The 57523-nt window shown below is 65.5% G+C and carries 49 protein-coding genes, 1 tRNA gene and 4 pseudogenes (1 of these 54 cut by a window edge); 19 read left to right on the forward strand and 35 right to left on the reverse strand.

Annotated elements, in window-relative coordinates; all coding sequences use genetic code 11:
* The 3 genes in view from NA10_RS16555 to meaB are tightly spaced (at most 2 nt apart) and all read left to right on the forward strand, a layout consistent with a single transcriptional unit that may run on beyond the window.
* Positions 1-1222: the 3' portion of a methylmalonyl-CoA mutase family protein gene (locus NA10_RS16555; RefSeq protein WP_067568734.1), read on the forward strand. It extends 638 nt beyond the left edge of the window; only the last 1222 of its 1860 coding nucleotides appear in the window; the start codon falls outside the window, past its left edge; it ends in the stop codon at positions 1220-1222.
* A 2-nt stretch (positions 1223-1224) separates the two neighbouring features.
* Positions 1225-3477 (forward strand): methylmalonyl-CoA mutase, encoded by a 2253-nt coding sequence (scpA, locus tag NA10_RS16560; protein ID WP_067568735.1) that lies wholly within the window; start codon positions 1225-1227, stop codon positions 3475-3477.
* Positions 3474-4568: a methylmalonyl Co-A mutase-associated GTPase MeaB gene (gene meaB, locus NA10_RS16565; RefSeq protein ID WP_084514796.1), complete on the forward strand. Its 1095-nt coding sequence runs from the start codon at positions 3474-3476 to the stop codon at positions 4566-4568. Before scpA ends, meaB begins: the two co-directional genes overlap by 4 nt.
* Before the next feature lie 639 nt (positions 4569-5207).
* Here the strand turns inward: meaB and NA10_RS16570 are convergent.
* On the reverse strand, positions 5208-5354 hold the full coding sequence (locus NA10_RS16570) for a hypothetical protein (protein WP_157556558.1): 147 nt from the start codon (positions 5352-5354) through the stop codon (positions 5208-5210).
* A gap of 195 nt (positions 5355-5549) precedes the next feature.
* Between NA10_RS16570 and NA10_RS16575 the strand changes: the two genes are divergently transcribed.
* The 4 genes and pseudogenes from NA10_RS16575 (at position 5550) to NA10_RS16590 (ending at position 10893) form a co-directional block, all read left to right on the forward strand.
* Positions 5550-6869 (forward strand): TetR/AcrR family transcriptional regulator, encoded by a 1320-nt coding sequence (locus NA10_RS16575; protein WP_084514798.1) that lies wholly within the window; start codon positions 5550-5552, stop codon positions 6867-6869.
* The gene (locus tag NA10_RS16580; RefSeq protein ID WP_084514800.1) at positions 6869-7807 is read left to right on the forward strand and encodes an SDR family NAD(P)-dependent oxidoreductase; all 939 of its coding nucleotides are present in this window, start codon (positions 6869-6871) and stop codon (positions 7805-7807) included. The genes NA10_RS16575 and NA10_RS16580 overlap by 1 nt, the downstream gene beginning before the upstream one ends.
* Positions 7797-9440, forward strand: a complete 1644-nt coding sequence (locus NA10_RS16585) for an AMP-binding protein (RefSeq protein WP_067568738.1) — start codon at positions 7797-7799, stop codon at positions 9438-9440. The genes NA10_RS16580 and NA10_RS16585 overlap by 11 nt, the downstream gene beginning before the upstream one ends.
* Positions 9437-10893, forward strand: a pseudogene (locus NA10_RS16590) (flavin-containing monooxygenase). The gene NA10_RS16585 and the pseudogene NA10_RS16590 overlap by 4 nt, the downstream one beginning before the upstream one ends.
* Here NA10_RS16590 and NA10_RS36790 read toward each other — a convergent pair.
* Entirely contained in the window at positions 10890-11030 is a 141-nt protein-coding gene (locus NA10_RS36790) for a hypothetical protein (protein ID WP_157556559.1), read from the reverse strand. The pseudogene NA10_RS16590 and the gene NA10_RS36790 sit on opposite strands and share 4 nt — an antisense overlap.
* 495 nt (positions 11031-11525) lie before the next feature.
* Here NA10_RS36790 and NA10_RS16595 point away from each other — a divergent pair, with 495 nt between their 5' ends.
* Positions 11526-13007 carry an MFS transporter gene (locus NA10_RS16595; RefSeq protein ID WP_067568739.1) on the forward strand — a complete coding sequence of 494 codons (1482 nt, stop codon included), beginning with the start codon at positions 11526-11528 and terminating at the stop codon, positions 13005-13007.
* 6 nt (positions 13008-13013) lie between these two features.
* On the opposite strand, the gene NA10_RS16600 is transcribed toward NA10_RS16595, so the two are convergent.
* From NA10_RS16600 to NA10_RS16615, 4 genes are all read right to left on the reverse strand, one after another.
* Positions 13014-13667 carry a response regulator gene (locus tag NA10_RS16600; protein WP_067568740.1) on the reverse strand — a complete coding sequence of 218 codons (654 nt, stop codon included), beginning with the start codon at positions 13665-13667 and terminating at the stop codon, positions 13014-13016.
* Positions 13668-13742: 75 nt separating this feature from the next.
* On the reverse strand, positions 13743-14618 hold the full coding sequence (locus NA10_RS16605) for an amidohydrolase family protein (protein WP_067568741.1): 876 nt from the start codon (positions 14616-14618) through the stop codon (positions 13743-13745).
* Complete coding sequence (locus NA10_RS16610; protein WP_067568788.1) at positions 14615-15640, reverse strand: nucleoside hydrolase; 1026 nt, start codon at positions 15638-15640, stop codon at positions 14615-14617. Before NA10_RS16610 ends, NA10_RS16605 begins: the two co-directional genes overlap by 4 nt.
* Positions 15641-15681: 41 nt before the next feature.
* Positions 15682-16893 (reverse strand): FAD-dependent monooxygenase, encoded by a 1212-nt coding sequence (locus NA10_RS16615; protein WP_067568742.1) that lies wholly within the window; start codon positions 16891-16893, stop codon positions 15682-15684.
* A gap of 103 nt (positions 16894-16996) precedes the next feature.
* On the opposite strand from NA10_RS16615, the gene NA10_RS16620 reads away from it, so the two are divergent.
* Complete coding sequence (locus NA10_RS16620; RefSeq protein WP_067568743.1) at positions 16997-17569, forward strand: TetR/AcrR family transcriptional regulator; 573 nt, start codon at positions 16997-16999, stop codon at positions 17567-17569.
* Positions 17570-17575: 6 nt separating this feature from the next.
* Here the strand turns inward: NA10_RS16620 and NA10_RS16625 are convergent, their stop codons facing one another.
* Positions 17576-19105: an MFS transporter gene (locus NA10_RS16625; protein ID WP_067568789.1), complete on the reverse strand. Its 1530-nt coding sequence runs from the start codon at positions 19103-19105 to the stop codon at positions 17576-17578.
* A gap of 181 nt (positions 19106-19286) precedes the next feature.
* The gene (locus tag NA10_RS16630; protein ID WP_067568790.1) at positions 19287-20660 is read right to left on the reverse strand and encodes a CoA transferase; all 1374 of its coding nucleotides are present in this window, start codon (positions 20658-20660) and stop codon (positions 19287-19289) included.
* Between the two features lie 33 nt (positions 20661-20693).
* Between NA10_RS16630 and NA10_RS16635 the strand changes: the two genes are divergently transcribed.
* Positions 20694-21461 carry a thioesterase II family protein gene (locus tag NA10_RS16635; protein WP_067568744.1) on the forward strand — a complete coding sequence of 256 codons (768 nt, stop codon included), beginning with the start codon at positions 20694-20696 and terminating at the stop codon, positions 21459-21461.
* A gap of 1 nt (position 21462) precedes the next feature.
* Here NA10_RS16635 and NA10_RS16640 read toward each other — a convergent pair whose 3' ends face one another.
* The 4 genes from NA10_RS16640 to NA10_RS16655 form a co-directional block, all read right to left on the reverse strand.
* A complete protein-coding gene (locus NA10_RS16640; RefSeq protein WP_067568745.1) occupies positions 21463-22236 on the reverse strand; it encodes an O-methyltransferase in 774 nt (257 codons plus the stop codon).
* A 614-nt stretch (positions 22237-22850) separates the two neighbouring features.
* Positions 22851-22924: transfer RNA gene (locus NA10_RS16645), tRNA-Ile, on the reverse strand.
* 306 nt (positions 22925-23230) lie between these two features.
* Positions 23231-24562, reverse strand: coding sequence for a fatty acid desaturase family protein (locus NA10_RS16650; protein ID WP_067568746.1), 1332 nt, complete (start codon positions 24560-24562; stop codon positions 23231-23233).
* A gap of 10 nt (positions 24563-24572) precedes the next feature.
* Positions 24573-25670 carry a ferredoxin reductase gene (locus NA10_RS16655; protein ID WP_067568747.1) on the reverse strand — a complete coding sequence of 366 codons (1098 nt, stop codon included), beginning with the start codon at positions 25668-25670 and terminating at the stop codon, positions 24573-24575.
* 243 nt (positions 25671-25913) lie between these two features.
* Here NA10_RS16655 and NA10_RS39720 point away from each other — a divergent pair.
* Positions 25914-26024, forward strand: a pseudogene (locus NA10_RS39720) (type 1 glutamine amidotransferase domain-containing protein); the annotation flags it as partial.
* Positions 26025-26417: 393 nt separating this feature from the next.
* Here NA10_RS39720 and NA10_RS16660 read toward each other — a convergent pair.
* Positions 26418-27047 carry a TetR/AcrR family transcriptional regulator gene (locus NA10_RS16660; RefSeq protein WP_067568748.1) on the reverse strand — a complete coding sequence of 210 codons (630 nt, stop codon included), beginning with the start codon at positions 27045-27047 and terminating at the stop codon, positions 26418-26420.
* 111 nt (positions 27048-27158) lie between these two features.
* Here NA10_RS16660 and NA10_RS16665 point away from each other — a divergent pair, with 111 nt between their 5' ends.
* Together NA10_RS16665 and NA10_RS35655 are read left to right on the forward strand one after the other, a co-directional pair.
* Positions 27159-28166 (forward strand): ABC1 kinase family protein, encoded by a 1008-nt coding sequence (locus NA10_RS16665; RefSeq protein ID WP_084514805.1) that lies wholly within the window; start codon positions 27159-27161, stop codon positions 28164-28166.
* Positions 28061-28597 carry an AarF/ABC1/UbiB kinase family protein gene (locus NA10_RS35655; protein ID WP_373862384.1) on the forward strand — a complete coding sequence of 179 codons (537 nt, stop codon included), beginning with the start codon at positions 28061-28063 and terminating at the stop codon, positions 28595-28597. The genes NA10_RS16665 and NA10_RS35655 overlap by 106 nt, the downstream gene beginning before the upstream one ends.
* On the opposite strand, the gene NA10_RS16670 is transcribed toward NA10_RS35655, so the two are convergent.
* The 9 genes from NA10_RS16670 to NA10_RS16710 all read right to left on the reverse strand — a co-directional run bounded on the left by NA10_RS16670 (position 28519) and on the right by NA10_RS16710 (position 36974).
* Complete coding sequence (locus NA10_RS16670) at positions 28519-29112, reverse strand: hypothetical protein (protein ID WP_067568749.1); 594 nt, start codon at positions 29110-29112, stop codon at positions 28519-28521. The two genes, NA10_RS35655 and NA10_RS16670, sit on opposite strands and share 79 nt — an antisense overlap.
* 25 nt (positions 29113-29137) lie before the next feature.
* Complete coding sequence (locus NA10_RS16675) at positions 29138-30091, reverse strand: MlaD family protein (protein WP_067568750.1); 954 nt, start codon at positions 30089-30091, stop codon at positions 29138-29140.
* Positions 30088-31155: an MlaD family protein gene (locus tag NA10_RS16680; RefSeq protein ID WP_169812590.1), complete on the reverse strand. Its 1068-nt coding sequence runs from the start codon at positions 31153-31155 to the stop codon at positions 30088-30090. The genes NA10_RS16675 and NA10_RS16680 overlap by 4 nt, the downstream gene beginning before the upstream one ends.
* A complete protein-coding gene (locus NA10_RS16685; protein WP_067568751.1) occupies positions 31152-32237 on the reverse strand; it encodes an MlaD family protein in 1086 nt (361 codons plus the stop codon). The genes NA10_RS16680 and NA10_RS16685 overlap by 4 nt, the downstream gene beginning before the upstream one ends.
* A gap of 2 nt (positions 32238-32239) precedes the next feature.
* Positions 32240-33235, reverse strand: a complete 996-nt coding sequence (locus NA10_RS16690; RefSeq protein WP_067568752.1) for an MlaD family protein — start codon at positions 33233-33235, stop codon at positions 32240-32242.
* Positions 33223-34230, reverse strand: a complete 1008-nt coding sequence (locus NA10_RS16695) for an MlaD family protein (protein ID WP_067568753.1) — start codon at positions 34228-34230, stop codon at positions 33223-33225. Before NA10_RS16695 ends, NA10_RS16690 begins: the two co-directional genes overlap by 13 nt.
* Positions 34227-35195 carry an MlaD family protein gene (locus NA10_RS16700; RefSeq protein ID WP_157556560.1) on the reverse strand — a complete coding sequence of 323 codons (969 nt, stop codon included), beginning with the start codon at positions 35193-35195 and terminating at the stop codon, positions 34227-34229. The genes NA10_RS16695 and NA10_RS16700 overlap by 4 nt, the downstream gene beginning before the upstream one ends.
* A gap of 76 nt (positions 35196-35271) precedes the next feature.
* On the reverse strand, positions 35272-36126 hold the full coding sequence (locus NA10_RS16705; RefSeq protein ID WP_373862385.1) for an ABC transporter permease: 855 nt from the start codon (positions 36124-36126) through the stop codon (positions 35272-35274).
* Positions 36123-36974 carry an MlaE family ABC transporter permease gene (locus NA10_RS16710; protein WP_067568755.1) on the reverse strand — a complete coding sequence of 284 codons (852 nt, stop codon included), beginning with the start codon at positions 36972-36974 and terminating at the stop codon, positions 36123-36125. Before NA10_RS16710 ends, NA10_RS16705 begins: the two co-directional genes overlap by 4 nt.
* A 305-nt stretch (positions 36975-37279) precedes the next feature.
* Here NA10_RS16710 and NA10_RS16715 point away from each other — a divergent pair, with 305 nt between their 5' ends.
* The 5 genes from NA10_RS16715 (at position 37280) to NA10_RS16735 (ending at position 41592) form a co-directional block, all read left to right on the forward strand.
* Positions 37280-38041, forward strand: coding sequence for a nuclear transport factor 2 family protein (locus NA10_RS16715; RefSeq protein WP_067568756.1), 762 nt, complete (start codon positions 37280-37282; stop codon positions 38039-38041).
* A gap of 122 nt (positions 38042-38163) precedes the next feature.
* Complete coding sequence (locus tag NA10_RS16720; RefSeq protein WP_084514814.1) at positions 38164-39531, forward strand: cytochrome P450; 1368 nt, start codon at positions 38164-38166, stop codon at positions 39529-39531.
* 5 nt (positions 39532-39536) lie between these two features.
* Positions 39537-39800, forward strand: coding sequence for a ferredoxin (locus tag NA10_RS16725; RefSeq protein WP_067568757.1), 264 nt, complete (start codon positions 39537-39539; stop codon positions 39798-39800).
* Between the two features lie 41 nt (positions 39801-39841).
* On the forward strand, positions 39842-40717 hold the full coding sequence (locus tag NA10_RS16730) for an oxygenase MpaB family protein (protein WP_067568758.1): 876 nt from the start codon (positions 39842-39844) through the stop codon (positions 40715-40717).
* Between the two features lie 86 nt (positions 40718-40803).
* Positions 40804-41592 carry a hypothetical protein gene (locus tag NA10_RS16735; protein ID WP_084514818.1) on the forward strand — a complete coding sequence of 263 codons (789 nt, stop codon included), beginning with the start codon at positions 40804-40806 and terminating at the stop codon, positions 41590-41592.
* A gap of 617 nt (positions 41593-42209) precedes the next feature.
* Here NA10_RS16735 and NA10_RS16740 read toward each other — a convergent pair.
* From NA10_RS16740 to NA10_RS39730, 10 genes and pseudogenes are all read right to left on the reverse strand, one after another.
* Complete coding sequence (locus NA10_RS16740; RefSeq protein WP_067568760.1) at positions 42210-45197, reverse strand: amino acid adenylation domain-containing protein; 2988 nt, start codon at positions 45195-45197, stop codon at positions 42210-42212.
* Positions 45198-45715: 518 nt separating this feature from the next.
* Positions 45716-46459, reverse strand: a complete 744-nt coding sequence (locus NA10_RS36795; RefSeq protein WP_067568761.1) for an IS4 family transposase — start codon at positions 46457-46459, stop codon at positions 45716-45718.
* Positions 46434-46862, reverse strand: a complete 429-nt coding sequence (locus tag NA10_RS36800) for a transposase domain-containing protein (RefSeq protein ID WP_169812591.1) — start codon at positions 46860-46862, stop codon at positions 46434-46436. Before NA10_RS36800 ends, NA10_RS36795 begins: the two co-directional genes overlap by 26 nt.
* Before the next feature lie 519 nt (positions 46863-47381).
* On the reverse strand, positions 47382-49151 hold the full coding sequence (locus tag NA10_RS16755) for an acyl-CoA dehydrogenase family protein (protein ID WP_157556564.1): 1770 nt from the start codon (positions 49149-49151) through the stop codon (positions 47382-47384).
* A gap of 408 nt (positions 49152-49559) precedes the next feature.
* Positions 49560-50247: pseudogene (locus tag NA10_RS38685) on the reverse strand (IS5 family transposase); the annotation flags it as partial.
* A 147-nt stretch (positions 50248-50394) separates the two neighbouring features.
* Positions 50395-51561 (reverse strand): helix-turn-helix domain-containing protein, encoded by a 1167-nt coding sequence (locus NA10_RS35670; protein WP_169812592.1) that lies wholly within the window; start codon positions 51559-51561, stop codon positions 50395-50397.
* A 766-nt stretch (positions 51562-52327) separates the two neighbouring features.
* A complete protein-coding gene (locus NA10_RS39725) occupies positions 52328-52819 on the reverse strand; it encodes a DUF7782 domain-containing protein (protein ID WP_444980060.1) in 492 nt (163 codons plus the stop codon).
* Between the two features lie 93 nt (positions 52820-52912).
* Entirely contained in the window at positions 52913-53230 is a 318-nt protein-coding gene (locus NA10_RS36805) for a hypothetical protein (RefSeq protein WP_157556565.1), read from the reverse strand.
* On the reverse strand, positions 53227-53523 hold the full coding sequence (locus NA10_RS36810; protein WP_169812593.1) for a class I SAM-dependent methyltransferase: 297 nt from the start codon (positions 53521-53523) through the stop codon (positions 53227-53229). Before NA10_RS36810 ends, NA10_RS36805 begins: the two co-directional genes overlap by 4 nt.
* A gap of 97 nt (positions 53524-53620) precedes the next feature.
* Positions 53621-53875, reverse strand: a pseudogene (locus NA10_RS39730) (DUF7059 domain-containing protein); the annotation flags it as partial.
* Between the two features lie 119 nt (positions 53876-53994).
* Here NA10_RS39730 and NA10_RS36815 point away from each other — a divergent pair.
* On the forward strand, positions 53995-54528 hold the full coding sequence (locus tag NA10_RS36815; RefSeq protein ID WP_157556567.1) for a hypothetical protein: 534 nt from the start codon (positions 53995-53997) through the stop codon (positions 54526-54528).
* Positions 54529-54844: 316 nt separating this feature from the next.
* Here NA10_RS36815 and NA10_RS16795 read toward each other — a convergent pair whose 3' ends face one another.
* The 3 genes from NA10_RS16795 to NA10_RS16805 are packed head-to-tail and all read right to left on the reverse strand — an operon-like array spanning position 54845 to position 57148.
* Positions 54845-55537: a hypothetical protein gene (locus NA10_RS16795; protein ID WP_157556568.1), complete on the reverse strand. Its 693-nt coding sequence runs from the start codon at positions 55535-55537 to the stop codon at positions 54845-54847.
* Positions 55521-56501 (reverse strand): class II glutamine amidotransferase, encoded by a 981-nt coding sequence (locus NA10_RS16800; protein WP_067568771.1) that lies wholly within the window; start codon positions 56499-56501, stop codon positions 55521-55523. Before NA10_RS16800 ends, NA10_RS16795 begins: the two co-directional genes overlap by 17 nt.
* Complete coding sequence (locus NA10_RS16805; RefSeq protein ID WP_245677441.1) at positions 56489-57148, reverse strand: amidoligase family protein; 660 nt, start codon at positions 57146-57148, stop codon at positions 56489-56491. The genes NA10_RS16800 and NA10_RS16805 overlap by 13 nt, the downstream gene beginning before the upstream one ends.
* Positions 57149-57523 lie beyond the last annotated feature (375 nt).

A 57523-nucleotide genomic window follows, 5' to 3' on the forward strand; every position in this document is an offset into this window, starting at 1 on the left:
GAGCATTCGCGCGATCACCGTGTGCGGCATCGCATTCCACAATGCCGGCGCCTCCGCGGCCCAGGAGCTGGGCGCGGCCGTCGCCGCCGGACTCGAATACCTGCGCGCGCTCACCGACGCGGGCGCGGATATCGCGGATGCCCTGGACCAGTTGAGCTTCCGCTTCGCGGCCACCGACGACCAGTTCGAGTCGATTGCCAAATTCCGTGCCGCCCGCCGACTCTGGGCGCGCGTGGCCCAGGTGGTCGGCGCACCCGACTACGGCAATGCCCCGCAGCAGGCGGTCACCTCGGCCGCCATGATGACCCAGCGCGACCCGTGGGTGAATATGCTGCGCACCACCCTCGCGGCCTTCGGCGCGGGCGTCGGCGGCGCGGATATCGTCACCGTCCTGCCCTTCGACGACGCCCTGCCCGCCGGGGAACTCGGTGTGTCGCAGGCGTTCACCGAGCGCATGGCCCGCAATACCCAGCTGCTGCTCCTGGAGGAGTCGCACCTGGGTCACGTCCAGGACCCGGGCGCGGGCTCCTGGTACGTCGAATCGCTCACCGAGGAACTCGCCGCCAAGGCGTGGGAGTTCATGCGGGAGATCGAGGCCGCGGGCGGTTACCTCGCCGCACTACAGGCGGGTCTGCTCGCCGAGCGCATCGAGGCGACCCGCGTCCAGCGCGATTCCGATGTGGCGCACCGCAAGTCGGCTGTCACCGGCGTCAACGAATTCCCGAACCTGAGCGAGGAGCCGCTGTCCGAGGCTGCCCGCGCGGCTGCCCCGATCGCCCGCTACGGCGCGGCTTTCGAGGCGCTGCGCAATCGCTCCGACGCCTACCTCGCCGCCAATGGCGTGCGCCCCAAGGCGCTGCTGGTGCCGCTGGGCCCGGTCTCGGAGCACAATGTGCGGGTCACCTTCACCGCCAACGTATTGGCCTCGGGCGGTATCGAACCGATCAACCCGGGCGTCCTCACCGCCGACGGAATCGGCGCGGCGGCAACCGAATCCGGCGCCACCGTCGCGGTGCTGTGTGGTTCGGACCCGCGCTACGGCACCGATGCCGCGGCCGCCGTCGACGCCCTGCGCGCCGCCGGCGTGACGACGGTACTGCTGGCCGGAGCCGAGAATGCGGTAGCCGACCTGACCGGAGCGCAGCGTCCGGACGGATTCCTGACGGCACGGATGGACGCGGTGACGGCACTGTCCGGCCTGCTGTCGAAGCTGGGAGCGTAGCGATGAGCGATATCAAGCATCTGATCGGCAGTTTCGCCGAGGTTCCACTCGGCGAGCCGGAGACCGCGCCCATCGAGGCGGCGCAGGTCCAGAAGTTCGTGGCCGAGGCCGCGGCGGCGAATCACTATGCGCCCGAACAGCTCACCTGGGCCACGCCCGAAGGTATCGACGTGCCACCGGTATTCACCAAGGCCGACCGCGATGCCATTGTGGCCGAGGGTTATCCGCTCGACACGGTGCCGGGTATCCAGCCGTTCCTGCGCGGTCCCTACCCGACCATGTACGTGAATCAGCCGTGGACCATTCGCCAGTACGCGGGCTTCTCCACCGCCGCGGACTCCAATGCCTTCTACCGCCGCAACCTGGCCGCGGGTCAGAAGGGCCTCTCGGTCGCCTTCGACCTGGCCACCCACCGCGGCTACGACTCCGATCATCCGCGCGTCACCGGTGACGTCGGCATGGCCGGTGTCGCCATCGACTCCATCCTGGATATGCGGGAACTGTTCGATCAGATTCCGCTGGACCAGGTTTCGGTGTCGATGACCATGAACGGCGCGGTGCTGCCGATTCTGGCGCTGTACGTCGTGGCCGCCGAAGAGCAGGGCGTCAAGCCCGAACAGCTGGCCGGAACCATTCAGAACGACATTCTGAAAGAGTTCATGGTCCGCAACACCTACATCTATCCGCCCAAGCCCTCCATGCGGATCATCTCGGACATCTTCGCGTACACCTCCGCCAAGATGCCCAAGTTCAACTCGATTTCCATCTCCGGCTACCACATTCAGGAAGCCGGAGCCACGGCCGACCTGGAACTGGCGTACACCCTCGCCGACGGCGTTGAATACATCAAGGCCGGTATCGAGGCGGGTATGGAGGTCGACAAGTTCGCCCCGCGCCTGTCGTTCTTCTGGGCCATCGGCATGAACTTCTTCATGGAGGTCGCCAAACTCCGTGCGGGCCGCCTGCTCTGGAGTGAACTGGTCGCCAAGTTCGAGCCCAAGAACGCGAAATCGCTGTCGCTGCGCACCCATTCGCAGACCTCGGGCTGGTCGCTGACCGCGCAGGACGTGTTCAACAACGTCCCGCGCACCTGCGTCGAGGCCATGGCCGCCACCCAGGGGCACACCCAGTCGCTGCACACCAACGCCCTCGACGAGGCCCTGGCGCTGCCGACCGACTTCTCCGCTCGGATCGCGCGCAATACCCAGCTGCTGATTCAGCAGGAGTCCAACACCACGCGTCCGATCGACCCGTGGGGCGGCTCCTACTACGTGGAGTGGCTGACCCATCAGCTCGCCGAGCGGGCCCGCGCCCATATCGCCGAGGTGGAAGCGCACGGCGGTATGGCACAGGCGATTTCGGAAGGCATTCCGAAGCTGCGCATCGAAGAGGCCGCCGCCCGCACCCAGGCGCGCATCGATACCGGCCAGCAGGCCGTGATCGGCGTCAACAAGTACCAGGCGGTCGAGGACCAGGAGATCGAGGTCCTCAAGGTTGAGAACTCGCGCGTGCGGATCGAACAGAACGAGAAGCTCGTGCGCCTGCGCGCCGAGCGCGATACCGCCGCATGCGAACGCGCCCTGGCCGACTTGACCCGTGCCGCGGCTTCTTCCGAAGGCGGTATGGAGAACAACCTGATGGCCCTGGCCATCGCCGCCGCCCGCGCCAAGGCCACCGTCGGTGAGATCTCCGACGCGCTGGAGAAGGTGTACGGCCGCCATCAGGCCGAAATCCGCACGCTCTCCGGTGTTTACCGCGAGGAGGCCGGCAAGGTGAGCAATATCAGCAGGGCCATCGAACTCGTCGACGAATTCGCCGAGGCCGAAGGCCGCCGCCCGCGCATCCTGGTCTGCAAGATGGGCCAGGACGGTCACGACCGCGGCCAGAAGGTGATCGCCACCGCCTTCGCCGACCTCGGTATGGACGTCGATGTGGGCCCGCTGTTCCAGACCCCCGAAGAGGTGGCCCAGCAGGCCGCCGACAATGACGTGCACATTGTCGGTGTGTCCTCGCTGGCGGCGGGCCACCTCACGCTGGTGCCCGCCCTGCGGCAGGCACTGGCCGATGTAGGTCGCTCCGACATCATGGTCGTGGTCGGCGGGGTCATCCCGCCCGGCGACTTCGCCGAACTGTACGAGGCCGGCGCGGCGGCGATCTTCGCCCCCGGCACCGTCATCGCCGATGCCGCCATCGACCTGATCAAGAAGCTGGCCGATTCGCTGGGCCATGAGATCGGCACCGGCGCGGCCGAATGAGCGACGCCGTGCGCCCGGCCGCGGGTGAACCCCACCCGCGACTGGGCACCACCGCCGGAGTGGGCGGGACCGGGGGACCCCGGCCCGCCGCTCGCGCCGCCCAACGCACCATCGATGTCGACCAGCTCGCGGCCTCCATTCGCGCGGGGGAGCGGTCGGGTCTGGCGCGCGCCATCACACTGGTCGAATCGAATCGCGGCGATCATCGCGAGCTGGCGCAGCAGTTGCTGCTGCGCCTGACTCCGGCGGCCGACGCGGTCGTCTCCAATCGTGTGGGCATCACCGGGGTTCCGGGTGTGGGCAAGTCGACCTTCATCGACTCGCTCGGCATGTCGCTCATCGAACAGGGGCATCGGGTGGCGGTGCTGGCGGTCGACCCGTCCTCCACTCGCACCGGCGGTTCCATCCTGGGTGACAAGACCCGAATGGCCCGACTCGCGGTCGAGCGCAACGCTTTCATCCGGCCGTCGCCCACCGCGGGCACCCTCGGCGGCGTGGCGAAAGCGACCCGCGAAACCATCGTGCTGCTCGAGGCCGCGGGCTACGACGTCATCCTGGTCGAGACCGTGGGTGTCGGGCAGTCGGAGGTCACCGTCGCCAATATGGTCGACGTATTCTGCTTCCTGACCCTGGCCCGCACCGGAGATCAGTTGCAGGGCATCAAGAAAGGCGTGCTCGAGCTCGCCGATCTGGTCGCGGTGAACAAGGCCGACGGCACACACGAACTCGAGGCCAAGGCCGCCGCCCGCGAACTCGCCGGCGCCATGCGCCTGATCCACCCGCGCGATTCCCTGTGGCACCCACCGGTCATCACCATGAGCGGACTCAATGGTGTTGGCCTGGACAAGTTCTGGGATACGGTCCGCACCCATCGCAAGGTGCTGACCGAGGCGGGCGAATTCGCGGAGAAGCGCCGCCGCCAGCAGATCGACTGGACCTGGACCATGGTCAACGACAGCCTGCTCCGCCGACTCTCGGACAACCCGAACGTGAAATCCGTTCGTGCGCAAGTGGAGAAGCAGGTCCGGGACGGGTCACTGACCCCCGCCCTGGCCGCCGAACAACTGCTGCAAGCCTTCGATCGGCACTGACCTCGGACCGCGGCGAGCACGGTCACGCCCGGTCCGGTGAGGTCGTCGGAGACGGCCCGCCGAGATGTAGAGCGCGACACCGCGCAAGCGCTCGGCGTCGACGACCGGATCATTCGCGATCCAGGCGGGGTCACCCGGTGACCACATATTGTCCGCGTTCGCCCCGAACAGTCGCGGCTCCGACCGCGCCATCGCCCGCGCGAACGCGTCATTGGTGCGCGTGCACCCACTGAATGCCCCACCACCTGATATCGGCCGGGTGCCTGATGCGCCAACGCCGAGGCCGCCGACATCGATGTCCCCGCAACCGCATTGCGGCCGGTCAACCCACCGCGGACCCAGCACCGGGATCGGCCTCCGACGTTCCCGGCATCAATACAGTTATCAGAACGGACAGGATGATCAGGACTATCGACCTGCGGCGCATCACTGGATTATTCACCCGCTGCCACCGTATTCCCGTGATCAGCGCGCGAGCGTCGCGTCGGAATCCGCTCGCGTATAGCCCTTCTCGAGTGCCACTGGCTATTTTTCGCCACCCAGTGCGGCGACATGATGCCGCCAATGAAGATCGGAGAGGATTTCGAACTGCTCGAACTCGAAGACACCTCACCGGTCGCCCGCGAATGCCGAACCGCGTCAGACCCTGTTCGATTTGTCGATGAGCAGGAAGGATGTGGCGACTCCGGCGGCGACGACGAGTGCGTAGTGCCCCGCGGTCGTGGCGTAGTGGAAGGTCGATACGACGGCGATGAGCGCCATGATCAGGAACAGGTTTCGCTTCACGGTCGCTCCCTCGGCAGGTTCCCAGATTACCGGCTGAACGCTCTTGAACCACAACGGAATTCGGTCGAATGGCAGTAATCGGTCACCGGAGGGTCGGGGGATGGGCAGCGGATCTGCCCTTGGTGATGCGCTGGGACGCCTTCAGAGACCGGTGGACTTCGGATACACTCTGTATTTGTAGCAAAAATCGTTTCGGTGGCAGCTCAGGAGGCCCGCGTGGCGCGTCCCACCAGATCCGAGAATCGGGAGCGGACGCGGTCGGCGATCGTCGGCACCGCGCGGGAGCTCTTTCTCGCCCACGGGCTGGCCGGGGTGCCGATGGAGCGCATCGCCGAGGAAGCCGGATACACCCGCGGGGCGGTGTACTCGAACTTCGGCGATAAGGCCGAACTCGGGGTGGCCGTGCTGGAGGGCGTCTACGCCGAGCGCCTGCGGGATGCGGGCGCGGCCGTCGCGGGAGCGGCCGATGCGTCGGAAAAGCTTGCGCGCCTGCGGGAATGGGCCGACCGGGCGCTCGGCGACCCGGCCGTGACGCTGCTGGAATGCGAGGTGGTCGCGGCCCTGCGGCACCGGGATGCGCTGCGCGAGCGCCTGGCGGCCTCGCTGCGCGCGGCGCGGTCGAGTTTCGCCGCCCTCGTCGGCCCGGAAACGCTCATCGAGGCCGTGTTCGCCCTGGCCATCGGCGTGGGCGTGCGGCGCGCGGTCGATCCGGCCGACCCGTCCGCCGTCCTCGGCGCTGTGCTCACCGCGATCGGCGCGGACGGGCGGCCCGGAAATCAGTTCTTGAATTCCGTTCAGAAACCTGGATATCCTGCCGTCGTGCAGGAAGTTGAACGCGATTCAAAAACTGGTTCGGGGGGTCCTTCCGCGAACCGGCGCGGACAACGCTCCCGCGGCACGATCCTGGCCGCGGCCCGCGCGGCCTTCGCGATCAAACGCTATGACGAGGTGTCGATCGCCGATATCGCCACGGCCGCTGGGGTGGCCGCCGGATCCATCGGCTATCACTTCGGCGGCAAATACGAGCTGTATCTCGCGGTGCACGAGGCCGTCTTCGACGACTTCTGGGACCGGCTCCAGCAATTGCGCGGCCCGGCCATGGAACGCCTGATCGGCGGCTTCGGCATCTATCTGGATTTTGCGCAGCGGGAAGGTCTTTCGTTCGTCATGACACCCCGCACCGGGGTCGACGAGCGATTGGCCGCCCAGCATCAGGGCCACCGCGACCGACTGACCTCGGCCCTGCTCACTGAAATCGTCTCCAGCGGAGACGGTTCGGCGCTGCGCATCGCCATGGACGGCTGGCTGGCCTTTGTCGAGGGCGCGACCGCGCGCTGGCTCAATGAACCCGAGCGCAATCGGGAGCACCTTCAGAGCCTGGTGCTCGCCGCCGGATTCGCCACCATCCAGACCGCCCTCGCGCTGGATCCCGGCATCACTCTCACCTCCAGAACCATTGCGGCGCTGCTGGATATCGATCACGCGCGCCGACCCGAACGAAACGAGACCAGCTAGTGGATACCGTCCACCGCCCGTCCAACGGGCTCGCCGCGGGACCGATCGGTCGGGCCGCGGCCCGGCTCATCGGCCCGCGCGGTATCGCCGATCCGGCGCGTCTGCGCCGGGAGGTCGACGGCAAGATCGCCGTAATCACCGGCGCGTCACACGGTGTGGGCGCGGAGTCGGCCCGGCTGCTCGGCGCGGCCGGGGCCACCGTGGTCCTCGGGGCCCGCTCCATGGACGAGCTCGAGGCAATCGCCACCGAGATCAAGGCCGCCGGCGGCACGGCCGTGGCCATCCGCCTGGATTTGGCCGATCCGGCGTCGATAACCGACTTCGCCGACGAGATCCTGCACCGGTTCGGACGGGTCGACTACCTGGTGCACAATGCCGGGAAGTCCCTGCGGCGATCGATTCACCTCTCCTACGACCGGCCCAAGGATCTGACCGCGACCGCCGGCGCCAACTATCTGGGCCCGATGCGATTGACACTGGCCCTGCTGCCGAGCATGCGGGCGCGGCGCAGCGGGCACATCGTCAATGTCTCCACGGTCGGCGTACTGTTCCCGGTCGCGCCGAAATGGGGTTTCTACCTCTCCTCCAAGGCCGGGTTCGATGTCTGGATGCGCGCGGTCGGCATGGAGGCGCGACCCGACGGGGTCACCCTCACCACCATCTACGCCGGGCTCATGCACACCCGGATGAGCGCGCCCAGCCGCTGGATGTCGGCGCTGCCCGGTCAGACCCCCGCCGAGGCCGCGACCGTCATCGCGCGGGCGCTGATCGCCAAGCCGCGCTTCATGATTCCCGCCTACGGCTACCTCACCTCGGCGGTGGTGCCGCTGGCCAGGGTTCCGCTGGAGATCGCGTTCACCAGCGTGTACCGCCGCCTCGGCGATACCGACGCCGCTCTGCGCGCGGTCAACGGCACAGGGTCGTGCGATGCCGAATAGCTCCGTAATCGGCTGGCGCACAGCGCTCTCCGCCATCACCACTTCCGGTGCGCTGCGACCGGTCGGGCCGCGCGCGGCGCTCTCGATCGCGCGTGCTTACCACTCGTACGGTCGATCACTGGGCCTGCTCGTCGCGGTCAGCGCGGCGCGTCATCCCGATCGAATCGCACTGATCGACGATCTCGGCGCGGTGACCTACCGCGATCTGGTGCGGCGCTCGGAGACCATCGCCGGTGCGCTGCACGCCATCGACCCCCGGCTGCGCTCGATCGGGATCCTGTGCCGCAATCACCGCGGCTTCGCCGAGGCCGTGATCGCGGGCAGCCGCCTGGGTTGTGAACTGGTCTTCCTCAATACCGAACTGCCGCCCGTGCAGCTGGCCCGCATTCTCGAACGGCACCGGCCCGAGGCGCTCATTCACGATGACGAGTTCCTCGGCGCGCTCACCGAAACCGGCTATACCGGGACACGGGTGCGCGCCTGGTGCGAACCGGATACGGAATCGGCGCTGCCGACGCTGGATCAGCTGGCCCGCCAACGACATTCGGCACCGCCGCCGGTGCGACGCCCGGTCCGGATCACCCTGCTCACCTCGGGCACCACCGGTATGGCGAAGGGCGTCGGCAGAAATGTCGGCCTGCGCCCGGCGTTGGAGGCCGCCGCCTCGCTCGCCGCCGCCAGCCGCCTGCGGCGTCAGGATGTGGTGGTCGTGGCACCGCCGTTCTTCCATGGATTCGGCGTCGCCGCGCTCGCCGGACAATTGGCCTTGGGCGCGACCGTCATCGCGCGCCGCCGCTTCGATCCCGAGATCACCCTGGCCGATATAGAGCGTTATCGCGCAACGGTTTTCATCGGCGTGCCGGTGATGATCCAGCGCCTGACCGCGGTGCCGGACGATATCCGCCGCCGCTACCGGACCGGCTCACTGCGCTTGGCCTTGACCGGTGCCGCGCCGATCCCACCGGCGGTCATCGCCGCTTTCCTGCGCGACTTCGGCCCGCTGCTCAACGGATACGGCTCCACCGAGGCGGGCGTGGTCGCCCTCGCCACCCCGGACGATCTGGCGTACTCCCCGAAGACGGTGGGCCGACCCATTATCGGCGTGAGCGTGCGAGTCCTGCGTGCGGACCGCACACCCGCGGCTACCGAGGAGACCGGTGCGATCTTCGTCCGCGGCGGAATCGGATTCAGCGGCTACACCGCCGATCCGACCGGATCGGCACCGACCAAGGAGATCGTCGACGGCTACGTCAACACCGGCGACATGGGCCACCTCGACACGCACGGGCGGCTCTATATCGACGGCCGCGACGACGAGATGATCGTCTCCGGCGGCGAGAACATCTACCCGCGCGAGGTGGAGAACGCCCTCGCCGAACATCCGGCCGTCACCGATGTCACCGTCATCGGCATCCCCGACCCCGAGTACGGGCAGGTGCTGCGCGCGTACATCGTCACCGGCGCAACCGAACCCGCCGACGACGAACTCAAACAGCACGTCCGCGACCGGCTCGAACGCTACAAAACGCCCAAACAATTCATTCGCCTGGCCGAGATTCCGCGCAACCCAAGTGGAAAAGTGCTGCGGCACCGGCTCGACGACCACCCAGCCCCCCGACAGGACCGGCCATGACCCTCGACCGCGAACCGGAAGTACTCATCATCGGCGCCGGAGTCGCCGGTATCGCCACCGCTGTGACCCTGCGGCAGCACGGATTCGAGAACTTCACGATTCTGGAGAAGGGCTCCGACGTCGGGGGAGTGTGGCATTGGAACCGGTACCCGGGACTCACCTGCGATGTGCCGTCGAACCTCTACCAGTTCTCCTTCGCCCCGAAACCGGACTGGCCCGGGGTATTCGCCGCGGGCGAGCAGATTCAGCGGTATCACCGCGAGGTGGTCGAGCGCTTCGACCTGGCACCGCGGATCGAATTGAACGCCGAGGTCGTCGATGCCGAATTCGATTCCGGGCGTTGGCGAGTCACGCTCGACGATGGGCGCGAGTACACCGCCGACTTCCTGATCGCCGCCACCGGTGTGCTGCACACCCCGAATACGCCGGACATCCCGGGCCTGAACCGATTCGCCGGGGAGATCGTGCACACCGCGCGGTGGGATGATGCGGTCGAAACGGCTGGAAAGCGCATCGCGGTCATAGGATCCGGCTCGACCGGTGTGCAGATCGTCTCCGCGCTCCAGCCCACGGCCGCACACCTGACCCAGTTCGCCCGCACCCCGCAGTGGGTGCTCTGGGCTCCGATGAACCTACCGCAGCCGCGCATCGTGAGCGCCGCGCTGCGGGCCGCACCGGCGGTGAATGCCGCGCTCTACGACGGATTGCTCTGGGGCTCGGGGATTCTCGCCGATATCGTGACCCGGCCGAGCTGGCGGCGCTCGCTCGTGCAGTCCTATGCCCGGCTGTGCCTGCGCGTGCAGGTCCGCGATGCCGAACTGCGCGAGAAGCTGACCCCCGACTATCAGCCGCTGTGCAAACGCCAGGTGATCTCCGGCTCCTACTACCGGGCGATCCAGGCCCCGAACGCGGAGCTGGTGACCGAGGCCGTCACCGAGATCACCGAAACCGGTATCCGCACCGCCGACGGCCGCGAGCACGATATCGATGTCCTGGTGCTGGCCACCGGTTTTCAGACCCACAACTACATGCGCCCGATGCGGCTGCGCGGCCGCGACGGCCTGACCCTCGACGATGCCTGGAGCAAAGGCCCCCGCGCCTACGCCATGACCGCGATTCCGGGCTTCCCGAACCTGTTCACCGTGCTGGGCCCGAACTCACCCACCGGCTCCATCTCCCTGCAGTACTCCGCCGAACTCACCGCCCGCCACATCGTGGAATGGCTGCGGCGATTCCGCACGGTGACCTGACCACCGTCGAAGTCACCGAGGAAGCCACCATCCGCTTCAACGACGAAGTAGCCGAAGCCCTCGGCCCCACCGTTTGGAATACCGGCTGCAACTCCTGGTACTTCACCGAAGGCGGAGCCATCGACCTGTGGCCCTTCAACCGCAAGAAGATGACCGACATCCTCACCCACCCTCACGACGAGGACTTCCTCATCACCCGCTAGTGCGGGCGGGTCGAGCTGATCGGGGTATCGGCGATCAGGTCCCCGATCCATCCCGTCCACTGATCGGGCGCGGCGTCCGGCGCGCTGTGCCCACCGGGGATGACGACATCGTGGACGGGCGTGCGCAGCGCGCACATCTGGGGCGATCGCCTCGGTCGACCACGCGGTGCTCACGGGTTTGTCGTCGTCACCGCGCATGATGTACACCGGCAGCGTGGTCGCCGCCTTCGGCAGATCGGTGCGTGCCTCGAAGTCCGCGGCACCTGTGCGGCGGCGTCATCGGTGAACCGTGCCTCGGCGGGTGTGGCGGCCATACCGAGCGCGAGATCGGCGGCGCCCTGCTGTCCGGTGCACTGTGCCGCCAAACGCGGGGCTCCCCGGAATCACCGGAGCCCCCGCACCCCGTCGGGGCCAGCACCGCCACCACAGCCACGGCAATTCGCGCTCGCATGCCGCCCCTCGAGAGTCGGACCTGCTCACTACCCACCCGAATATGAACGACCTGCTCCACCGAACACGTGCGCGGGGCACGTCGCCGCGCCCTGAACGGAACGGTGGTGAGGTGGTCGAGTCCATACAGCCGGATTCCGGGCACTGCCGCCGGGGAGCGCCGCTCTGTAGGGTCGGCTCTCATGATCGTCTCCGCGGCCGGGCCCGCGACCATCGGACAGGAACGGGTTTGGGGCGCACCCATATTCGTGCTCGGCGGGCTGCAACTTCTGGTGGTGTTGGACGGGACGGTGGTCGCGCTCGCGCTGCCGAATATTCGGCGGGCGCTGGGGTTGTCGGAGGCGGGCGGTAGTTGGATCGTCACCGCGTACGTGCTGGCGCTGGGTGGACTCATGCTGCTGTGCGGACGGCTGGGGGACACCTTCGGGCGCAAGCGGGTGTTCACCTTCGGGGTCGGCATGTTCACGCTCAGCTCACTGCTGTGCGGAATCGCTTGGGACCCGGCGGTTCTCGTCGGGGCACGGGCCCTCCAGGGGATGGCGGCGGCTATTGCCGCACCCACCTCGATGGCCTTGGTGGCCACCACCTACGCGCCGGGCAAGGCGCGGAGTCAGGCGTTCGCGGTCTTCGCCGCGCTCACCGGGGTCGGATCGGTCGCCGGGCTCATCGCGGGTGGCGTGCTCACCGAGATCTCCTGGCGGCTGGTCTTTCTCATCAATGTGCCGATCGGGGTGCTGGTGACCGTCGGCGCGCTGGTCTGCCTGCGCGAATCGACCGGTGCGCGCACCGCGCTGGATGTGCCCGGCGCGATTCTGGGCACCCTGGGCGTGACCCTGGCGGTCTTTGCCTTGAACGAGGCCGGGAATGGGCTGACCCGCCCGCTGGTGACCATTCCGGCGATCGCGGCGGTAATTCTGCTGGCGGCCTTCGTGGTGGTCGAGCGCCGCGCCCCGAATCCGCTGCTGCCATTCACGCTGTTCCACAATCCGAATCGCGTCGCCGCGCTGGTGGCCGTCGGGCTCTCCGGGGCGATCATGATGTGCCTGTCGGTGTTCATCTCCATGTTCCTGCAGGGTGTGCTGCACTATTCGCCCTTGCAGAGCGGTATGTCCGTTCTCCCGTTCGCGGTGTCGCTGGCCATCGGTGCGACCATGTCGTCCCGACTTGCGCTGCGGGTGCCGCCCCGCTGGCTGGTACTGATCGCGTGCGCGGTCATTCTCGCCGGATGCGTCTACGCCGCAACGATTGTCGACACCCGCCCCGCCTACTTCCCGGTCATCGTCATCGCGGCCGTGACCATCGGTTTCGGCTTCGGCTTCGCCGTCATCCCGCTGACACTGTCCTCCATCGCCGGTGTGCGCCCGGCCGATATCGGCCCGCTCACCGCACTCGCCCAGGTGGCCCAGAGCCTCGGTGGCGCACTGGGTCTGGTGGCGGTGGGGGCCGCCGTCTCGGCGCGCGTCCGTACCGAGGGCGGCACCACCGACCCCTCGGCCCCGGCCACCGGCTCCCAGGTGCACGCCCTGGCCATGGGCTACGGCATCGCCTTCCTCTGCTCGGCCGCCATTGCCGCCGCCACCGGCCTGGTGGCCCTGCGCATGCGTTTCACGCCCGAGGACATCGCGGAGGGTCAGGCCGCGCAGCAGTCGGCCAATGCGGGCTGAATCGACTCACTTCGCCCGACCGGCGGCCGAACCCGAGCGCAGGCGCGATGCCAGCACCGCGGCCTGGGTGCGCCGCTCCATCCCGAGTTTGGCCAGCAATCGAGACACATAGTTCTTGACTGTCTTCTCCGCCAAGAACATTCGTTCGGCGATCTGCCGATTGGTGAGTCCGTCACCGAGCAGATCGAGCAGTCGCCGTTCCTGATCGGTGAGCCCGGCGAGCGGCCCGTCGGGCCGGGTGCTGCGCCGCAGCCGTTCCATGAGCGCCGCGGCCGCCCGATTGTCCAGCAGTGATCGTCCCGCCCCGACTTCCTTGATGGCGCGGGCCAATTCCATCCCCTTGATGTCCTTGACCACATATCCGCTGGCCCCGGCCAGTATCGCGTCCATCATGGCCTGTTCATCGGTGAACGAGGTGAGGATCAGGCACCGCAGATCGTCCAGTTTGTCGAGCAATTCGCGGCACAGTTCGATGCCGTTGCCATCGGGTAGTCGCACATCGAGCACCGCCACATCGGGCCGCAGCGCGGGAATCCGGGCCAGCGCCTGGGCCACATCCCCGGCCTCCCCGACAACGGTCAACTCCGGATCGCCCTCGAGAAGATCGATCAGTCCGCGCCGCACGATCTCGTGATCGTCGACGAGAAAGACGTTGATCATGGCCCGTCCAATCTGTCGGGGGTCCCGCGATCAACATAGCCCCGGACGCGCCGCCCGGGGATGGCCCAAAGTCCCTTATTCGAGCCCGAAAACCCGCGCGGCATTGTGATGGCACACTTGCCGCAGCCAGTGGTCGCCGAGTTCGAGCCGCTCCAGCGAGTGCAGGGCGTGCCCGTAGGCGTACGGGATATTGGGGAAATCGCTGCCGAACAGAATGCGATCGCCCAGGTCCCGCAGCCGCGGACGCTCATGGACGGGGAACGGGTCGGCGGCCTCGAAGAAATCGGTGAAGTTCATGGTGGTGTCGAACAGCACCTCATCGTAAGTCTCCGCCAGATCCAGGAATTCGCTGTATTCGGGCGCGCCCATATGCGCGATCACCAGGCGCAGCCGCGGAAACCGGCGCAGCAGTTCGGCAATCGGCTCGGGACCGGTGAATTCCCCTGCCGCGGGACCGGATCCGCAGTGGATGACGATCGGCGTGCCCGAGTCCTGGAGCATGCCCCACACCTCGTTGAGCAGCGGATCACCGGGGTGGAAATGCCCGACCTGCACGTGCACCTTGAAAATGCGCGCACCCGCGCCGAGCGCGGCCTGGACGTAACTGTCCGCGCCGTGTTCGGGATAGAACGTCGCGGTGTGCAGGCAATCCGGTGTGCGCGCGGCGAAATCGGCCGACCACTCATTGAGCCAGGCCGCCATATCCGGCCGATGCGGGTACACCAGCGAGGTGAACGCGCTCACCCCGAAGCCGCGCAGGGTCTTGAGCCGCACCTGCTCCTCATCGCGATAGGTGATCGGCCATTCCCGATGCCCCAGCAGCGGTCCGGCGGAGTCGAAGTACCCCCACACCTTGCGCAGCACCTGCTCCGGCATGAAATGCGTATGCACGTCGATGATCGACGGGAGTCCGAGCCGAGCCCGGAATGCGGTCACAAACGCCTCGCTCATGCGCCGGCCTCCGGATACACGGTGCGGGCGTAATCCCCGACCCGGCTGATCAGCCGCTCGAAGAACACCTCCGGATCGGTCCCGATCACGATGTCGGCGTTGGGTTCCCGCTCCCACATCCCCGCCCAGTCCGCGACGGTGGTGGCCCGGGTGATGATGCCGGCCAACTCCACATCGACGGTCGCGGGCTTGGTGACCGCGAGCGCGTGGTCCAGCGCCACCGCCGCCGCGAACGGATCGTGCATATGCGCCAGATACCCCTGGTCGTAGAGTTTGTGGAAGTCGAAGTAGAACCGGATCGCATCGGTCAGGAAGCGCACCAGCGGATTGCTCGCCGCCGACCGCGCCTCGGGCGGATCGGTCTCGCGCACCAGCTCGACGGGCGTACTCCCGGCCCGTTCCGCAAGCAGCGCAAGGTGTTCGGGCCGCATCTCGATGGTCTCGGTGATATCCAGAGCGCACACGATCGGCCGCCGGTCCGCGGGCGCGGCGGAGAAGGCGTCGAAGACCTCCTTGGCGGCCTCGGGGTCCACGTGCACATTCCACTCATTGGTGGGCGTGGTGTTGCCCGGATGGTTGAACGCCCCGCCCATGATCACCAACCGCCGCAGCAGTCGCGGCAGTTCGGGCTCGATGCGCAGTGCCAGCGCCAGATTGGTCAGCGGCCCGGTGCACAATCCGACGACCTCACCCGAATGCTCGCGGACCAGATCCACCCACAGCCGCGCGGCCGTCCGCTCCGACAATGCCCGGGCGGAGACCGGCAGCTCCGCATACCCCACGCCCTGGGGTCCGTGCGTGTCCTCGGTGGTCCGCAGCGGAATCGCCAGCGGCTCCGCCGCCCCGAGCGCCACTTCGAGCTCGGGGGCCCGGCACAGATCCAGCAGGGCGAGATTATTGGCCGCCACCCGGGGCGCGGGCACATTGCCCGCGCTGGAGGCGATTCCGATGATCTCGGCCTCGGGGGAGGCCAGGAGGTAGAGCAGTCCCAGGGAGTCATCGATGCCGGTGTCGTTGTCCATGATGATCTTCTGCCGCACCGTTCGAGCCTAGACCCGCGTGTTCAGTAGGTCGGCAGCACGTAGTCCTGGGTGGAGTCCAGCATCTTCATCATGATGGGGCGGAACAGCTTGGTGGTCATGAGTCTGCCGACCTGCTGCATCATCTTGAGCCCGATCTTGGAGGTCGGGAGCATCAGCTGGATGCCGCCGCCCGGGATCTCCTTGGCCTTGTCCAGGAAGGGGGTCACCTGCTCCTGATAGCGCACCAGCGCCGCGTCCAAATCGGCGGGGGTGGCGGCGATTTCACCGGCGAGCAGGTACGCCCCCACAATCGCCATGGCCGTGCCCGTACCGGTCATCGGCGAACCGCAGAAGCCGGAATCACCGAGCAGGACCACCCGGCCCTGGAACAGCGAGGGCATATCGACGCGCACCAACTCGTCGAAGTAGAAGTCCTCGGCGGTCTCCAGGTGCGAGAGGGCCTCGGGCACCACCCAACCCGCCTCGGCGAGCATGTCGCGAATCAGCTTGTGCTGGGCCGCGATATCGCCGCGCAATGCCGGATTCTGCTCGGTGCGCAGGGTGAGAATCGCCTTGGAGGTGGCGGGATCGTAATCGGGCCGGACGCCGAGTGAGGCGCGCGGCACCACGTGCATGGACATCCAATCCTGCTCCGCGCCCGCGGGGGTGGGGATGGTGTAGAAGGACATGTAGCCGCCCAGATAGGTGGTGAACTGCTCCTCGGGTCCGAAGACCAGTTTGCGGGTGCGCGAGTGCACGCCGTCCGCGCCGATCACCAGGTCGTAGCGTTCGCTCGTCCCGGAGTGGAAGCCGACGGTGACGCCCTCGGAATCCTGATCGATGGTCTCGATCCAGTCGCCGTAGCGGTAGTCGAGATCGCCCGCGGTTCCGGCGAGTTCGGTGAGCAGCACGTCATTGAGGTCGCCGCGGGTGATCTCGATATCGGCGACCGGGCCCTTGCCGTCGAACATCTCCATCGACATGCGGTAGACGGGGGAGCCGTCGGCCTTGACGATGCTCATGCCCTTCTCGTGCAGCAGGTGTTTGGTGATGCCCTCCATCAGGCCCATGCGCTCGGCCACCTCGCGACTGGGACCGCGCAGGTCGACGGCCTGGCCTCCCGGCCGTGGGGAGTCCGCCCGTTCGACGACGGTGACCGCGATACCGGCCCGAAGCAGTTGCAGGGCAACGGAGTTCCCGGCGATGCCGCCGCCGGCGATCAGGATGCGGAGGGTGTTGGCGGTGGTGCTCATGATGTCTCCCGTGTGGTGAAGTACGTTCGTCTAAGACATATGTCTAACAGACTTTGGCACGTGTGTCTAGAACATTTGTCTAAGACGCTGGTAGGCTGGGTTTATGGGAAATCGAGAAGACCTACTGACGGGTGCTCGGAAGGCCATCCTGGAGCGCGGCCTGGCCAAGGTGACCGCCCGCGATATCGCCACCGCCGCCGGTGTCAGCCTCGCCGCCATCGGCTACCACTTCGGCTCCAAGGACCACCTGGTCATGCAGGCGCTCACCGAAGGCGTCGGCACCGAGATCGGTGATGCGATCGAGCAGGCCATCAAGGACGCGGCACAGGGGCGCTCACTCTGGGACGCGGTCGGCCCCACGTGGAACGGCCTGATCGATGTCATCCAGCGCAATCGCGACAATCTGCAACTGAGCCTGGAGAACGGCATCCAGATCGCCCGCGATCCGGAAATGCAGCTCTTCATGGCCGAGGCCACCGGCCAGGCATACGACGATATGTCGCGGCACGTGCGCGAGGCGCACCCCGATCTCACCGAAGCGCAGTCGCGTGCCGTGGCCAAAACGCTGTTCGTGCTCTTTCAGGGCATGGTCATGCAGTGGATGATCGCGCCGACCGCCGATCTGCTCGACGGCGACGATCTCGCGACCGCCATCGCCGCCATCCGGGGGATGTAGACGGACTCAGTTCGCTTCGATATGTCGCAGCCGCACCAGCGCGGCGACCGCCAGCAGCAGCGCCGCCACGGCGGCGATGGCGGAGGTGAGATGCATACCGGTGAGGAACGCGTGCTTGGCCGCCTCGGCGACGGCCTCGCCGAGCTTGCCGGGCAGCGCGTGCGCGACCTCCATGGCCGCGCCCAGCGTGTCCCGCGCGTTGTGCACATCGGCATCACGCAAACCGTAGGGGAGCGTATCGGCCAACTGCCCGCGATACAGTGCGATGCTCAGACTGCCCAGCATGGAAATACCCAGCGCCCCACCGAATTCCGCACCCGTTTCGGCCAATCCCGAGGCGGCTCCGGCCTGTTCGGGCGGCGCGGTGCCGACGATCAGCTCGGTGGTGATGCCGAAGACCGGGGCCAGCCCGAACGACACCAGCAAGGAGGCGGCGATGGTGATTCCCACCCCGCCCTGTTCGGTGACCCGGGTCAGCAGCAGCAGTCCGGCCGCCGCCATGGCCATGCCCACCCCGATCAGATAGGCGGGCCGCACCGCCCGGCTCAATCGGGGCGCCAGCTGCGAGCCGATCATGAAGCCCAATCCCGCCGGGATGGTGGCGATTCCGGCACGCAGCGGTGACATGCCCAGCACCAGCTGGAAGTACTGGCCGACGAACAGGAAGTACCCGAACGCGGCGAAGATCGCGACCATATTGATGGTCAGCGCGATGCGGAAACTGCTCAGCCGGAACAGGCGCAGATCCAGCATGGGATCGGCGGCGGTGAGCTGCCGGCGCACGAAGGTGGCGCCGACGACGATCCCGGCCGCCACCGCGCCGATGGCGACGGGTACCGGCCCGTCCTGGGCGACCTTCTTCATACCGAAGACCACGAGCAGGACCGCGCTGGTGCACATCAGCGCGCTCAGCAGATCGATCTTGCCCGCGTTCGGATCACGGAACTCGGGCAGCACCCGCGGGGCCAGAATCAGCAGCAGCGCCATGACCGGCACCGCGAGCAGGAATACCGAACCCCACCAGAAGTGCTCGAGCATGAGCCCGCCCGCGAGCGGTCCGATCGAGCCGCCCACCGAATACGACCCGACCCACACCCCGATCGCGACCGAGCGCTGACCGGGATCGGGAAACATGGTGAATATCAACGAGAGTGTGGACGGTGCGAGCGTTGCCCCGGCTACCCCGAGCACCGCGCGGCAGCCGATCAGCACCGGAGCCGAGGGCGCGAACGCCGCGATGAGCGAGACCGCGGCGAAGGCGGCCGCACCGGCCATGAGTAGTCGCCGCCGGCCGATCCGATCGCCGATGGTGCCCATGGTGAGCAGCAGACCCGCCACCAGGAAACCGTAAACGTCGATGATCCAGAGCAATTGGGAGCTGGTCGGTCGCAGCTCCGCGCTGATCTGGGGGACGGCGAGATGTAAAACCGTCAGATCCATGGAGTACACCAGACAGGCCAGCGCGAGTACGGCCAACCCCGCCCATTCCCGGCGACCCACTCCGCGGGTGGGATCTACCGCTGCGTTGGTCAGCAGGGGGCCTGGTGTGTCCACGATGACTTCCTCCATCCGCACGCCGACGCAAGTGCCGACAATATCGATGTCGGTCCCAGCATCTCACTTATTAACGACACAAAAACGATATGGACGAAGGGAATTCGCACTATTCGCGGATGTGTTTGCGGGTGTGCGTGCAGGCGATCGTGAACCCGGAAACCTAGTGAAAACCGGCCGGTCGGAGTGTCCAGTTCGGGCCATGTGTTCCGTACTGCGAAGCGGGCCAGGGGTAATCCGGATATTCGCTGAGCGCGGGCGCGGCCGTCACCACCCCGTCATGCTCGACCGTGTACTCAGATCCCGGGATATTCGCCGGTCCGTGCTCCGGAGCGCGGCCGGGCGCGCGCAACAGCCAGGATGCGGTGCGGGCCAGCGCAACTCGCACATCCCGGCCCAGCCCGTCCTGTTCGCGGGCGGTGAGCGCGTCCAGCACCCCGGCGGCGAGCAGATACCCGCTGCCGTGGTCCAGCGCCTGTGCCGGGAGTGCGCCCACCGGGGACGCATCCTGCGAATTTCCCAGCGTGCCTTCGATCAGCGAAATTCCGGATGCGGCCTGCACAATACTGTCGAAACCGCGTCGTGCCCCCCAGGGGCCGCGCTCACCCCATGCCGAAACCCGGCCGTGCACAATTCCTGGCCGAATTTCTGCCGCATGTACACCGAGTTGTTCCAAAGCGCCCGGTCGGTAACCTGTTACGAGCACATCCGCGGTGCGCAATAGCTCGGTGAAAACGGGTAGTTCGGTTCGCAAATCCAAGAGCGTGGAGTGCTTGCCCTGACACGTGTCGAGGAACTGCCACGGAATCTCCGGCAGCTGTGGCGGATCCACCCGCAACACCTCCGCACCCAGCAGGGCGAGCGCGCGCGTCGCCACCGGACCGGCGATCACCCGGGTCAGATCCAGCACCCGCACACCGCGTAGCGGCAGCATCTGCGTTGCGGCGGCTGGGGATTCGACCGGTCCGCGATCCGCGCGCGGCTCCACCGCCACCAGCGGTCCGTCGGCCGCGGCCCCGCCCTGCGGGCTGTCGGCCCACTCCCGCTCGGTGCGCACCCGCACCGCGATGGCACCCGATACGCCCGCCCGATCCTCGATCTCGGCCGCGGGGAGCTCGGCCATCCGCGCCACGGCGGTCGCGCGCTCGGCGTCGGCGGGCAATCCGAGTACGGTCAGCAACCTTTCGCGGTGATGCGAGTAATTGGCATGCGTTCGCACCCAACCGTCCGCGGTCGGGAAGAAGCCCGACAGCTCCGCGAAGGCATCCGGGGGCGTGCCGTCGACGCGGAACAACCGCTCACTCGAGAACGCCGCGGCGACCCGGGCCGGATCCAGGACGCTCTCGAGCGGTGTGAGCCCGTGCGCCACTCGCCGCCGATCGGCCGCCGCCGCGAAACTCGCCACCGCACCCCCGGCCAGCGACCACACCGGCAGCGTCGCAGCCAAATTCGTTCCCGGATCGAGGGCGGGCATACTCGATCCGGAGATACCGACCCCGGACTCGTACTCGCGGACCAGCGCTTCGTAGGCACTCATCGGTCCGACCATAGTCGTCGAAGGAGCATTGCTGTGGTGGCACCTCTCACCGGCACCGACTGGCTGCGCGCCCTGCGCACCGACGCCGACCCGCGCGCCGTACTGGTGTGCTTCCCGCCGGGCGGCGGCTCGGCCGGTGCGTACCGGGCGCTCGCGCAGCGGTTCGGGGCGGGGACGGCGGTCTTCGCGGTGCAGTATCCGGGACGCCAGGATCGTATGGGGGAGCGGCAGATTCCCGAACTCACCGAACTCGCCGAGCGGACCGTGCGGGAAATGCTCAACTGGCCCGCCACCACACCGGTCGCCATCTTCGGGCACAGCATGGGCGCGACCATCGCCTTCGAAGCCGCTCGCCGCTGGGAGGCCGCCGGTCGCACCCTCTCGCATCTGTTCGTATCCGGCCGCCCCGCACCCGATTTCGCGGAGCCGGGACGCCTGCACCTCGAATCCGATGCCGCGCTCATCGATCAGCTGGAACTGCTGGGCAATGACCCGGCGCTGCTGAGCATGCTGCGCGAGGACGCCGGATTCGCGGATCTGGTGCTGCCCGCGGTGCGCAACGACTATCAGGCGGTGGAGACCTACCGGTATCAGCCGGGCGATCCGCTGCGTGCGCCGATCACGGCGCTGATCAGCACCTCCGATCCGACGACCACGGTGCGGCAGGTGGGGGAGTGGGCCGCGTACACCAGCGGGGGCTTCGACTCCGCCACCTTCCCCGGCGGGCACACCTACCTCGACACACCCGAAAACACCTCTGCCATAGCGGATCTGGTGACCGATCGGCTGCGTGTCGGGTAGTTCAGCCCAGGTACTCGGACTCGAGCACGAGATCCTCGAGGATGGACTGATACTCCACATGGGTGTTGTGCTCGACGGTCCGCCAGCTCCTGCCCTCCTCGGCCTTCATGTAGGCGCGATAGTCCGGGACGCCGGGTACGCGGACATTGTCCGCGACGACCACGGTTCCGGGGTGCAGCCATCCGGCGGCGAGGATCGTCCGCAGATCCGCCAGATAGGCCTTCTTCGCGTGGTCGAAGAACATGAGATCGACCGTGCCGGAGTCGAATCCGTGGTCCAGCGCGAGCCGGTGCATGGTCTCCCCGCCGTCACCGATCGTCCCGACGACCACGCTCACCCGATCGGACAGCCCCGCGTGCGCGATGATCGCCCGCGCCACTTCGGCATTGGCGGCACTGAACTCCACCGACACCAGCCGCGCGCCCGGCTGCAGCAGCCGCCCGATCCGCACCGCGCTGTACCCGCAGTAGGTTCCCAACTCCAGCAACAGCTTCGGCCGCGTCCTGCGCACCGCCGCGTCCAGCAGCAGCCCCTTCTCATCCCCGACATTGACCAGCATGCTGCGGGTACGCGCGAATTCGTCGACCGTACCGAGCACACTCTCCGGATCCCCGGCCCTGGCGTGCGTGAGCACATATTCCCGTGCCGCCGCCTCACGCCCATCGCCGACCTGCCCCGTCCGCTCGAACCGCCGCAGCCCGATAGCCAGCCGGGCCATGGACCACAGCTGATTCCCCCGCCCCCGAACCGTCGCCCCGATCCCCTTGCCGCCCATACCGTCTCCCGTACTCGCAGGATGAACCGTCGCCGAGATTATCCCCGGACCCCACGCCGACCGCGCATCGCCAGACCGCGATTCTCCGGCGTCTGAGGTAAGGCCCCGGGCACTCCAACCTCGGCAGCGACCCAGATCCGTAATCCGCCGATTGGCGAGCACCCATGACTAACGGCTGCGGCCAAGTCTTCGCCTCGCTCATATCCGACAAATGCTGCGCCCCGGCCACGGCAGGGCGACCGTGCTCGAACACTCCGCCCACGCATCCTCGGCTGCCATCCCCTTCGACCACGGATCACAGCGTGACACGGCGAGATCGCTACGGTCAGCCCGTGGTGGACCAAGAGCCGCGGCATTGGCTGAGCATCAACCCATGCCGACAAAGATTGCGCATCGCAATATCAACTGGCCGTGTCCATCCAGTTCCGGACGTCGGACCCACACACCCTGGGCCACCGCCGAGCTCGAAGTCTCCGATCCCGGCCGAGCGGAACCGCTCCGATCGGGTTGCGCAGGTTCTTCGGAGGGTGAACAGCGAAGGCGACCCCACCGAGGACGGCTCTGCTGCGGCCTACGCATTGGAAAGGACGGGCCGAGGTTGCACCGGTTTCGAGTACCCCCGGCGGGGCTTGAACCCACGACCTTGACGTTATAAGCGTCCTGCTCTAACCGGCTGAGCTACGGGGGCATGTGCACGACGAAGCCCCGGGGCGGGTGGCCCCGGGGCTGGGTATGCACTGACCCAGCAGCTCGAGCATGAGGGCAGTATGGCATCGGCCGGTGACAGTGGGCCAGTGGGTCGCGGTGCCACCCGACACATCTTCGGCGTCCAAAACAGTGACACGGCTTGGCATCTCCGACAAATGTCCACCGGACACGCCCTGTGACTACCCCTAATCGGCATCGGGCCCTCTCGGCACTGATGAGCCGGGTTGCGGAAACGCACCCTCCTGCCGCGACCCGGGTGTCCCGAAACGCACCGCCAATCTCATTCTCACGCTTTATCACCGGCCGGTATCCGGTTGCGGAAGCGGTCGGATTCGCCGGGGCCGTTCGGCGTGAACGGGTCGGATTCGCGGTGGTAGGGGCCGGGTTTCGGGCGGGGTTCGCCGCCGGGGAAGGCGAGGCGGGCGATGGTGCGGTGGACCATGGCCCACTGGCGGGTGAGGGGGCCGGAGTTGTATGGGAGTTGGTAGCGTTCGCAGAGATCTTTGACCCGAGGGGCGATTTCGGCGTAGCGGCTGCTCGGCATGTCGGGGAACAGGTGGTGCTCCACCTGGTAGCCGAGGTTGCCGCTGATGATGTGGAACAGGGGGCTGCCCTCGATGTTGGCGGCGCCGACCAGTTGCCGGGCGTACCAGCCGCCGCGGGTCTCGTTGTCGACCTCGTCTTGGCTGAAAGTGTAGGTCTGGTCGGGGAAGTGGCCGCAGAAGATGATGGCGTGCGCCCACACGTTGCGAATGATGTTGGCGGTGAACGTCGCGGCGACGGTGGCCAGGAAGGTGCGTTCCATTCCGGGGAGCAGCCTGTCGAGCAGGTGTGCGGTCGTGCCGATACGGCGCTTGCCGCTGATTGCCTCGAGCCCCTTGCCGATTCGTGAGGTCGAGGGCTGTGGCAGTCGCCCGCGGAGTACGAGCTGGGCCGCGCCGAACGCCGCCGCGCTCACCAGTGGCCAGCCGAGGTAGTCCTTGGTGATCTGCGCTCGCGCTTTGCCGGCGATGCCTTTGAGGTCCCGCCAGACCTCGGCCATCGGTTTGTCCCCGGCGCGGATGGCCTCGATGTCCAAGTCGTGCACGGCCACTCCCCATTCGAAGAAGGCCATGAGCAGCACGTTGTAGAACGGCTGGGCGAGATAGACGGGACTCCACTTCTGGTTCGGGTCGATCCGCATGATCTCGTAGCCGAGATCCTTGTCCTTGCCACGAATATTGGTGAAGGTGTGGTGAATGTAGTTGTGGGAGTGCTTCCATGCCTCCGCGGTGGAGGCGGTGTCCCAATCCCACACCGTCGAGTGGATGTCGGGGTCGTTCATCCAATCCCATTGGCCGTGCATGATGTTGTGGCCGATCTCCATGTTCTCCAGGATCTTCGCCATGCCCAGGCAGGCGGTGCCCGCCAGCCAGGCCGGGGGAGAGATCGAACCCAGCAGCAGTGCCCGGCCCGCCACGGCGAGCTGGCGCTGGGTGGTGATCACGGATTTGATGTAGCGGCGGTCGCGATCGCCCAGGTCGGCGTAGACCTCGGCGTGGATGGCGTCGCATTCCTCGGCGAGCTGTTGCAATTGCCGATCACTCAGGTGCGCAAGGGGATTGGGTGCGGTCTTCATGTCGGTCCTTTCAGAGTTCGATGTCGATGTCGCCCTCGGCGGTGTTCACGCAGATCCGTACCGCCTGGCCGGTGGGTTCGCCGATCTCGCCGGTGCGCAGATCGCGCAGCTTGCCTGAGCGCAGCACACCGACGCAGGTATGGCAGATGCCGATGCGGCAGCCGTGACGCAGGTCCAGTCCCGCCTGTTCTCCGGCGACGAGAATCGGTGTGCCGCCGTCACATTCGGCGTCGATGCCGCTGCGCTGGAAGTGCACGAGCCCGCCCTGCCCGCCGTGTTCCGCGCCGCCGATGATCGGCTGAAAGCGTTCCATATGCAGGCGGTCCGCGATGCCGTGAGCGTTCCAGTGCGCGGTGAGCGCATCGAGCATCTCCGGCGGGCCGGAGCAGAACGCCTCGCGTTCACGCCAATCCGGGCACAGGACGCCCAGATCGCCCGGTGTGAGCCTGCCGTGTTCTCCGGTCAGCCGGATGTCCAGCCGCAGACCCGGATGGCGGCGGTCCAGATCCCGGAGCAGCGCATCGAACATCACCTGCGCGGGCTCGTGCGCGGAGTGAGCGACGACCACGTCGTCGAGGGCCCCGCGACGGTCCAGGCTGCGCAGCATGGCCGCGATCGGCGTGATGCCGCTTCCGGCACTGAGGAACAGCAGTTTCGCGGGGGTCGGTTCGGGCAGGGTGAACATGCCCTCGACCTCACCGAGCCGGACCACCTCGCCCGGCTGGATCTCCCGCACCAGGTAGGGCGATACGACGCCGTCTTCCACGACCTTCGGTGTCACCGATATCAGCCCGTCGGCCGCGTCCGGATCCGAGGTCAAAGAGTATGCGCGCCAATGGAAAATGCCATCGATGAGCACGCCCAGCCGAACATATTGACCCGGCCGGTGCCCACCCCACTCGTACCCGGGCCGGATGAACACCGACGCCGCCTGTGACCCCTCCGGCACCACCTTCTCGACCCGCCCGCGCAACTCCCGCGTCGTCCACAGCGGATTGATCATCTCCAGGTAGTCGTCGGGCCGCAGCGGTGTGAACAGATGCCTGAGAGCCCGCAGGAGCAACCGTCTCCCACGCGATACCTTCGGTCGAGCGCCCCGTTCCGCCATGTCCTGAGACGTAACACCCGTGCACTGAAGTAAACGCCGGTTGTGAGATCTCCCTACAGATCGCTGAAATTATTGCTACAGGTTCCAGAACAGTTGTTCACTCATGCGGTGAGGTCGGCAGCGCTCGAACGAGTTACTCGACGGAGTCCACGAGTGCCGGGTTGTCCTGTGCCGCCGGCGAATTGGATTCGGTCGCTGATGATCATCCACGCCGCGCCCTGAACGCCGTAGAGCGCGCCGAGCGGCGCGCTCTACGATAAGGCGAAGCTTCCGTTCGTGTCCTACACCGCGGTCGACGGAAACCTGGTCACCGGGCAGAGCCCGGGATCGGCCAAGGCCACCGCGCGAAAAGTCGACGAAGCCCTCACCGGCGACACATCGCAAGCTCGCCCCGGAGAGGCCTTCGTTCCGTGGAACACCACGTTTTCGGCATTGCCCACACCATGATTGGGACACAGTCGACGCGGCTATGCCCGGACCACACGACGACCGCGCAACGCGAGACCGGCCCAGGAGACGGGGACGGTGATCGCGGCGGTGTCCTCGGGCAGGACCGGCACCTCAATTTGCGCTACGGCGCGCGAGAGCGACCCGCCGGTAGGCAATACCCGGAACATTCCGCCCGCGAGGTTCCGAGCGATGCAGTCGGGGTTGGTACCGCGGAATCTGCGGTACCAGCGAGTCCTTGTTTCCGGGATGCGGGCGGTGCGTCGACCATTTCCAGATCGGGCGGCGTGTCCGCGGGCCTCAGTGTGGGGCGGGTCCCATCGATGCCTCGATGAGTGGCGGGAAGTAGGTTTCGGCGAACCAGCGGGCGCGAGCGTCGGTGTCGATGGGCAGCATTTCGCTGGGCACCACGAGCATGGACGCGGTGACGCGGATGAACATTTCGGCGGCGCGGAGTGCGCCGTCGAGGGGCAATGCGTCGCCGACGATGGCCATGGCGATGGCCGCGCGGACCGGTTCCAGTGTGGTGACGTGGTCGGTGAGGAACGAGGTCAGGGTTTCGGGTTCGTACTGGCGCAGGGCCGCGACGAGCGGATGACGGCCGCATTCGCGCACTCCGAGCACGAACGCCTCGACGGCCTTTTCCGACGGTGTGCTCTTGGTGAGCACCTGGGCGCCAATCGTGACGAAGAAGGTCACTACCTCGCGCACCACGACCTGACGCACGATTTCGTCCTTGTCACCCAGACGTCGGTAGACCGTGGGGCGGGAAACCTTTGCTCGGCGGGCGATATCGCCGACCGAAGTGCGCCGGAATCCGTGTTCGACGAACTCGGCTCGGGCTGTGTCCAGCAGGCGAGTCTGTTCCGCGTCGAGGCTGGGTAACCCTGCCCCGAACAGTTGGTCGACGTCGATGCCTGCGTGGGTCATGCCTGCGAGATTATCTTCCGGTGGACGATCGAGTGACCAGGGCGCGTGAAACGGTGAGAGTTGTTTGAATCATTGCTCGCATCCGATCGGACAACAGGTAATACTCGGCCCATGACGAAGATGCCGCGATCACGGGCGGGCCGGGCCGCGAAGCTGGGTGGGCTGGTCGGCGCGGAAACGGTGAAGTTCGCCGCGCACCGCACCGCTGATCGCGTCCGCTCCGACGCCCGCGCACGTGCCGCCGACCAGGCTCGTAATGCCCTGATGGCCGAAAGGCTGGTCGCGGTCCTGGGCGGTATGCGCGGTGCCGCGACCAAGCTCGGACAGGTGTTCTCGATGATCGACCCCGGCATCGTGCCTGCGGAGTTCCGCGAGCATTTCCAGCTGGCGCTGGCGACTCTGCAGGACAACGCCCCGCGAGCGCCGTGGGACCGGATGTGCGGACTGCTCGAGCACGAGCTCGGCGCGCCCGTCGAGGCGGCGTTCGCGAAGTTCGATTCGGAGCCGGTGGCCGCAGCGTCGATCGGTCAGGTGTACAAAGCGCGGCTCGCCGACGGGCGGTCGGTCGCGGTGAAAGTGCAGTACCCGGATATCGACGCTGCCCTGCTGGCGGATCTGCGAAACCTGCGCACGGTGCTGAGCGTGTACAGGTTCGTCCATTCGGCCTTTGATGCGACGGCGTTCCTCGACGAGTTCGAGGCCCGTGTCCGGGAAGAATTGGACTATCGGATCGAGGCGCGCAATACGCGATTGCTCGGGGACGCGTATCGAGGACACCCTTTCATTCGGATTCCGGAAGTCGTCCGGGAGTTGTCGAGCCGACGAGTGATCGTGACCGAATGGCTGGACGGGCAGCCGCTGCGGACCGCGTATACCGCGCCGCAAGCCGAACGAGATCGCCTCGCGGAGATCCTTTCCGCTTCTATGGCGGTACGCCCTACCTGCTGTACCACTACAGCGGCGATCCGCATCCGGGCAATGTTCTGCTGCTCGACGACGGCGCTGTCGGCTTCTTGGATTTCGGGCTGTGTAAGACCGTCGCCGCGAGCACGGCCGATGCCGAATTGGCCGCGCTGCGCGCAGGTATCGACGGCGACACCGAACGCGTCTTGGATCTGATGGAAGCCCGCGGCTTCGCCCGACGCTCCGACATTTCGCCCGACGCAGCCTATGTCTTGTTCACCACGGTGTTCGGCTGGTACCTGCGCGACGAACCGGCATGGATCACCCCTGACCTCGCGAACGACGTCGTGGCTCTGCTCGGTATGAGCGGCTCGACCGGCGGTGCACCGGCGCGCGCGTTCAACCTGCCGGCCGATCATGCGTTGCGCGGGCGCGTCGAACTTCAGTTGGCGGCGATCCTCGGCCAACTCCGGCCCTGCACGAATCTGCATCGGGTCGCGAGAGAGTGGATTTTCGGCGACGACCCGGTGACCGAACTCGGTCGCGCCCAGCGTGCTTGGCATGAGGGTCAGCGTGTGGGCAGCGCACCGTCGAGGCCGCCGACGTCGGTGATCTTCCAGTCCGACCCGCGGTCCACGGTGACGTGATAGGTAACGGTGGTGCGGGCACCGTCGGGGGTCTGCGCACTGGTGGAGTTGACGTCGAGGAAGACATCGACCTGATAGATGCCGCCGGATTCGGATCTCACCTTGGCGGCGATCGCGGTGGCGGTGGAGGTCCAGCGCAGCGGCGTCAGCAGCTGTTGCAGGGCCGGACCGGTCGCGTCGAATTTGGTGGCCAACTGCGCGGCGGTGCCGTTCTTGAGCTTGGCCAGCCAGGCGGGCAAGTTCTGATAGTCGACCGTGGAAGCGCCGAGGGCGTACTCGGCGGCAACCTGTTCCGCGCGAGCGGTATCGGCGGCAGTCGCCGCATTGTGGTCCAGATCCCGTTCGGCGGACCACCAGAGCAGACCGAAAGTTGTTGCGGGAGCGATAAGTCCGACGGCGATGGCACCGCGTAGGACAGTGCTGAGGCGAAGGGAGACGGTGCGCGCGGACGGAGCAGCGGGCTCGGCGGTTTCCGGGTCCTGGACTTCGAGTGGGTTGTCGATGATGTCGGTCATGTTGTCCTCCAATGGATTCGATTGGTCAGCGAACGGCGATCTGTAGCCGAAGGGCGCCGTCTCCGGTGCTGCCGAGTGCCTGCGTGATGAGGGCGCTGAGGTCCAGTCCCCGCATCGAGTCGCCACCGCTCGCGGCCAGTGGAGCCAGCATCGGTGCGAGTGGACGCAGTTCCGGACCCATCTGGTCGAGCCTGTCCGAGAACTGATGCAAGAACGGCACCAGGCCGGATCCGGTTAGATAGTCCTCGGGAAATCCCTTGCCACGCGTCAGCTCTTCGAGCGCGTTGACGACATCGCGGACCTTGCTGCCGAACCGTCCCCATTCGGGACCGCCCTTGGTCAATGCCGGTCCGAGCCATTCCATATCGCCGCCCATGGTTTGCAGGTCGATGAGCATCGTGCGCAGCTGTGGCAGCCGGCTGAGCAGCGTCGCGGCCAGTAGGTCCGCTGACCGGCTCAGCTGCGGGAAGAGCGATTCGCTGCCGGACAGTCCCTCATTGAATGTGCGCACCAGATCGGTGAGCACCTGCGGGTCGAACTGCCCGATCAGATCGGTTGCCGCGGTGGCCATTTCAGGTACAGAAAGCGGCAGCAGGACCTGACGAGCCTCGATCTGCGCGCCGTCCGCCAGGTACGGCGCCCCGCCGTTCGGGGTGATCAGCACGTACGGTTCGCCGAGCGCGGAGAGGTTCTCGATGCGCAGGGTGCTGGCGACCGGGATGCGATAGATGTCCTCGATGCGCAGGCGTACTCGTGCCGACTGCGCCACGGTCTCGACGGCGGTAATTCTGCCGACCGGCACACCGGACAGCAGCACCGGAGAATTAACCTGTAGCCCACCAGAATTCGGCAGCATCAGGGTGGCGTGCGTGTAGTGCTGGAACCAGTCGACCCGCACCACTCCGAAAGTGAGGTAGCCCGCTCCGAGCACGAACACCGTGGCGATCGCACCCAGCGACAGCACCGAACGCCACCTCATCGCACAGCTCCGACCACGCGCAGGGCCGCGACGATGGACGCGATACGCTCGTCCCGGGGCACCGTGTCGGCATCGGAAGTCGTTCGTATATCGGTGATATTCACCTTCGGTCCCTGTTCTACGAAGGGAAGCACCCGGTCACGGAGCAAGTCGACCAGCCGATTCAGATTCGAGGGCGCGGTGGTGTCCAGCGGACCGTCGGTGAACAGCAGCGGGAGGAACGCAGCCGCCGCGGCATCGCCATCCCGGGCCAGCGGCGCGAGCCACACAATGGCGTGTGCGAAGCCGCCGATAGCGCCGAAGACCCCGAACAGATGCGCCAGTGAGATGGTGGCGTCGGTGACCTGCCGCGCACCGTCTACGGAGAACAGGTCCTTCAGCGCCTCCGCGTTGTTGCGGATGATATCGACATCGGCCTGCGCCGCTGCGGCGAACTCGTGCACCCGGTCGAGATTGGCGGCGACATCGATGATGTCGGCTGCCACGGTCCGCGCTATGCGGGCGGTGTCGCGCCGGTCGGCGGGTAGTGCGGCATTGACCTGGTTGAGGATGTCCTGGATGCGAGTCACCGCACCGCCTTGCACGAAGGTCGCGATCGCGGCCATGGTGTCCTCGACTTGCAAGGCGGGGCGGGTGTGCGCGAGCGGGATGGTCGCATTGTCGGCGAGGTCCGGACCGGTGCGAGCCTCGGAGGCGCTGAGGGCGATGTAGATGTCGCCGAGCACGGTGTTCTGACGTAGCTGTGCGATCGTTCCGCCGGGCAGCCTGGTCGCGGTCGCGATGTCCACATCGGCGACGACGTAGCCGGGCCGGTCGGCGTCCGGGTCGATCATGGAGACCGCGGCCAGCACGCCGACCCGTACCCCGTCCAGGACCACGTTGGCGCGCGCGGGCAGGTTCAGTGCGGTCCCGAACTCGATGTGCACCCGATAGGTGGGTCCGCCAATGGTGCTGCCGGGCACCGGGATTGCCGACGGATCGAATCCGCAGCTGCCAATCCCGATGACGACCGCCGACATCAGGCCCAGTACCGGGAGGAGGCGCGAGGGTCGTCCGGTGCTCATCGTGCTCCCGTCGTGGCGATCAGTTCGGCCAGGTTCAGCCGTGGCAGGCTGTCCGGTCCAGCGCATCGACCCGGCATTATGGAGTTCGCAGCGACGCACAACTGTTCGGAAACCGGTTGCGGTAGTTCCACTTTCGGTGGCGACCAGGCCAGAACGGGCACTCCGTCCGGATCTGTGGCACGGGTGAACGCGGTGGCCAGGGCCGGGAGGCGGGCGATGGTCTGCTGTAACGGTTCACCGCCGGTGGCCAGGGTGCGGACATACGGCACGACCGCATCGAGGCCGCCGAGGATCGCTCCCCCGTATTCGCGCGTCAAGTCGTTGACCATGGCCAGGATTACCCGCAGGCTGTCGACGAGTGCGGTGAGATTGGTGAAGATCTCGTTGTTGATCTGTTCGAAGACCGCGGGGAACCGGGTGAGGACCTGTTCGAGATCGGCCCAGTTGGCCGAGGCACCCGCCGCCAGCACACCGAGTGCGTCGATCAGACCGCCGATCTGTCCGGTCTCGACGTCCGGGGAGCGCAGTGCCGAACCGAGGCTGCCGAGAATCTGCTTCACTTGCGGACCGGTTCCGGTTGTGGCCGATCGGAGTGCCTCGAGCGTGTGGCCGATCAGCTGCGGATCGTCACCGGTGCGTAGTTGTTTCACCAGATTGTTCGCGGCTTGCAGGGTTTCGGTGATGCTCTTGGGTGTGAGCGTGCGGGTGATACAGCGACTCGGATCCCACCGCGGCGCCGTGGACGCTCCGGGCAGTACGGCCAGGTCCCGGTCTGCGGCAAGAGAAGGCGCGGCGGTCGCGGCCGAGACATCACCGTGCAGTCCATAGTCGGCATCGATATTGAAATCGACTCGGACGGAGCCATTCTCAGGACGCAGACCGGCGACGGTGCCGACCACGACTCCACGCACCCGCACGCTGCTGCCCGGGTACAGCCCGATCGAATCGGGCAGCTGCGCGCAGTACCGCTGCATCGGTTGCATAGGATTCGCAATGACCACATAACCGGCGACCACGGCGACCGCCGCCACCAGCACGGCGAGCACCGACATGAAGCCACGCGCGGCGAACAGGCTTCGCATACTCAGCATCCCTTCCCCGGCAATGGAATACAGACCGTGGCGGCTGATTGATCGACGCTCACGCCGTGCTGTCCGATACGCGCGCTGAGATCACCGATGGTGGCGACCATACCGTTCAGGTGTTCGCCGAGCTTCTGCAAGTCGGGCAGGGCTTTGGCGAATTCGTCGACCAGCGGCTGCAAGTTGTTGCGGTAGGTCGGTTCGAGCGCCGCGACCCGTGACAGCAGCTGAATGGTCAGCGGCACAGCGGCATTGATCTCGTCGCGCTTGCCGATCAGGATCTTCTCCACCCCACCGATGCGCCCCATCAACCGCCCGATGGTCGTTTTGGCCGAGCCCACCGCGTTCAGGTACTCCTCGGCCATGGTCAGGGTGGCCGCAATATCGGTGCGCTGCTGGTCGAGGATGCCGACGACCGTGCTCAACGCGTCACTCAGGCGTCGAATACTGTCCGGGTTGTCGCTCAGTGACTTTTGCAGGACGGCCAGATTACGTTGCAGCACATCACCATTCACCTGGTGCAGTGGCGTGGCCGCGTCCTGGAAGACCTGCATGAGGCTGTATGGCAAGCGCACCCGGTTGGCTGGAATCACCTGCTTCCCCAGTGGCTTCACCCCCGCCGGCAGCACCGCGACGTAGTTGCCGCCCACCGCGGTGAGCATGCGCACCTCGAGCGTGGTATCAGCACCGACGAAGACCTCGTCGGCGAGGTCGAAGCGCATGCGCGCCTCGTCGGGCAGCAGTTCGATCGAGGTGACCGAACCTACCGGGATGCCGGCTACCCGTACGTCGTCGCCGACCCTCACCGAACCGGCCTCGGAGAGCAGTGCGGTGTAGGTCCGAGTTCCCAGCGGCAGCGCGTAGATCACGCCACAGACAATCAGGAGCGCCACTACCGACAGCGCACCGAAGACGCCCCAGCGCAGTTCGCGTTGTTCCTCGTCCTGGGCGGAGCCACCGCCCGACTGCTGCACGAAAAGCCTTGTCAGCGCTTGCATATCGTGATCCTCTGTCCGGCGATAAGGATGGCCAGCGGCGTCGGCATCGGCGCGGGCCCATTGCCGCAGTAGGTGGTCGAGGCGTCGGCGGGACCGGTCGTCAGGGTGTCGAGCGACTGCAACAGACCGGGCAGCCGGGAAAGCACGTCCCGGGCCGCGACAGGGTCGGGGAGGGCAGCGCGGATGATTCGATCGAAATCATCGTTTACACCTACGGTGAGGCCGAGCCGGGCGGCGAGAGCGTCCAGCGGTTCCAGCACCGGCGGGATGGTGTCCACGAAGTCCACGACACCCTGGAATTGCTGTTCGAGAATACCGAATACATCGGCCAATCCACCGAGGATGGCGACCAGGTGCGGTGACCGCCCGACCAGCACGTCCGACATCTGACGCAGATTGCGGACCAGCGTGGAGATCACCACCTGGCGGTCGCTGACGTACCCGGCCAGCTGGTCGACCGCGTCGAGTGCCCGGCCCATTCCGGAGTCGTCACCGTCGAACACGGCCAGCATGTTTTGGGCGAACCGATCGAGCGACTCGGGCGACGCCTCGGCCAGCACCGGTTGCAAGCCGTTGAACAGGGCGGTGATATCGAAAGCGGGGACCGTGTGCTCGATTCCGACAGTCGTTCCGGGCGCGAGCCGCGCACCGGTCCGTGGGGGCTGTCGCACATCGACATACCGCTGCCCGGCCAAGGTCTGGAAGCGAATGGCCAGCGTCGCGCCTTCATAGACCGGGTGTGCGCGCTGCACGGTGAAGCGGACTTTCGCCACCGCGCCGTCCAACGCGAGAGATTCGACCTTGCCGACCGGCATCCCGTACATACGCACGTCGTCACCGGCCCGCAAGCCATTGGCGTCGGCGAACAGTGCGGTGTAGCCATCGAGCGCGCCGGAAACCGGGCGCCGGATGACCTGGATGATCAACACCAGCATCACGAGCATGACAGACGCGAAAAGAGCTATCCGCCAAAGGAATCGGGCTGAGGAGTTCATCGACCTGCCTTCCGATCGACAGCCGCGCCGAGCAGTGGCGCAGCCACCGCGGGCATGCCGCGCAGCATGATCTCTACATTCAGCACCGTGCCGCCGGGACTGTCGGCAAAGGCGCCGTCGATGCGGTCGAGTAACTCTCGTAGTTGCGCGCCGGACCGCTGGGGACCCGGCACGGTCGCTGCGACAGCTCGTAGCAGCGGACCCAGCAGGTCGGCGAAGTCGGCGAGTTGGTGTTGCGCGGTGAACCCGGTGCGCGATGCCGCCGGGAGAATGTCATTGCTGATCACATCGACCGCACGATCGAACATGGCGCGGTCCGTACGCAGCACTGGAATGTGGGAGAGGCCGTCGAGCAGCGTGATGCTGCCGTCGAGCAGCGACGCGGCTCCTTGCAACCCCGAGGCATATTGCCCGATGAGAAATGCCGGCGGGAATCGCTGAGTGTCGGTGACGACCCGGGTCACCTCGACGACCGCCCGCAGCAGTGGTCCGACGGCTTGCAATCCCTCGCCGAGGCGATTGAGCACTTGGGTGAGTTCGGGGGTCAGCGTGCGACCGGCGGTGGTCGCCAACTGTTCGAGCAGCCGCCCCATGGTCGCGTCGACCACCTGACCCACGCCGGAGAGATCGATGACCGCGCCGTCGCGCAGCGGCACACCGCCGGTCCCCGGCCGCAACGTGATCTGACTGATGCCGAACAGGTTGCCCGGTGTGTAGTCCAACGCCAACGTGTCGGTCAGTTGGGCTGCGACCCCGGATTCCAGTGCGAGAGTGAGCAGTTGGTGATCGGGCGTACTGCTGTCGATCCGTTCCAGCTGCCCCACCGGCACCCCCGCGAGCTCGACGGCCGACCCGTCGGTGACACCCGCGCCGATCTGAGCGGTCATCACCTGGAAGTGGAGGCGGCCATCGGTGCGGGTGTGCTGGTATCCCACCGCGCCTGCGGCCAGGACGGTCGCCGTCACGACCGCAGCGATACCGCGGCTGTAGGCCGTGCGTCGATCTGTTGCGGCGCCGGGCATTCCATAGTTCGGCATCACGTCACCCCGTAAACTGGATAGCGGAATCGACGCCCCACAGCACAATGGTGAGCACCATGTCCAGGGCGATGATCGCTACGAAACTGGCACGTACCGCGCGCCCGGCGGCGATTCCGACGCCTTCCGGGCCGCCGGTGGCGAAAAACCCTTGGTAGCAATGGATCAGGATGATCGCGGTGACGAACACCAGCACCTTGATCACCGCGGCGATCATGTCCCAGCCGGCGACGAACTGGAAGAAGTAGTGGTAGTAGACCCCGCTGGACTGGCCGTGGATCGCGACGACGACGGTGGCGCAACTGAGGTAGGCCAGGATCAACGCCACCAGGAAGGTGGGCACGATCGCGACGGCTCCGGCGATCACCCGGGTGGTCACCACGAATGGAATCGACCGCAACCCAAGGGATTCCAGCGCGTCGATCTCCTCGGAGATACGCATCGCGCCGATCTCCGCGGTCATTCGACATCCCGCCTGCGCGGCAAATCCGATCCCAGCCGCGATCGGGGCCAGTTCCCGGGTGTTCGCGAAGGACGAGATGATCCCGGTAAGTGGACCCATGCCGAGCAGGTCGAGCATGGCGAACGCCTCGATTCCGGTGCCCGCGCCCATGACGACGCCGAGCACCATGAGCATCGGCACGGTGCCGCCGCCCACGATGATCGAGCCCTTCCCCCAGGTGATATCGGTGATCAGCCGGATGGTTTCGGCGCGATATCGGGTCAGCGCCACGGGAATCGAGCGCAGCACCTGCCATCCGAAGTCCAGCACGAAGCCGGTGTTCTCGATGGTGCCGGCGATGGGCGCAGCACGCCTGACCCAGCGCAGCGATGCGGGCAGGTATCGAGAGGCCATCACGCCAGCCGCACCGGCAGGAACATAGCGACCACCTGCGTGATCACCAGATCGACGACCGCGATCGACACCACCGAGAGCACCACGGCGGCATTGACGCCGTCCGCGACACCACGCGGGCCACCACGAGCTTCGAGCCCACGCTGGCAGGCGAGGATCACCACCAGAAACCCGAACAGGACCGACTTGCCCAGCGACACCCAGACATCGGTGACGACGGCGAAGGCGCCGAAGGTCATCCAGTAACTGCCGGATGTCACGCCCTGCGCGGTGATGGCCACGATGTATCCTGCGGTCACGCCGACGAACATGATCAGGATGTTCAGCAGCGGCGCGACCAGCACCATGGCGGCCGCCCGGGGGATCACCAGCCGGTGAACAGGGCTGAGCCCCATCACTTTCAACGCGTCGATCTCGTCCCTGATGGTGCGCGCGCCGAGGTCCGCGGCAATCGCCGACGCACCCGCCCCGCCGAGCAGTAGTCCGGTTGCCATCGGTGCGCCCTGCTTGATCACCCCGAGGCCGCCGGCCGCGCCGATCATCGAATCCGCGCCCAGCTGATGGATGAGATTTCCGACCTGGACCGAGACGATCACACCGAACGGCACCGCCATCAGCACTGCGGGAATCGCGGTGACCGTGATCAGATACCAGCTCTGCTGCCACATCTCCCCCGATTGGAAGCGTCGTCGCACCAGGTCATTCCCCCCACCGCGGATGACCGCGACCGCTAGCAGCACCGATCGCCCGTACGTTCGCAAGCTCACGATCACCGTGTCGGAGAAGTTGTTTCGAAGAATCCGGCCGAGCGACGGCCGCTGCGCCGCCTCGGTTGATGTGGTTGTCGCCATGTATGTCTCTATCTCTTTTGTCGCCCACCGAGCGACACAGTGAGACTGTAACGGCAATGTGTCCGGCCGTCTCCGGTTCGGGAACAGAAAATTTCTGGCAATCGCAATAACCCGTGTTTATCTCTGAACAACGTATCAATCGGATCACTGCGCGATAGCCACATCGCACAGATCATTCCCTGATGACAGCCGGTACGCACTCGCCCTTGACTCTGAGTGTTACATTCATCTAGTTGTGTAACATCGTTACACCCGGCAGCGCTGCCACGCACTCGGCTGCTGGGATTCACCTCGAAAGGCATCCGATGAGGACCTTGCACCATCTCGGCCCGTCTCCCGAACACGCCGCCTCACAGGCCCTGCTGCCGGAATTCTGGAAGAAGGTCGAGCAGCAGGAGAACGCGGCAATCGAACGAGGTTTTGCGATCAAGGGCTCCCTGGAATTCGGGCAGCGCTGGTTCGACGCGTGGGGCACTCAGAGCGTGGACAAGTTGCGCGAATGCATGGCCCCGGACTGCGGTTTCATCGACAGCACGACCTTCCAAAACATCAGGGGAGGCCGCGAGGAGACCCTCGCCAACTGCGCGGCATGTTTCGAGGCGTTCCCGGACATGGCGTTCTACCCACAGGACGACAGCCTGCGATCGTTGCCCTTCGTCGACTATTCCCACGAACAGCTGCGCATGCTGATCCCGTGGCGGGGCATCGCCCGCTGGACAGGTCCGTTGCGGGTCCCCGGCACCGATATCGTCATGCCGCCGACCGGGCGCTGCCTCAACTTCATCGGCGTCGACCGCTACCTGCTCACCGATGACTTCAAGGTCACCCATATCGACACCGACTGGGATCTCGTCTATATGGGAATTCAGCTGTCGCCGTTGGGTATTCGAGTGCCGCGGCTGGGGTATCTGAAGGCGGCGGCAACGGCCGCGCGAGTGGTGATGCCGCTGCTGTCACGGATTGGGCGCACCGGGATGGACGGTCATCGGGGATTCGATCTGCCGATACCCGCTATCGAGTCGGTCGATCAGTGGCAGGGACGCAACGGCGCGGAGGTGAACGCGTGACCCCGCAGCCCCACCGCGAAGGCACGCCGGCGACCGGTGCTTCTCGTGCGAGGAACGCTGCGGCGGTGCCGTTTCCCGGTACCCGCACACTGCCACTCGCGACACCACGACCTCGACGCCGGATGAGCACCTTCGGCCGCTCCCTGGACCCCACGATTCCGGGCCCGAAAGGGCGTCCCGTGATCGGTGTGCTGCCCGAATTCCGCAGGGACCCTTTCGAATCCGTACGCGGGTGGGCGCGCGAGCACGGTGACGTCTTCAATGTGCCGATCCCGATATGGAACCTGGTGATGGTTAATCACCCGGATCTGGTCAATGAGGTGATGAACAACCGTGAGGGCCGCTACAGCATGATCGGCCCCGGCGAGAAACCGATCGAGAAGCTCATCGGTTCGGCACTGCCGATGATGGAAGGCGACCGCTTCCGGCAACGGCGACGCATGCTCACCCCGATGTTCGGGCGCAAGCATCTGGCCCGGATCGCCGACACCATCGTCGATGAGTTCACCCGGCGCATCGATCGCTGGGACCATTACGCCGACACCGGTCAGACCATCGATCTTCAGCACGAGATCGCCCAGGTGACACTGCCGGGCTTCCTGCGCGCGATGTACTCCACCCACCTCACCGACGCCCAACTCGCTCAGGTCGATGTGGACATGCGCCTGTTGATGCGCACCGCCGCCGCCGCCGTATTCCTCGCGAATCCGCCCAACCCACTTCCTATTCCCGGCACCGAGAACCTGCCGCTGGCGGCGTTGCGGCTGACCAGGCTCGTCGGCACACTCGTCGATGAGCGCATCGCCCGGCCGACCGACGACACCGATCTACTGGGCCTGCTCGTGGACAGCCGATACGAAGACGGCACCTCGCTGTCCCGCCGTGACCTGCGGGCGGAACTGATCGCCCTGATGGGCGGCGGCTACGAGACCGTGGTCGCCTCGCTGTCGCATACCCTCGCCCACCTGTGCGTCAATCCCGAACCCGCGCAACGCTTGTACGCCGAAATCGACGAACTCGACGGTGCTACACCGGCGCTCGACGACCTCTCCCGATTGACCTGGGCAAAAGCGTGTTTCGACGAGGGCCAGCGCTTGCAGGGCCATCCGATGAACCCGCGCCTGGCCATGCGGGACAGCGAGCTCGGCGGCTTTCACATACCCCGGGGCACCCTCGTCGGTACCCCGGTCTACACCGTTCACCGCGACGAACGCTGGTGGGCCGAACCCGACAACTACGACCCCACCCGCTTCACCGATCCGTCGCACCCGGCGCGACCGAACAACACGTTCATCCCCTTCGGCGCGGGCCCGCATCATTGCATCGGCTCCGGCATGGCCTATATGAACGCCCAATTCCTACTCACCCTGATCTTCCAGCGCTACCGGCTCGAGACCGAACCCGGCTGGCGGCCCCGGCACGCGTCGACGTTCTCCATCACGCTCGACGGTGGCCTGCCGGTGCGGATCTCGCGGATCAGAAAGCCGTGAAAGCCATGTCGGAGCCCAATCATTCGGCCTCGCAGGACACCGGCGCGACTCGTGTCGAGGTCGACCAGAATCTCTGTCAATCGGCCGGATACTGCGTGCGCACCGCACCCCAGATCTTCGCCTTCGACGCCGACGACATCGTCGCGCTACGCCAGGGCGATCAGTTGACCAGCGGCCCGGTCGACGTGCCGGAGGACCAGTTCAAGCTCGCCGACCGTGCCGCGTGGGACTGCCCCGCCGCGGCCATCACTCTCACCCCACCCGCATGACCGCCGCCTCCGAGGAGACGGAAATCGACAGGAGAGCACCGATGTTCGGTCCGGGATCGCTGCTGTACGAGTCCTATGGCGACCGTCGTGGCTTTCTGGTCGCGCCCGTAGAGGGGCTGTTGCAGCTGATGTATCCCGCCCTCGGGCGTGGTGTCGAGCAACACTCGGGGTTCTACGGTGAGCCGCTGCAACGACTGTTCCGCTCGGTGCCACAGATCCAGGGCACCCTGTTCGATGGTGTCGGCGCCGCCGAAACCGCCGCACAGGTCCGGGATTTCCATCGCGACATCAAGGGCGCCATGCCAGACGGCAGCCGCTACCACGCCCTGGACCCGGAAACCTTTTTCTGGGCGCACGCGACCTTCCTCGATGCCCCCTTGCGCACCGCCGACCTGTACTTCAGGAAGCCTTACACGCCACAGGAAAAGGCCGCGTTGTATCGCGAGGGCGTGCGGTGGTGGCGCATGTACGGCCTGTCCGACCGGGTCGTACCCGAGACCTACCCGGAGTTCCAGAAGTACTGGAATCACACCCTGCACAACGTACTTCAGCCGACCCCGGCCGCATCCGAACTGGTCCAATTCTTCCGCACAACGGGGTCGATGCCGCAACCCTGGGTACCGCAGGCTGTGTGGCGGCTGGGCGGACCGGCCATGAGTCAAGCCTGGCTGCGCGTCGGGGCCGGGGCACTACCACCCGTGGTACGCGAGATGTTCGACATCCCGTGGACCCGGGCCAATCAGGTCGCCTTCGACGCATTCCGCAAGACCGTCGCGGCCACCTGGCCGGCAATGCCGTACCCATTACGGATCATGCCGCGCGCCCGTGCCGCCTATCGGCGCGACGGACGCGCCGGTCTCGCGGCGGCGCGCAGTTTCGCACGCACGGCCGACGGCAACCGAACACCGGCCGCATGAACGAGTTTCACCGAAAGGCAGTAGATCCCATGCAGGAAATAGTCGCGGGCAGCTGGTCACCGCCACCGGTAACCGAGGCTGGGCCGTTGGCCGCCTGGCTCTTGTTCGGCCTAACCCTCGTCTCCATCATCGGCAGCCTCGTCTACGCGGCCGGGCTCACCAGGTTCGGGGACAAGGAAGACTCGAAGCTGTTCTGGCTCACCACCCTGGGTGCGTTGGTGGTGTTCTCCTTCTACGTCGAGCCATGGCTGGACGTCATCGGCGCCACCACCTACATGACCAATGTGTTCGACCCGGTGGTCACTATCGTCGACCGCCCGATTCCCTGGCATGTGGTGGGCGCCTACACCGGCGGCATCGCTGCGGCGACCATGGTCGCCTACCAGCTCATCAAGAACGGACGTCCGGCGCGGGAGCTGTTCGCTTGGGCCGCTTTCATTTCCATTACCGAATGCCTTGGGGAGATGATCAGCACCCATTACGGCGTGATGCTGTACTACGACAACAAAGCGCTGGTGTTCGGGGTGCCGCTGCCCAGCCTGGTGCAGAACGGCGGCATGTTCGTACTGATCGGCTGGGCGATGACGGCAACCCTGCCGCACGTGCATGGCTGGCGGCGAGTCGCGCTCGTTCCCTTCATCGCACCGGCGGTTTATCTGGGATATACCCTGCTGTGCACCCTGCCCAGCTACTACGCAATCCACAACAACGCCTCCGCCACGGTGTCGTGGATCCTGGCGATAGTCTCCACCGCACTGAATTCGGCGGCGGTTGTCGCCGCCGCATACGCACCGACCGTACAACGTCTACGGGACAAGGGATCCCGCACCGCTGATCCATCGACATCGGGGGAACCCTTCCCCGTACACAGCTGAACACCACCACCAGAGCACGGGACGGGACCGATGCACAGATGAGTTAACACCCCGAATATCAGGCGATCCGGGGAGTTGAAATGAGTCTGTTCCAGATAACGGCTCTGGCTCACTTCCGGTGGTGATGGAGGGTCGCTGACGGCACGATGTTGCGGTGTGTGAGGTGAATGTGCCTGCTACCGTGGTGCTTTCAGGGTTGTTTCCGCTGGTGGTGGAGGATGTTATCGAGTAGGGTGGCCGAATTCTGGCGCAGGCGCCGGGCGGTCCGGTCGCCTGTCCGGGCTGCGGGAGTTGGCCGGGCGAGCCAGCATTCGACTGCTCGCGGCACTCCCGGTCCGGTTGTCGTGTCACACCGCGATCCGATACTGTTGGCGATCCCGTTGCCGCATCGGTCGACACCGAAAGCGTTGGGCACTGATCAAACGACAAATGTATGGCCGAGCGGGATTCGGCCTACTCCGGCACCGGATCCTGCTCGCCTGATCTTCGCCGGGGCCATCACCGCCGAAAGTGAGCCTGAGCCGTTAATCCGACAGTCCCTGGCCGCCGACCGGTGCACCCAAGGGTGCGACCGATCACTTGATCGGCCGCCCCGTACTGTTACCGGGTCCGCGTTCTCACCCGACCTCAATCATTTTCATGGGAATGTATGGTTCGGCAAGGACGTGGCCGAGGTAGCGTTCGAGAATTTCTTTCGTGAATGTCGGCTCTTCTATTCCGGTGCCAGCCAGGTGGTTTGTGACGTTCTGTTTGCCCCACCGGTAGGTATTCTGATAGAGCTCGATCGTTGACTTTCCGTCCAGTACTCGATCGTTGAACATGCTGAGTAATGGATAGAGCGGTGCCTGGGGGTCATCTTTCCATAGCTGGACCCACTCGGTGAATGGGATGATACGGAATTTGTAACCGAAGTATTTCTCCATCAGCTGGAAGAACCCTTGGAGTGTCACGATACGTTCACGGTCGGGAATGATGTTGAAGTTCTTTCCCAGAGCATCGGGCTGTCGGCCGATCGCTGCCATGGTGTCGACGATGTAATCGATAGTGGTAAGCCCCTCGCGTAGGTTCCGCAGGTCCGGCACGGCGCCGAGGGCGACGCAGGTCTTAACCAGCCGTGGCCACCATTGGTAGGTTGCCGCGTGACCGGTTCGACTGTGGCACGTCGCGTATCCGAGCCGGAAGGCCATCACCGGTAGCCCCTGGGAGGCTGCCAGTTGCAGGATCTTCTCCATGACCCATTTGCTGCGCATGTAGCCGAGGTCCGTGGCCACTGCGCGCAGATTCTGATCGATATCGTCGTCTTCGTACATCGTGGTCTTGCCGGTGAACAAATGCCCCCAGCTGTATACCGAGATGGACGACACCAACAGCAAGGGTTTGACGTGATCGTCTGCAGCGAGGCGAATCAGGCGCCGCAATCCTTCGACGTTGTCGCGCCGCATGTACGCGTAGGACTGTATAAAATTGGCCGCACTCGCCGAGTGGTAGATGACGTCGATATCGCGAGCGAGCGCGACATACTCCTGCTCGGCGAGTCCGAGTCTCGGTTCCGCCAAATCACCAGCGTAGACGCGCACTCGCGCCCAGTCGGCGATATCGAGTTCGTAGCGCGCGACTACACGTCGTAAACGCTCGTAGGCCAGCGCGGTCGTGTCTGCACGCACTGGGCAATGAACGACCGCGTCCGTATCGTTGAGCAAGCGTTCGAGCAGATGCACGCCGATCACACCGGTGACGCCGGTGACCATTATGTTCGCCGGTGCGGTCAGTTGTCGTGCATGGAATCCGCCGGTGAAGTCGACACCGTCGGGCAGATAGATGTCCTCGGCCAGCTCTCGGATGGGTTCGCCTTCTACCAGTGGTGCTGTCTCCCGCTGGCGTAATGCGGCCGCGAGTCCGCGAATGGTCGGGTCCCCGTAAAAGTCCCAGATGTAGGCGCGGATGCCGGTTCTTCGGGAAATGTCGTCGACCAGAGCGGTCGCCAACAGCGAATAGCCACCCACCTCGAAGAAGCTGTCCGTCGCGGTGAATCGCCCGTGCCCCAGGGCATTGCGCCACGCTTGGGCGATTCCGCGTTCGAGCTCGTCATCGAATCCGGAGATCTGCGAAGGCTCATCGCGCCTGTCGGACATGATCTTTCGCAGGGCGGTGCGATCGATCTTGCTGTTGGAGGTCAGTGGCAGGCTCGGCAGGCTGTGATAGATACCGGGCTGCATGTAGTCGGGCAGCTCATCACGCACGTGCGCACGCACAGCGCGTATCAGACCGTCGGGGTCTGTGCTGACGTCGTGTGGCACGATGAACGCGACCAAGCGTTTCGCAGATTCGCTGTCGTCCACCAGGGCGACAGCCTGCTTGACATACCGATTGCCCAGGATCGCCGTCTCGATCTCGCCCAGCTCGATCCGATAGCCGCGAATCTTGACCTGGTCGTCTTGGCGGCCAAGGAACTCGATGGTGCCATCGGCGAGCCAGCGCCCGAGGTCACCGGTGCGGTAGATCCGCCGATCATGGCGCGATGACCACACGAACCGTTGCTGGGTGAGATCGCTATCACCCAAATACCCCAGGGCCAGGCAGGTTCCCGCCAGGCACAACTCTCCGGGCGCCCCGGCCATCACGTCACCGAGGTCGTTATCGAGGATGAAGACCTCAGTGTCGGAGATCGCCGAACCGATCGACGGTGTGCGATTCTCGCTTCCCGGTTCCATGACACGACAGGTCGCAAAGATGGTGGCCTCAGTGGGGCCGTAGTAGTCGATCACCGTGTAGGGCAGGTGGTCGGTAGCCACCGGGTTCAGCTTTTCACCCGCGCAGAACAAATACTGCAACGCCAACCGCTCCGGTATTCGCAGCCCGACGACGTCGGGCACCAGCACTGTCGGCACATAGGCGTGAGTGATCCGGTGCTCGGCGTAGAACGTGAGCAGCGCAGCGGGCGAGACCCGGGTGCGCTGATCGAGGATGTGCACGGTCGCGCCCGCGCACAACGATGACCAGATCTCCCACTGCAATACATCGAAGCCGACACCGCACAACAGGGTCGTCCGCGAGGTCGAGTTCATCTCGAACCGTTCGTTATGCCACTTCACCAGGGCGGTCAGGGCGCGGTCGTCGATGATGACGCCCTTGGGTGTACCAGTCGTCCCGGAAGTAAAAACGACGTATGCCGCGGTGCCGTGATCGGCCAACGCACGGAAGACATCCGATCCGATGTCAGTGTCTGCGGTCTCACCCGCACCATGTACCGCGACGCCACCCAGATCAGTCGAATCCGACCGCGTGGCAAGTGAGACTGGGCATCCGCATTGCTCGACAATCTTCTTCCGGCGTTTGGCGGGATTATTCTCATCTATCAATGTGTAGGCCGCACCGGCTTTCAATACACCGATCACGGCAACAATGAGTGGAATGGATCGGTGCGCGATAATCGGCACTAGATGGCCCGGATCGACGTTCGAACCGCGCAACTGACGCGCCAGACGATCACTTGCGGCATCCAACTCCCGGTAAGTAATCGCCTCAGCGCCGTCGACAGCCGCGACGCCGCATGCATGATCGGCAACGGCAGCTTGAAACAATCGGAGAATAGAGAAATTCGGCATGAAAGCCCCTTGCCACATTGCACAGAACTTTGTGTGCGGCGCCCTCGCTGCAACAGCTCCGGAATACGCCTGTCCTCACAGAATATCGCAGACGCGACTGGATCGAAACACCTCGACCATTGATCGAATGGCCAACTTTGTCTACTCCCCTTGAAATTCTGCAGAATTCTAACGGGCATGGGTTTCTTCCCAGGCCGGATTGTAGGCGCGAGGCAAACCGAGCACATTCTCGATTCGTGTCGAAATCATAACAATTTGCGCCATATCGAACGCGACTGTATGACGCCCGGCCTTCCGGGCTGGTGGTGTCGATAATCGAACATACCGGTCTCCGGGTTTTGACAGCCTGGACCACCGATGTCGATACTGTGCAGGTATTTGTATCCGGTGCATAAGCTCCCGAATAGATCCCGCCCCTCAGCAACAAGAGATCATACATTCCTCGCCGATGAACAACAGCGAACCTGTGCCTTAACCGCGATCCTCGATTTTGCTCAGCGACCTCTCGATTGCTATGTTCACCAATAATCTATACAAATATATCGAGGTCGGTGGCGTGATACATGAGTTCGCGGATCGTGTAATGGGTCAGCAGCAAAGGACCAGATCTCCTGGCGCACCATGGCCGGGCTGTGTGAGCGCAACAGCCGGAAACTGCCCCGCTGGCGGGTCTCGATCTCGGCGAGCGAAGTCTCGAACTCCCACCGCAGATGGTAGGCCGCGGCCAGTTCGGCGGCGGTGACTTCCTCGGGATCGAGCAGGGTGGTGATCAGTCGTATCGGCCCCGCCGCGTCGCTATCACGGTTGGTGACCTCGTACTCGACAACCCGGACGGTGACCCCTTCGGGTGGGGTGTCCAGTCCGCGGGAGCGGTGGCGGCGGATCCGCTGACATTCGACATCGGTCATCAACCGCGGCAGATACCAACCGTCCGGAAGTTCCTCCACCACATGCAGTTTCAACCCCGACTGCACCCGCCACAGCAGGTCCGCGCCGGTGGCGACAGCCTCACGCCAGAACTCGTGACCGAAGAACCCCCGATCGGCGATCACCAACATGTCCGAGGTGAAAGCGTCCAGCAGCGGGCGAGTCAGCTCGCGTTCACCCACGCTCACCGCACCGATCCGGGCATCGACGATCGCGCGGGTCGCGCATTCACCCAAGCCCACGACCCTCACCTTCGGATACGGGTCGTCCAGGCTCTGATGGGTCTTCCCGCGCCCGAACACCTCCTCGTTATCGGCAGTATCGGGAATATCCATCTGAACACCGTCGATGGCCATCACCCGCCGCCCCGCCAGCCACGCTCCCGGCACCGGCCAGCGGCAGCGCGACCCGCCGATACCACTCCCGCACCGGTTCCTCACCCAGGCGCGAACGGGCCTTGCACAACGCCGGGGAACTGGGCACCTGCCAGTCGTCCCACGAACGCAGAAACCGCAGTCCGTCAACGAGTTTGCGCATCACCTCTTCGTAGGCGTCGTCGAAGAACAACGTCATCGCCAACACGAAATACACACCACCCGCGCCGGGAGCCCGCCGGCGCTTCTCCACCCTGCCGGTCGCGACCAGCACCTCATCGATCAGATCCTGGCCTACCACCCGCGTGAGTACACCCAACCCGATCCGATCCGTCAGCCGCCCCTCCCTCACCGCCCGCGTCACGAATCGGCACCATACCCGCAAACCGACTGCCGCACAGCAACTCCCACGATCCCACCAGGCACCGCAGCCTCAGGCCCTCCGACCTGGGAAGACGCCGTAAGTTAACGGCATTGGCGGCCACACCAATGCCCAGCCCGTCTACTCGGCTACCAACGTGCACAGGACGCCATCGACCACCTACTCGACGCGCTGCCCGAGCTTTCGCTTGCCGTGCACGTCGACGAGTTGCTGTGGCGCCCCGGCCCGTTCCGCCGCGCTCTCGAGGCGCTGCCGGTCACCTTTCCCCGCACAGCGCCCTTGCTCATCAGAACCACGGGCTAATCGCAGGTCGCTGGTAGTCCACACCGCCTGGTTCCGGCCTCGGGTGAGTCCCGAAGCCGGAAACCCCAGCGCGGCGAGTGGCTCCAAAGCTATCCAGCAACTGAGCTGTCCGCGTCATCGACTGCCGGCAAAGAAAGCCGGGCGGCCCGACGTGAGCTTCGGCCCGGCGCGGCGTCAGCTGCTGTGAGTGTTGCGCGATCAGTGATCTACGGGCGCGCAGCGGGCCTCCCATGCATTCGGCACGTCCTCGGCAAGTGCTGGTGCGCCGAGGACTTCATCGTCGAGCTCCAGTGCACCCAGAATCGCGGGGAGGTGGCCGGCCAGAGTGTCGATGGCGCGGCGCAGCTCCTGCTTGACGACTGTGGCACCGGCGGCGTCGAGCAGACCGCGGATGAGGTACCAGGCGACATGCTGATCGAGATAGTGCAGCGCGAATACATCGCGGACTGCGGCGATCTCGGGACGATCGGCGTATCGGTGCAGCAACTGCAGCGCCTCTTCGGCGCAGTATGCCTCAGCGAGTTCCAGCGCCTGCGGTATAACGGCCAGCCGCTCCGTGAGGTCTGGCGTACCCAGATACTGCTGGGCCTCGTGCACGATAGTCAGCGTGCGTGCGTTGAACAGGCCCATGCGATCGCCAGGATCGGCGGGATCGTGCAGTCCGGATTCGGGGGCGGGCTTGTCGGCCAAATGTCTGGCCAGCACCCGGCCGGCGACGGACCCCAAGACGTAGCAGTCGCCCTCCCCGGTGATCGCCGCGTGACAGACTCCCAGATAGTTGGCGACCCGGTTGGCGGAGAACATTCCCTGCGCGGCCAGTTTCAGGCGCGCGTCGGTCACCGTGGCCAGGGCGTGGAGCTGGATGAAATGCTTGGCCAGCATCACCGATACGACGGTGTCGCGGTCGGTGAGATCACTGGTGGCGAGCCTGGTTTTGATCGCGTTGCCGTAGATCGTGCGGGCGAGTGTGCCGGCGAGATCGGTGAGCAGGGTTTCACGCACGTGCGGAAGATCGAGCATGAGGGGGGTTTGAGTGGGCGTCAGGGGCACCGTTCGTTGACTCGCGTACCTCAGCGCGATATAGAGCGAGGCGCGTGCTGCCGCATTCAGGCAACTGCTCAGCGCCAGGCGTCCCACCGTCAACTGGGAGATCGCCGAAGCGAACCCCCGTTTACGGCTGTCATCATCGCGCCAGGTCAACACCCCCTGGTCGTCGATGGTGGCCAGTCCGTTGCTCAGCCAAGCACTGCGCTTGACCCGCAGCTCTTCGAACTCGATGACCGAGTTGTCCATGATGACCAGCGGTTGATGGTCGAGCTGGGTGATTTTTACCCCAGGCGCCGGTGTTCCGTCGGCGCCGCGTAGTCGCGCGGCGAAGAGGTGCACGCCCTGGTCGACGCCGTCGGCGTCGATATAGCGGGCGCCAACGACACATACCCGAGAAACCGGAATGCCCACGGAGGGCATGAATTTCCGTGCCCGCGGGGTCGGGGTGTGGATGACGAATTCCTGGGCGGCCGGATCGTAAGTAGCCCGGGTCTGCATGAACTGAATGTTGGACCCGCACCCGAACTCGGTCAGTAGCATCACTCCGATAGCCGAGGCGTCGTCGAGATCCTCCAGATACGGTGCCGCGGAGCCGGAATCGGTCAGCGTGGCCAGGCTGCCGGAGGCCAAATTGTAGTGTCCCGAGATGAGCGGAATCAGGTCCGTCGCCAGGACCGCCGACCAGTCGAAGACCGCGAACAGCTTCGGTAGATCGGTAGCGACATCCCGGGTGCTGCCGGTCTCTTGAACCAGGTACTTGAGGTGGTTGTAGGCGTTTTCCCGCCGCTGCTGCTGGCTCATGCGATCGGTGACGACGTAGTCCGGGCTGCTCAGCACCTGCCGGAGTTGCAGGTGGAATTGCGAGCTGCCGTGCCGCAGAACATCTGCCAATGTTCCTGTCGTCTGTGCGTGTGTATCCATAACCGACCTCCTACTCACTCGGTAGTTCAAACCTCTCTAGTGCCCGCTATACCGCTCGCGGTGATGCTGGCGAAATTCAATTTTGCATAATATTCGAGGCAAGGACGACGAGAAATCGTTCACTTCTGGCGATAAATACAAGTGAAGTGAAATGATAGTAGCGCCTTCCATAGAGCTCATTATCTCTGATAGTGGTTCACGTGGAGCACTTTGTGACGCATCGAGGGAATGCATCCGATGCATATTGAAGGCGGCGGACGTAACTGGCCACGAATCTCTATGGAATCGTGTCTCATGTCGCGGATTTCGCCTTGGCCAGTTTCTTGTAGCAGGTGAGTGCGGCTGCCGGTGTGAGGAAGGCGCAGAAGTGGATGCCTGCGCTCGCACCGCTGGTTGAGCCGGTGGTAGCCGGTCAGCCACGAACATCGTGTGCGCGATGACCCAGCGGTGCCGCCAGAGGTGATCGGAGAGGTTCGCCGCCCCTTGCGAGCGATCCGGACGCCGATGCCGCAATCGCGAACCCATCGGCGCGGATCAGCGATGTCATATGCCTTGTCCGCGTGCGGTTTCGCGGGTCGGTGTCGGCGCGGACCGCGTCGGGAACGGACCGCGGGGATCGCCTTCACCAGCGGTTTCAACGCCTCGGCGTCGTTGGTGTTGGCAGCCGAAACACCCACGGCCACGGGGATTGCCCCACGATCGGACAGCACGTGGATCGTGGAGCCGGCGATCGACCGGATTCGGAGCGGTCAGTTCGGAGCGGTCAGTTCGCCCCTCTTTCGGCTCGCACGCTCGCCGCGTCGATCACCACCCGCGACCGGTCGATCAAGCCTTGGTTGCCCTGCTCGTCGTGCACCGCCCGATGTAGACGCCGCCACAACCCGGCTTTGGTCCACACGGTGAACCGCCGGTGCGCGGTCGGCACGGTGACCCCGAACGACAGCGGCAGTAGCCGCCATGCGCAACCGCTGGTCAGCACGTACACGATCGCGGTGAACGCGGCCCGCTGGGCGGTCGGGGCAGTGCCGCCTCCTTTGCTTACGCGGGCTGAACTCGGCAGCAGGGGTTCGGCCAGCTCCCACAACTCATCAGGCACCGATCGGCGACAACGCGTCGACCACGGCCGGGCATCATGCCGCGCAACCGAATCCAACACACAGAAAACGAACCACGACGACATGAGACTCGGCCTTGTCTCTGTTGCCGATAATGTCTTCAAATTTCTCACCGGCGAGTCACTTCATCACCGCAGCGCCTTTCGTATGACTGCACGCAATTCGGCTGCGTGTTCTTCGGCGCCGGTGTTGCGCAGAGCGCGTACGGCGTCGTGGAGGGCGCGTTCGGTCCTGGCGGAACGGGTGACGGCGACTATGCGAGCGGCGCTGGAAGCTGCCGCCAGAGCTTCGTCGCGCTGATGTCTCCTGGCTTGTGCGACGGAGAGCAGGGCTATGGCGCGGCCGAGGTCTCGCTGGTTGTCGGGTTGCCAATGCTCCAAAGCTGGTTCGAGAATGTTGATCGCGCGGTCAGGTTGGCCGAGCTCGAGCCAACAACCGGCTGCCTCCATGGCGATGTACGCAGGGGTGCAGTAATGCGTCAGTTCGTCATCATCGGGGGCGTCGGCCGCAGCACTGTCGAATGCTTCTTCCAGTGCTGCGCTGCATTCTTGCGCCTGACCGAGCCGAGCGTGGGCGTGGGCGACTTGGCGCAGTGCCAGGGCGCGCAGAGGCGGTGACAGTGCGGTGGTCGGTTCGTGGAGTGGGGCCCGCGCCAGTGCGATTTCGGCCCGCGGATCGTCACTATCAGCAGCGATGTTGCCTCGTCGGTGCAAAATGTAGGCGCGTAACTGCTGGTCCTCCGCCGCGCCGGTTATGGTGTGTGCCAACGCGGTCCATTCGGCGGCGGCGCGCTGATCACCGCCATCCTGATGAAGCCACCCGCGAAATTCGGCGAACCGAGCGTGCACTATTCGCAGTCTCGCGAGAGTACGACCACGGCTGGTTTCCGCAATGTCCTTGAGGAGTTCGATCTGATGGGCGACCAGTGGCAGTACGGAGTGTGGACCGATCAGCATATCGGTGCGCACATACTGGTCGAGCGTAGCCAGAAGTGATTCGGCAACCATCGCCGTCGTCGGCGCCGCGGCGGATGGGATGTCTTTGCCACCGGGATAGGCAGTCACGCTGGGCAGTTCGGTATGCGGTACGTTGTCGTCGACTTCGAACCACAGCAATCCCTCTGGAATGCCGAGTACCCGTGCGTATCTGGTCAGCTTGTCGATATCGCGAACACGGGTTTGGCCACTCTCGATCCGACTGAGATGGCCCTGGGTGATCCCCAGCCGACCAGCGAGCTCTGCCTGAGGGAGCGGTCCGGCGCCGTGGACCGGATGGTGACGAAAGAGTTGGATCACGGCCCCGATATCCCTGCTGCGTAGGGCCGACAGCATCTCGCTTGTTCGCCATGCTGCGGCGGGCAGTTCTGGAACTCGGTCGTTTCCGCGACGACACACGGAGCAGCGCGGCTTCGAGTGGTCCCGGGCTAATCGCGAGCCGCATCCGCGACATAGTCGCCGGTCATTGATGGACATAATAGCCCCTGCTACGGTCGAGCAATCGGCTCAAGGCGTTCCGCCTCGCTGAACCTTGCAAATGGGCGAGTCGGCTGACTCTGTAAGTTCATTGAGTGAGGTGAAGTCCGTCGCCGGAATCGGGTTAGACGGACTGCACCGATGTAGGGTCTGAGGTGGTAGGGTCTGAGGTTAGTAACAAGTTAGGGATTGGTTCAGGTGTATTCCAATGCAGCTTGTAGACGTTCTTGCATTTGCAAGCATGATTGACTAAACTGTACGCAACCACGTTGCGCATGTTTTGGGTAGTCAATCAAAGCACAAATGGAAGTCAAGTAAATCCTAATGCGGAGAAGTGTGACGCATGCAACTACCGCGACAGGTCGTGACGATTATCGTTCTGTCTGGTCGGTATTTTTCGGGCGCACTTCGATGTATTCCGCAGACGTATAGAAGGCATGCCTCCAAAGGTTAAGCCCCGGAGCTTGAGTGCCGCCGGTTCCGTCCTCAAGCGTGCGGTCGTAGGCGGCCAGGTGTGCGAGTTTCTGGGCAGGGGTGAAAGCTGCGGCGCTTGCCGCCGCCAGGGCGCAGCTGGGTCGAGTCCATCCGATCATTGGCTGATGGCGCCACTCAACTGCCGCGTCGCCTGATCCGGGAATCCGCGAGCGAGCCACGCCGCGCAAGCTGATTCCACGTCCCCGCCCCCGATCACTGTGAATCGACGGGCAGGAAAATGCCGCGTTCGACGAGCCGGGGCCCCATCGTGGTGGCCGTGGCGAGGACGTCGTCGACGCTGACTCCCTGTTGGGTGGCGAATTCGATGAGCTGTTCTCGCAGTGGACGCGCGGGGTCGTAGATGCCGACGATCGCGGCGACGAGTGGTTCTACCTTTCAGGTTCCGGCGCCGCCCGTGGTCCATCGTCAGTCGTTGGGTGCCGACCTGCCAGCCGTCAACACTGGCCCGGGTCGCGTCTTGGTGCAGGACGAGGCCCTCGGCGAGTTGGTAGCGTGCGTCGAGGGGATCGTGTGTCCCTAACCAGTCCTGGCGGGCGAACCACGGCGGAATGTGTGCTTTCCGGGGGTGTTCGGGTTGCCGGGGCATCTTCGACCCGCACGACCGGCGAGGCCGAGCCGCCGTTGCACGTGGTGACCACGCCGTAGCCGATCGCTTCGACGTGCTGGTCAGTGAACCGGTTCAGCCATGCCCGCCGCCGCGCGGGATCGGTGTCACGAGATTCCGCCATCCATGTGTCGACGTAGGTTTCGGCGGGGTGACCGAGCCTTCGACGACCGAGGCGTCCATGCCGGTGCCGCTCATCCATCCCGCGACTCGCTCGCTCCACTGCTCGCTGCGCACGTGCAGCCAGTGCGCCATGAACTGCAGGTACCCCCCGGTCAGTAGTTTGGGTGCCGCAGTGGCTAGTTCGGCGCAGATGCCGTCGCCGGGCCGACCCGAATCTCGGTAGAAGAAGTGGGGCTGGCCGGGGCCGACCACATAGGGCAGGTTGCTCACCACGAGGTCGAAGCGGCGACCGGCTCGACCATGTCCCCGTACAGCAATTCCCAGTCCAATTTGTTCAGTGCTGCGGTGGTCGCGGCGAATCTGAGTGCCCGCGTGGATAAATCGATGCCCGTGACCTGGTCGGCGTGGGTGGACAGGTGCATCGCCTGCACGCCACCCACCCCGATATCCAGGGCGGTGGCGACGGGTGCGTGGATGATGGACACACTCAGGTTGCGGGAACTGGGGCTGACACACAACACATGGTCGGCCCTGATCGGACCTGGTGTCCCGGTGTCGGTCATCAGATCCGCCATGATCCACCAGTCCTCGTATGGGTGCAGGTCCACACCGGCACGCACACCGCCCTCGACGGCTTCGACGAGCCCGCCGGCGTATGGCCTGCGCCAGCGGAAGGGGGGCCAGGGCGGCGGCTACCTGTGCAGTCGGCTCGGTCGTTCTGCAGCCGAACAGCCGGATCAGCACGCCCAGTTCGTCCTCGCCGACATCGGCGGGCATCGCGTCCTTGTGCTGGTGGTAGGCCGTGGCGGCGTCTGCCCCGACCCGGCGGGAGACACTGGAGCTGGTGTAGTCCGCGCGCAGGAGATCCTCTCGCAGACAATCGATATCCGAGGATTCCAACAGTGGCTCGATCACCGAGATCCTCCAAGGTGTCTGCGGGAAACAGGGAAGCGGCAGCGCGCAGCTGCGCCGATGTCACACATCAGCGCTGCCGTTTTCATGCGAGGAGTCACAGATTCACACAGTCGCCCGTGGTGAAGACAGAGGACGCAGGTTTTGGCCTGGGGGATCTTGTCGGCCCCGTAGAACGCGATGTTGGTCTTGAGCGCCACCGGGCCGAAGCCGGTGTCGGCGTTGATCTTGGTGTTGCCCGTGTCCACGTACGGGAAAGTGGTGGGGAAGGTCGTCTTCATATCCGTCAGGGCATTGATGCCGAAAGGGAGGGCGCCGAGCACGTGGCGTCGGCTTGGACCGGAGTCGTGCCGTCGAGCCTGACCCCCTGGACCTTGCAGTTGAAGGAGTCGGCGTTGGCGGCAGGCGCCGCCATCGATCCCCGCTACAAGCACACCGCGTACGTGTTCAACGAACACCACGGCCATTGGAGCCGCGACGGGATCTGGTACTCCAACACCTCGTACGTGTGGCGTGGACCCAGCACCGACGAGCAGCCCGAAACCCACGGCACGACTACTGCGACTACTGCGGACAGTACGGGCTCGAGCAGCTCGGCCCGCACTGCCCGGCCTGCGGTTCTGCGAACAATGCTGGCACGAATTCCCGCACTGTGAATGCGAAACCCTCACCGGCACCGAACGATACGCCGACCTGACCTTCGTCGACATCGCCTGATCGGTTGCATCTCCCCGCGCTGCCGGGCTGTGATGCTCGCCATGGCGCTCCCGAGAACCGGAGTCCACCCCATGATCCAGCGCACCGCCGGTGTCGATCGCACACCGAGCCAATACCTTCCGATCGCTCGTCAAACCGCCGGGCGGCGGCCGTGAGGAAGACCGACCCGACCCGCTTCCTCGCCCGCCTGCGCGTCACACCCGGCTACGAACACGCAGTGCCCACACCACCATCAGCCGGAGTCCTCATCGTGGGCTATCGGGCCCACTCGTAACTCATAGGGTGGGTGACGATTTCGAACCCGCCCTGGTAGCCGATGGAACCGTCTTCCTTGAGATAGCCGAGATCGCCAAGGTGCTCGGCGGCGATCTCGGCGTAGGCTCGAAGGGAACGGCTCGGGGTTTTGATCTCGAGTTCCAACCCCAGAAAGACCGGACCCTCGCCGTGGAAGTAGGGGTCGGGTTTGTAGGAGTAGTCGTAGATGTGGTCGTCGCGGCGGTCGCGGTAGCACGAGGCGCAGTAGTCGTCGCTGGAGGTCAGGTAGTCGCAATCGCTGCATTCGCGGTACTCGTGTCGGCAGCTGGTGCACACCTCGGCACCGGTGTCGACGCTGCGGAGATAGCGCGACAGCAGTCGGCAGTCCGAGCACGGCCAGTAATGGTCGAGATGGCAGCTGTCGCACACGATGTCGCCGCTGACGGTCACCTCACCGGTGGTGGTGTAGCGCGCGCAATATTCGCATTCCGACCATCGCCGGGCGCATTCCGTGCACAGCACGCCGCCGTTGACGGTCTCGTGGATTTCGGCGACCGGTTCGCCGCAGTCCTCGCAGAAGGAGCGGTCATCGCAGGCTGGGCACTGAGGAGCGGGCTCGTTCAGGGGAGGGTCGTCGGGCAGCGGCGCGGAACATGTGCCGCACAACGCGATTGCATCAAGCAATTCGGGCATGGGTGTATGACCTCTCTGAGCATGTGAAGGAGGCAGCAGGGAGCGCCGAGGACGAAACAGCGCGCATGGCGCGAAGGGGACGCGCGAATATTGCGCACCACCTGGTGGTTTCAGCACGCGATCGGTGAGAAGGCAGATGGGACATCTGCGATGTCGGCTCCGACAAGCGGTATGGCGGGGAGCCCGACCAGAGCCGGATGGACTCGACTGTTGAAATCAGCGAATGGATTTGCGGTGCAGTGTCGGAGCGTTGTGTGCAGTCGCAGTGGGGGAATGGGTTGGCGCATGCGAAGCACCAGCCGCAGCGGCCGCAGTAGCGTCCGCGGCGGCTGAAGTCGACGGCCCCGCAGCTTTCACACACATACAGCCACGCCCTCGCGCGCAGCAGCGCCCAGTCCGGGGGAGGCCGGTAGCCGGGATTGGAGTACCAGATCCCGCCATCCCAGATCCCGCCCGGTTCGTTGAACACGTAGGCGTTCTGCTCGAAGGTCGGATCGACAGTGAGGATCACGAGTTTGCTTGTCCCGAGCCACGACTCCAGCCCACGCCGGCCCTGATCGGTATCGAACGACCCGAAAGGCATATGCGACAAGTACGTTTCGGCCGCGATCCGGGTATCGGAGCGCGGATCGTAGGGGGCCGGTCGGACTCGCCTGGGCAGAACACCGTTGTGCGCCAGCACGGTGCGCCGGTCGCGGCCGAGCCGGAACGGATGGCAATTGTCGATACTCACCGCGCCGTGCGTGGCATAGCGACTGTGAAACAGCGCCGGTCGATCCGGATGGCGGGCACGCACAGCAATGAAATCGTCGAGGACCTCCTCGGCGTCCATCCCGCGCCCGACGAGAACACCGTCGGCGGTGACGACGGCGAACCCGTGGCCATCTCGGTTGACACGCGCGCCATTGAGCAGCGCGCTGAGTTCCGGTGCTATGCCGGGCGGGAAGAAGGTCAGCAGGCACATGCGAGGGCCTCCATCTCCGCGCGCAGCGGCGCGTACTGCCCACGCTGGCTCACCCAGGTGGTGAACCGCTCCCACTCCCAGCCGCCGTGGCGGACGACATCGGTGGAGGTCAGAGTGCGGGAGTATTCGACGCTGGCCGCCACGAACGCCAGAGCCGCTTGAACCTGCTGGGGGTCGAGCGATCCGGCGAACACCCGCACCTCGAGGCTCTTGCGCGGGTGGGGGTTGATCGCCTGGTAGCGGTTCATCCCGTACCGGCGCAGATCGTCTTTGGCGGTGTGCTTGACCCGCTCGCGGGCGATCGGGGAGAACACCGCGTAACTCGAGCGTCGCCGCGCCAACGCCACCGTCTGGGATTCGTTGCGGTAGATCAACTTCGCCCACCGGAAGATGTGAGCGGCCGAGTCGAACCCGTCCCGCGACACATGGACATGGATTCCGACGCTGTGATCCGAGCGGCACCCGAGTTCGGTCAACCGCTCCAACAGCGGCCAGGGAAACCGCTCGACCGCGAACCGATAGTCCATCGGATGGGTGACCAATTCGAAACCCAACGGCTCGATCGACGAATCGTGCTTCAGATACCCCAGATCGCCGATATGGTCGCCGACCGTCGCCGCACACGCATCGTAGTTATGCTGCGGCACAATGATTTCCAGCTCCAAGCCGAGGAATGCCGGGCCATGACCGAAGAATCGCGGGTCGGGCTTGTAGTTGTAGTTCCAGATCCGCCCGGCAGATCCGCAGCTTTCGCAGTCGGTGAGATCGGGCAGAAGAGTGCCGCACTGCTCGCACGGGCGGTAGTTCTGTGCGCAGCGGGTGCAAACGCGGGAACCGCCGGATACGTAGCGGCTCTCGGCAGTGAACAGACTGCATACCCCGCAGTGATCGAAGAACCGGTCGACACACGGCGGACACACACGCTCACCGGTATCGGTGCGCCACGTCGTCGGCGCGCGATACCCGCAGCGCGCGCAATCGGACCATCCGGGAGTGCATCCACGACAGACCTGCCCGAACTC

This window comes from Nocardia acidivorans NBRC 108247 (assembly GCF_001625085.1).
Classification (GTDB): domain Bacteria; phylum Actinomycetota; class Actinomycetes; order Mycobacteriales; family Mycobacteriaceae; genus Nocardia; species Nocardia acidivorans.

Coding starts and splice junctions, on each gene's coding strand:
- scpA (WP_067568735.1), top strand. CDS start 1,225: ATGAGCGATATCAAGCATCTGATCGGCAGTTTCGCCGAGGTTCCACTC.
- meaB (WP_084514796.1), top strand. CDS start 3,474: ATGAGCGACGCCGTGCGCCCGGCCGCGGGTGAACCCCACCCGCGACTG.
- NA10_RS16585 (WP_067568738.1), top strand. CDS start 7,797: ATGCCGAATAGCTCCGTAATCGGCTGGCGCACAGCGCTCTCCGCCATC.
- NA10_RS36790 (WP_157556559.1), bottom strand. CDS start 11,030: ATGTGCGCGCTGCGCACGCCCGTCCACGATGTCGTCATCCCCGGTGGG.
- NA10_RS16595 (WP_067568739.1), top strand. CDS start 11,526: ATGATCGTCTCCGCGGCCGGGCCCGCGACCATCGGACAGGAACGGGTT.
- NA10_RS16600 (WP_067568740.1), bottom strand. CDS start 13,667: ATGATCAACGTCTTTCTCGTCGACGATCACGAGATCGTGCGGCGCGGA.
- NA10_RS16605 (WP_067568741.1), bottom strand. CDS start 14,618: ATGAGCGAGGCGTTTGTGACCGCATTCCGGGCTCGGCTCGGACTCCCG.
- NA10_RS16610 (WP_067568788.1), bottom strand. CDS start 15,640: ATGGACAACGACACCGGCATCGATGACTCCCTGGGACTGCTCTACCTC.
- NA10_RS16615 (WP_067568742.1), bottom strand. CDS start 16,893: ATGAGCACCACCGCCAACACCCTCCGCATCCTGATCGCCGGCGGCGGC.
- NA10_RS16620 (WP_067568743.1), top strand. CDS start 16,997: ATGGGAAATCGAGAAGACCTACTGACGGGTGCTCGGAAGGCCATCCTG.
- NA10_RS16630 (WP_067568790.1), bottom strand. CDS start 20,660: ATGAGTGCCTACGAAGCGCTGGTCCGCGAGTACGAGTCCGGGGTCGGT.
- NA10_RS16640 (WP_067568745.1), bottom strand. CDS start 22,236: ATGGGCGGCAAGGGGATCGGGGCGACGGTTCGGGGGCGGGGGAATCAG.
- NA10_RS16650 (WP_067568746.1), bottom strand. CDS start 24,562: ATGAAGACCGCACCCAATCCCCTTGCGCACCTGAGTGATCGGCAATTG.
- NA10_RS16655 (WP_067568747.1), bottom strand. CDS start 25,670: ATGGCGGAACGGGGCGCTCGACCGAAGGTATCGCGTGGGAGACGGTTG.
- NA10_RS16660 (WP_067568748.1), bottom strand. CDS start 27,047: ATGACCCACGCAGGCATCGACGTCGACCAACTGTTCGGGGCAGGGTTA.
- NA10_RS16665 (WP_084514805.1), top strand. CDS start 27,159: ATGACGAAGATGCCGCGATCACGGGCGGGCCGGGCCGCGAAGCTGGGT.
- NA10_RS16670 (WP_067568749.1), bottom strand. CDS start 29,112: ATGACCGACATCATCGACAACCCACTCGAAGTCCAGGACCCGGAAACC.
- NA10_RS16675 (WP_067568750.1), bottom strand. CDS start 30,091: ATGAGGTGGCGTTCGGTGCTGTCGCTGGGTGCGATCGCCACGGTGTTC.
- NA10_RS16680 (WP_169812590.1), bottom strand. CDS start 31,155: ATGAGCACCGGACGACCCTCGCGCCTCCTCCCGGTACTGGGCCTGATG.
- NA10_RS16685 (WP_067568751.1), bottom strand. CDS start 32,237: ATGCGAAGCCTGTTCGCCGCGCGTGGCTTCATGTCGGTGCTCGCCGTG.
- NA10_RS16690 (WP_067568752.1), bottom strand. CDS start 33,235: ATGCAAGCGCTGACAAGGCTTTTCGTGCAGCAGTCGGGCGGTGGCTCC.
- NA10_RS16695 (WP_067568753.1), bottom strand. CDS start 34,230: ATGAACTCCTCAGCCCGATTCCTTTGGCGGATAGCTCTTTTCGCGTCT.
- NA10_RS16710 (WP_067568755.1), bottom strand. CDS start 36,974: ATGGCGACAACCACATCAACCGAGGCGGCGCAGCGGCCGTCGCTCGGC.
- NA10_RS16715 (WP_067568756.1), top strand. CDS start 37,280: ATGAGGACCTTGCACCATCTCGGCCCGTCTCCCGAACACGCCGCCTCA.
- NA10_RS16720 (WP_084514814.1), top strand. CDS start 38,164: ATGAGCACCTTCGGCCGCTCCCTGGACCCCACGATTCCGGGCCCGAAA.
- NA10_RS16725 (WP_067568757.1), top strand. CDS start 39,537: ATGTCGGAGCCCAATCATTCGGCCTCGCAGGACACCGGCGCGACTCGT.
- NA10_RS16730 (WP_067568758.1), top strand. CDS start 39,842: ATGTTCGGTCCGGGATCGCTGCTGTACGAGTCCTATGGCGACCGTCGT.
- NA10_RS16740 (WP_067568760.1), bottom strand. CDS start 45,197: ATGCCGAATTTCTCTATTCTCCGATTGTTTCAAGCTGCCGTTGCCGAT.
- NA10_RS36795 (WP_067568761.1), bottom strand. CDS start 46,459: ATGGATATTCCCGATACTGCCGATAACGAGGAGGTGTTCGGGCGCGGG.
- NA10_RS16755 (WP_157556564.1), bottom strand. CDS start 49,151: ATGGATACACACGCACAGACGACAGGAACATTGGCAGATGTTCTGCGG.
- NA10_RS39725 (WP_444980060.1), bottom strand. CDS start 52,819: ATGCCCCGGCAACCCGAACACCCCCGGAAAGCACACATTCCGCCGTGG.
- NA10_RS36810 (WP_169812593.1), bottom strand. CDS start 53,523: ATGACCGACACCGGGACACCAGGTCCGATCAGGGCCGACCATGTGTTG.
- NA10_RS16795 (WP_157556568.1), bottom strand. CDS start 55,537: ATGCCCGAATTGCTTGATGCAATCGCGTTGTGCGGCACATGTTCCGCG.
- NA10_RS16800 (WP_067568771.1), bottom strand. CDS start 56,501: ATGTGCCTGCTGACCTTCTTCCCGCCCGGCATAGCACCGGAACTCAGC.